The organism is Microbispora sp. CA-135349 (assembly GCF_050947365.1).
Classification (GTDB): domain Bacteria; phylum Actinomycetota; class Actinomycetes; order Streptosporangiales; family Streptosporangiaceae; genus Microbispora.
In genome coordinates this window covers 2,144,553-2,200,838 of the sequence record NZ_CP192001.1, presented here as the reverse complement: position 1 = coordinate 2,200,838, position 56,286 = coordinate 2,144,553, and the positions used below count along the sequence as shown (strand labels likewise).

Genomic DNA, 56,286 nt, shown 5'->3' with positions numbered 1-56,286 from the left:
GGCGGGCTCGTCCAGATCCCGTGCATCGAGCGCAACGCCGTCGCCTCGATCAAGGCGATCGCCGCCGCCCGCATCGCGCTGCGCGGCGACGGCCGCCACTTCGTGTCGCTGGACAAGGCGATCAAGACGATGCGCGACACCGGCAGGGACATGCTCGACAAATACAAGGAGACCTCCCGCGGCGGCCTCGCCGTCAACGTCATCGAGTGCTGACCCCCACCGTGATCGTGCAGGGTGTCGCACACAGGGCCTCCCACCTGCGCCGATACCGATCGCGACGTGCGGGGAATTCGTGCTTGCCTCTCTGACCTGCCGGAAAGCTCTTCGTGATCACGCAGGCGGGCGGAACGCCGGCCGGGGCCAATAAGGTGGTGCCCTCGCCGACGAGGAGGAGGGCCGTCACGTGAGGTGGCGCGAGGCGCTGCGCCCGCATCGGGCGTTCCTGATCGTGCTGGCGGCGGGCGTCGCGCTCCGCGCGCTCGCCGTGCTCGGCTACCGGCCCGCGCTGTGGTTCTGGGCCGACTCCTTCGCCTACCTGAGCTCGGCCCTCGACCTGCGGCCCCTGCCCTCGCGGCCGTCCGGCTACTCGCTGTTCCTGGCGGCGCTGAGCCCGCTGGGCAGCGTCACCGCCGTCGTGATCGTCCAGCACCTGCTCGGCCTCGGCATGGCCGTCTGCGTGTACGCGCTGCTGCGCCGCCGTACGAGGCTGCCGGGGTGGGGAGCCGCGCTGGCGGCGGCCCCGGTGCTGCTCGACGTGCACCAGATCCAGCTCGAACACCTCATCATGGCGGACCTGCTGTTCACCGCGCTGATCGTGGCCGCCGTGACGATCCTGCTGTGGCGCCCCAGGCCGGGCGCGTGGTCCGTCGTCGCCGCGCTGCTGCTGCTCGGGCTGGCGACCGTCACCCGCACTCTCGGGCTGCCCCTGATCGCGCTGGCGCTGCTGCCGGTGCTGCTGGCCGGACGCTGGAGGACCGCGCTCGCCGGGCTCGCCGCCGCGTCCGCCGTGCTCGGCGGGTACGCCGTGTGGTTCCACGACGCCCACGGAACGTACGGGATGGGCGGCAGCAGCACCTGGCTGTGGTCGCGGACGATGACCTTCGCCGACTGCTCGGTGATGGAGCCGCCCAAGGAGCTGGCGGTGCTGTGCCCGTCGGGGCCCCGGCTCGCCGCGCCCGCCTACATCTGGGACGCGGACTCGCCCATCCAGCGGGTGAAGAAGGACAAGGAGCGGCTGGCGGGCGAGTTCGCGTCGCTGGCGATCCGCAGCCAGCCCCTCGACTTCCTGGCGACCGGCCTGCACGACGCCATGTGGGCGTTCGGATGGGACCGAAAGGTCTACCCCTCCCCCGGGCCGCAGAGCGCGTACGTCTTCCCCGCCTCGGTGAAGCCGTTCACCGCCAAGGTGGCCTCCGGCGGCCGTACGGCGACCGAGCTGACCACCGCCTACCAGGGAAGCGCCGGGGACACGAAGGTGGTCGAGCCGTTCGCGGGATGGTTGCGCGCCTACCAGGACCAGGGCTTCCTGCGCGGGCCGCTGCTGGCGGCGATCCTGCTGGCCGGGCTCGCCGGACTGGTGGCCCGGCGGTGGACGGCGCTGCTGCCCTGGGCCGCGGCCGTGGTCCTGCTCCTGCTGCCGCCCCTGATCGCCGCCTTCGACCACCGGTATGTGGTGCCCGTCGTGCCGCTCGCCTGCCTGGCCGCCGGGCTCGCCCTGGGCACCGGCGCGACCCGAGCGCCGTGGCGCTCCGAAGGGCGCTCCGAAGGGCGGTCGGCGGGGCGCGGGCGGTCAGCGGCGGCGGACGTGCAGGCGGACAACCGCAAGCGCGTCGTCCCGGCCGACCGCTCGGCGAACGCGTGAGATCGCCGACTCGTCCAGCCGCCTGATCACCTGCCGCGGGTCGGCGGACCGCTGGAGCGACACCGACACCCGCAGCCTGCCGTCGCGCACGAGCCTCACCGAGATGCGGCCGATCCCGTCGACGCCCTTCAGCGCCACGCCGAGCATGGCGATGCCGGCGCCGGTGCGGCTGCCGACCCTGCCCCACCCGAGCGCCAGGACGAGCCAGCGGGTCGCGACCAGGGCGAGCAGCATGGCCGCCCCGGCGAGCAGCGGCAGCGCCCACGGCCTCCCCTCGACCACGCTCCCGTCGATCAGGGCCGCGCCGGGCCGCCGCCGCGCGGCGGCCAGCAGGCCGGCCCCTCCCGCGACCAGCGCGAGGCCCACCAGGCAGAGCCCGGCGCGATTCCCCATGCGCGGACGCACGTCAGACCCCTCTCCCGCGCAGCCGTACGACCACCTCGTGGCGGGACTGGACGCCGAGCCCCGACAACCGGTCCCCGACCGCCGCGCCCACCTCCCGCAGCAGGGCGCCGGTCGTGTTCGCGTCGGCCACCACGATGACCTCGATCCGTCTGCGGAGGATGTGAACGCCGGCCCGCCGGACATGCTCGACCTCGCGGGCCGAGGCGGCGAGCGTACGGCGCAGACCCGCGCGCGTCAGGCCCATCGCGAGCAGCGGATCCCGGCAGTGCAGGGGCATGAGCCGGGGACGGCCGGGGACGAGCGCGAGGGCCACCAGACCCGCTCCACACAGGATCATGCCGACGGCGGCGACGGCGACCGCGGGGTCGGCCAGTGTGACGTGCGACAGCCGGGGCGGCAGCCGCCAGTGAGCCACGCCGAGCAGGGCGGCGACGACCGCGGCGGTGAGCGCCCAGCCGAGCAGGGCGATCGCGGCGGCGACCACGACGGCGGCCGGGGTGCGGGCCGGCCGCAGGACGCGCGCGGCGGTCCGCCGGCCGGCCGTGCGGCCCGCCCCGGCGCCGGTGCCGCCTGCGGTGTTTCCGATGCCGTTGACGCTCTTGCCGCCTGTGGTGCCGTCGGCTCCTGTGCCGCTTCCGGCACCCTTTGCTCCCGTGCCGCTTGCGGCACCCTTGGCTCCCGTGCCGCTTCCGGCGCCCTTGGCGCTTCTGGCCGACGAACCCGACAGGATTCCCTGCACGACGCTCATCAGCCGTTCACCCTTCCCGCTCACCGCGCCCGGTCCGCTCGGTAGTCACGTCACCATGGGTACACGGAGGGCCGGCGAGACGGGCGGGTCACCCGCCGCCTTGCGCGATCATGACGGCTCCATCACCGAGACTTTGCCGGGTCACGGTTAACGTGAACAGCGCTCATATATATCCCCGGGGCGCCGTACTAGGCTGCCGCCATGGACGACCGACAGCGCCTCGACCGGGCGACGGCCCATCTGGAGCCGCCCTTCGCCGTCCTCGACATGGACGCGCTCCGGTCGAACGCGGCCGCCATGGTGCGCCGGGCCCGGGGCAAGCCCATCCGGGTCGCCAGCAAGTCGATCCGCTGCCGGGCCCTGCTCGAACGGGTCCTGGCCATGGACGGCGTCTCGGGCGTCATGGCTTTCACCCTGCCCGAGGCGCTGTGGCTGGTCTCCACCGGGCTGCGGAACGTGCTCGTGGCCTATCCGACGGCCGACAGGACCGCGCTGCGCGCCCTGGGTTCGGACGACGTCGCGGCACGGGAGATCACCGTGATGGTGGACTCGCCGGAGCACCTCGACCTCATCGAGAGCCTGCGGCTCCCCCACCGCATCAGGGTGTGCCTGGACATCGACGCGGGATTCACGGCTTTCGGCGGCAAGTTCCGCGCGGGCGCGCTGCGGTCGCCGATCCGCGAACCCGAGCAGGCCGCCGAGATCGCCGCGCACATCGCCGAGCGCCCCGGGGTGCGGCTGACCGGGCTCATGGCGTACGAGGCCCAGATCGCCGGGGTGGGTGACGACGTCCCCGGGCCGTACGGCCGCGCGGTGCGCTGGATGCAGGAGCGGTCTCGCCGCGAGCTGATCGTGCGGCGCGGCCGCATCGTGCAGGCCGTACGTCAGGTCGCCGACCTCGAGTTCGTCAACGGCGGCGGCACGGGAAGCATCGAGAAGACCACCGCCGAGCGAGCGATCACCGAGGTGGCCGCGGGCTCGGGTTTCTTCCATCCCCGCCTGTTCGACTTCTACCGCGGCTTCACCGGCCGCCCGGCGGCGCTGTTCGCCCTGCCGGTCGTGCGCAAGCCGGCTCCGGACGTCGTGACCGTGCTCGGAGGGGGCTACCCCGCCTCCGGGGCTCCCGGGCCCACCCGGCTGCCCCAGCCGTACCTGCCGCCGGGGCTCGGTTACCACCCGGACGAGGGGGCGGGTGAGGTGCAGACTCCCCTGCTCGGCGAGGCCGCGGCCGACCTCCGCCTCGGTGACCGCGTCTGGTTCCGGCACGCGAAGGCCGGGGAGATGTGCGAGCGCTTCGCCGCGCTGCATCTCGTGGAGGGTGACCGGGTGACCGAGGAAGTCCCGACCTATCGGGGTGAGGGCATGACCTTCCTGTGACCGCCGGCCCGGCCTTGTGATCGTTTTCGGGGGAACGCGGACGCCGCCGTGAAGCGCGTCACGGCGGCGGCGTCCCCCGGCGGGTCAGCGGGAACGGCGGCGCAGCAGCACGACGGCCGCGCCCACGACGACGACCACGCCGATCCCGATCAGCACCGGAGCGATGCTGGGCGCCGGATACTCCTCGGGCTGCTCACCTTCGCCGTCGGCCGGGGCGTACGTGCGCGGCCCCAGGACCATGTCCTCCACCGACGTGACGAAACCGCGCGCGTTGGCCTTCGCCTTCTCGACGCCGCGCTCCGCGACCCGCTTCGGGCTCACCCGGTCCGCGATGGCGTCGACCGTGCGAGCGAGCTCCGCCCGCGTGCGCTCTATCTTCCGTTCCAGCGCCTCGGGATCGGTGTCCGCCATGCGATCCCCCTCCTGTGGTATTGGTGTGTGATCAGTGTGCCAGGTCCGGCGGTCCGCCCGCACAGCGGCTGACCCGGTAGTTTGGTTGACGCTTGCCCGCCGATCGGCGCGGGTCACCTTTTCCGGAGGACGTGATGAGCAAGCTCCAGCCCGGCGACGCCGCGCCGGACTTCACTTTGACCGACGCCGACGACCGCGAGGTCTCGCTGGAGTCGTTCCGCGGCAGGCGGGTCATCCTGTACTTCTACCCCGCGGCGATGACCCCCGGTTGCACCAAGCAGGCCTGCGACTTCCGTGACAATCTCGGCGCGCTGACCGAACAGGGCTTCGTGGTGCTGGGCGTGTCCAAGGACAAGCCCGCCAAACTGCGGCAGTTCCGCGAGCGCGACGCGCTCACCTTCCCGCTGCTGTCCGACACCGGTCTGGACGTGCACAAGGCATACGGCGCGTACGGCGAGAAGACGAACTACGGCAAGACCGTGATGGGCGTCATCCGCTCCACGTTCGTCATCGACCCCGACGGGAAGATCGAGAAGGCCCTCTACAACGTGAAGGCCACCGGTCATGTCGCCCGACTCGCGAAAGAACTAGGGATCTCCTGACGAATCCCTTTTCGCCATACTCCTGGAATTGTCGGCGGCCGCCGATACATTCCAGGACATGGCGAAGTAGTAGAACATTCGCAAGGGTGGCTTTTACCTGAGCGGATGGGGTGACCATGGCCAAGCTCGTGGTGGCAGAGGCAACAGACCTAATCCCCGTCGTGTCGTATGCCCGCATCTCGGCAGACGTACGAGGCGACGAGCACGGCGTCCAGGACCAGCACCGGGTCAACCGCGAGACGGCGGCCCGTCACGGCTGGACCGTGGTGCACGAGTTCACCGACAACGACAAGTCCGCCGCCAAGGCCGACGTCTACCGCGACGAGTTCGAGCTGATGCTCAAGGCGCTGCGCGCCGGGAAGCTCACGAACGGCACGGCGGTGCGGGGCGTGGTGGTCGTCGCCAATGACCGGCTCGCCCGCCGGCCGGGCGACTACGAGCGCTTCGTGGAGGCGTTCACGTACAACGACGGCTTCGTGTTCGCCGACTCCAAGCAGGTGTCCAACCTGTACAGCGAGGACGTGGAGAGCATGGGCCTGTTCGGCGCGGTCATCTCCAAAATGGAGGTCCGCAAAATGCAGCGCCGGATGCGGGCCTCTCATCAGGCGCGGGCGCTCCAAGGCCGGATGGTCGGCGGTCCCCGGCCATTCGGCTGGAAGGAAGACCGGATCGCGCTGGACGAGCAAGAGGCCGCTCTCTTGCGGCAGGCCGCGCGAGATTTCGTCACCGGCTCCTCGCTGTACGCCATCGTCATGGTGGAAGCGCAGGGGAATCAAGACTCCGCGCGGCAACGACTGGCAGATGCGGACTCTCCGCCTTACGTTCCTCAACGCTCGGCTCTGCGGATATCGGGAGTTGCGGGGCGAATTGGTGCGCGATGCGAACGGCGATCCGGTCATCGGCGAATGGCAACCGATCCTCACTCCCGATGAGTGGCTTGCCGTGCGAGAGATCATCCACGCGCGACGGGGGCACTCGGTCAAGCGGGGCGGTGCCGTGGGTACTCCATACCCTCACGATTTCCGGGAACATCGCTATTTGCTGACCGGCATCCTGCGTTGCGGTCGTCCCATCGAGGGTGGGGGCCTGTGCAACGCGATCCTCCGCACGAAGAGGACGAAGGACGGCGAGCGCCATATGTACTTCTGCCCGGGTAAGGCGGCAGGCGGCTGTGGCGGAATCGGGCGACGCGGTGACCTGGTGGACTTCGCGATCTCGGAACTCGTGCTCGAACAGATGAAGCTGGTGCAGTACGTCGATGCCGAGGACGCTCCCGAGTGGACGCGGGAACAGGAACTCAAGGACCTGGAAGGGCAGTTGACGGAGCTGACCAGCCGGTGGCGGGCGCGGGAGATCTCGAACAACCTCTACTTCGGACTCGTGTCGGAGCTGGAGGGGGACATCGCCCGGCTGCGAGCGGAGAAGAGCAAGATTCTGGGCAGGGCCGAGCGGAAGCGGGCCAGCATGGAGATCGACATGAGCGAGATCCGGCCGGCGCTGGTATCTGCCGGAAGAGGAGGGCGGGCTACCGCTCTCACGGAAGCGCGCGCACGTCCGCGAGATGCTACACGCGGTGATCGTCCATCCGGCGGGCAGAGGCCGGGCACCGTTCAACCCGGATCTGCTCGAACCGGTGTGGGTGGAGTGAAGACGTCCTGGACGTCCTGAGTGTGAGCGCCTGTCTCAGTGGTGACGGGTTGCTTACCTTCGGCCCTACAGAGACACACACTGACGGACGTCTACGGACTCCCACGGACGCTGACGGACGTCCTGGGACGTAGCGCTTGAACGCCCCGTAGGAACTCTGACCTGCTTAAATTCGTTCTCCTCGTGGTACATCTGGAAGTGACCAAGAGCCCCCGATCACTCCGGACACAAGCGAGCAACCGACCGCGACAGATTTTCACGAGCGCACACAAGCCACCGGGCGAAAACAACATGATCAGCCGTTCCGCTGGGAGGGACCCGGCCCAGCGGTAGGCCACAAAATCCGGCAGCGCTCATCGTTTCACCGTCGCGCACAACACTCCTGATCTTGTCTCGCTGAGAGCACCACCGCTCCACAGGCCGCGAGCTGTCTTCGGCCTGCCCTGCGTTGGTGCTCTCGTCGCCGGACGTGGCGGGCGGCTTCCCGACGAGAGAAAGGAGGCCCCTGCTGGTACCCGAGGAACTGGGACCATACGCCGCGCTTGTGAAGGAGTGGTGCAAGCGCAAAGTCGGCGAGTCGCCTCGGTGGTCCGCCGACAAGTGGCGTCGCATCGCCGCCATTCACGGCATTCGCTACGCCGACGACACGCCCCCTGCGGAGAGCGGGAGGGATGCCGCGTGAGCGAACTCCCTCCCCTCTCCCCTGATGTCCTCGCCGCCGCCCAACGCGCCGCCATGCCGGACTTCGCCCGGTGGCAGGAGATGGTGCGCGCGACGGGCGGCTGTGCCCAACCCATCAGGCTCCAGGGACGCCGGATCACCTTCGATGCCGGGCTGGAAGTGCTGGACGTCTACCGGACGGCCGACGAGCCGACCGGGTACCTACTGACCGCGTGCGGCAACCGTCGTGCGTCCCGGTGCCCGGCCTGCTCGGAGGTCTACCGGGACGACACCTATCACTTGATCCTGTCCGGCCTGCGCGGTGGCAAGGGCGTCCCCGAGGACGTGAGCGCGCATCCTCGCGTGTTCGCCACGTTCACGGCCCCCTCGTTCGGCGCGGTCCACGCGCGCCGGATGAAGGGCGACAAGGTGCTGCCGTGCCGTCCTCGGCGGGACAACCCGGTATGCGAGCACGGCAGGCCGGAAGGCTGCGGGGTCCGGCACAGCGAGGATGACTCCCAGGTCGGGCAGCCGATCTGCGTGGACTGCTACGACTACGCCGGGGCGGTGCTGTGGAACGCGCATGCGGGCGAGCTGTGGCGGCGCTTCACGCAGGCGCTACCGGCGACCTTCGCCCGTCACCTCGGCATCTCACGGGCTGAGCTGCGGCGGCGGCTGCGGCTGTCGTACGCCAAGGTGGCCGAGTATCAGGCGCGGGGCCTGGTCCACTTCCACGCCGTGATCCGCCTCGACGGACCGGACGGGCCCTCCGATCACCCGCCGGACTGGGCGAGCATGCCCGTGCTCCAGGAGGCGATTCGGGAAACCGCGGCTGCGGTCTCGGTTCCCGTGCCCGACGATGACCCGTCGTTCGTCGGCCGGTGGGGAACGCAGCTCGACGTGGACCCCATCTACGTCGCGACCTCGCTTGAGGGAATCGCGGATCAGCGGGTGGCGGCCTACATCGCGAAGTACGCGACGAAGGGGGCCGAGTCAGCCGGGACGGTGGACCGGCCGATCCGGGAGGTCGCCGACGTCAAGGGCCTGGACGTGACCGAGCATGCCCGGCGCATGATCTACACCTGCTTCGCCCTGGCGAACGATCCGGCCTATCGGCTGATCCCGTTGCGGCAGTGGGCGCACATGCTCGGGTACCGGGGCCACTTCTCGACCAAGAGCCGCCACTACTCGATCACGCTCGGCGCGCTGCGGCGGGTGCGCGCGGATCACCAGGCCGAGCGGGCTCGGGAACGGCGGGGCCTGCCTGCGCCTGATGAGCGGGAGACGGTGACGGTCGGTCAGTGGCGCTTCGCCGGGAGCGGGTACCGGCACGGTGAACATCTGTGGGCCGAGCTGATCCGGCAACGCATAGCCACCGCTCGCCGGATCGCTCGTACGCGGGAAGAGTCGGCCTGACCGGCGGGATGTGAGTGCGGGAGTGGTGCGGCCGGCGCAATGCCGTAGGCACCCGAAGGGCCGCGAAGCGGTTGGGCCGGCGGCGCCACGGCCGGAGGCTACTGCCCTCGGCCTGTCGGCTCTACGCTTGGTGCGCCTTCCATCGTCTCGCTGACAACCGATAGAAGGCAGAAGGCCCCCGATTCGCTCGGGGGCCTTCACTCGTCTTCGGTGTCTCTCCTGGGCGGGCCGCCGGTCTCGGGGTCGGCGACGAAGGTGCCCTTGCCGAGCACGGTGTAGACGTCTCCGGCCTTGAGCAATTCGTTGATGACGCGGCGTGCGGTGCCCTTGGCGATGCCGAACTCCTCGGCCATGCGGGGTTCACCAGGGATGGGGTGCCCCACCTGGTATTCGCCCGTCCGGATACGCCGTCGTATCTCTTCGAGGACGGCTTCCCATTTGAGCTGGTCAGGCCGGAACTCGATCACGGGCTCAAGAGTAGGAACGAAAGCGTTCCATGTCGTTACCACAGGTACCTAGGGGTACCTATGAGAAGGACTAGGTAGGATTAGGAAGGTTGGCGTACGCTCAACCCGTCAGCGAGACAGACGGGAGAGACATGCGCCAGATCACCAACGGCAACCGAACCGCCAACCAACAGGCGGGCATCCTGGCCGCCCTCGGCGACCTGCTCCGGTCCCAAGGGGTCCGCGTCCGGTTCATCAGCCACATCACCCTCCGGATGACCGGGTTCCCGGTACAGGAGAAAGCGGGCGCGGAGCTGGACATCTACGGCTTCGGCGGACGGGTCGCGACGGTCACCATCGATCAGGAGAACAAGCCGCGTCGTTTCCTGATCAAGCTACCGAAGTCCGGGACCGTCGTGCCGCTGCCCTCGGTCGACCAACCGCAGTCCGCCGTCCGGTGGATCGTCGGCTGGGCCAACGGCGGAGCAGGGTGAGGCGGCGGTTGTGATGGCGACCTCCGTCGTGGACCCGGACGAGTGCCTGAGTCCGCACTGGGAGATGCGCCAGAAAGATCACGTGAAGCTCGTCTGGCATAAGCCGTTCGAGGGGGTCGGGCGCGTGCGGACTCTCGCCTGGACATGCGACTGCCGGGCCGTCGTCTACGAACTGCTCCAGTCCGGCGGGCAGGCGTTCATCCGCAAGACCACCCAGGCCGAACCGACACCGAAGGTTAAAGAGACCCACCGCTGGCCCATCGAGGAGACCCGCAGGGTATGGCATGCCCTGCTGCTCGGCGAGATGCGATAGACGGTCCAGCGCTCACGCGGCCCCGCTCACTCGGGCGGGGCCGCACCCGTATCTACGGCCCGCGCCACTTCTTCCCCGCCCCCGATAGCTGCCGAGATCAGTGGCCCGACCGAGGTGTCAATGCCGTCTTCGCGTGTCCGTCCACCAACGACGTGCACCGCCACCCGTCTCCCAACCCGCACAGACGGCGTTGACGCCGACCAAGGGCCACGAACAATCGAGCAGCGGGGGCGGGGCAGCCAGGGACTGATCAGACTGGATAGCAGCTCATCTGCTCATGTAGACGGATAGGCAGCTAGATAAACACTGGTGACCTCGCCGACCACATGGGATCCTTGCACCTGGACGAAAGGAAACTCATGGATCCGAATGATTCAGAGTTCTTGCGAATCGCGGTCGATTACGTCAATAGTAAGATCACTCGAGGCGAGATTGTCGATTACGATGAAGCAAGGACGGCCCTCACTAAATCATACATGCACATACTAGAGAACCCCCAGATCTTCATACCCGCCTGGCACGAGCAATCCAAGAGGACAGTTTGTTCCATTACTGCCGACAGAAAGAAGTATGGCAAGAAAGTAGAGCGCAACCTACTCAAGCGATATGCTGCCGCCTTCAACGCACTGGATGAAGCTCTCGCGGCCGCCGAACTAGCCAATAGGGCAATGAATGCGGCATTTAGATTGTGGCTGCATGAAGCACCGAGAGAGGAGACGTATCAGAAGCTATTCGGTATCGAGAGCGTGCTAGGAGGGCATGCAACCAGATTTTTGCTGCTGATGGGCATGCATGCTCGCATGGTGGTCATATCGAGCGAGATCTCCCTTCTTCTTAGGAAGGGATATACAGATGGGGCCTTCTCTAGAATAAGAACCCTCTACGAGTTGGTAGTGAAAGCGTTCTTTCTCTGCACAAGAGAACCGACGCCTGGAGGGTATGAGCTAGCAGAACGCTACTACGTCTCATCCCTTGTAGAACGCTTGAAGGAGGGCGGGGACAGCGACCTAGACGACGAAGTAAGCCAAGAAATGATCTCGGAAGCCCGGAAGAGGTGGGGAGACAATTTCTTCAAGGGTGAGAATAATTGGGCTGCTCCAGGTACGCTAAATCCTGCAAGTAAACGGGTCACTTTTAAGGACATCGAAGATGCGGTGGAAGGTGAGGCGATCCGTCATGTATATCTCGCATGCAATGCTGCCGTTCATGCCGGGTCGCTCACCGTTATAGGATCCGCAGACTTACATCGCAGCTACTTCTACAACAATCGGTCTAGTGTCGACCTAAGCGCCACTGCATATATCGGGTCAACCATCACGTTCTTTCTCCTCATGGGAAGTGTCGAGGTGCTCCGATGCCTCACTACTAGCATGAGAGAGTGGGACTGCGCACTGATTGCTGCGGCCATATTCCCGTGCCTAAACGCAGCGGCAGACTTATTCAATGAGCAGCAAGAAAGGCTTGGAGAGGAGGATTCATGCGAGGATGAATGATCGGGAAAACGTCTGCCGTCGACTAGAGGGGAGAAGTGTTCGTGCGGCTCCAGCATCTCATCGCATCATTTCCCTAGCTGAGGACTTGGCCGAGAGCTCGGATCACTGCGGGGCTTGGCGGGTACGACGCACGGCGGATAGTTTGGGCTGTTATTCAGTTGTCCAAAAATCGTTCGCACGCTTCCGGACGGCGAAACTCTCCCAATCCTGCAGAGCTCTCTACTGACAACACTATCGGTCTTTACGGTTCTCAAGGACCGCCCGAGCGTCAAAATGGTTGTCCAGGTTTCATCGGTCTTTAGGATATAGCCCGGCACGACGCCGACGCGATCGATTCGGATCTTCTCGCTAGGCAGCCACGGTGCCTCACTGAAGAAAGTTACGAAGTTGTTCAGTAGCAAATAGATAATGAGTCCGCCTATTACGAGGTCGGTAGAAGACTTCCATGATTCCGAAATAATGCCGGCCCGGTCTCGAATGTCGCCGATGACGTTTCGCCGCTCATCCCTGAGCGCCTTCAACTTGTCAAGTTCGACAGGTCCAGAAGAGGCAGCCGCTATTCGACTATCAAGCTCCTCTAGTCGCTTATAGTGCTGGCGAATGACGCTGTCTCCTGTTTCGGGGTAGACGTTATCTGATCCGACACTTTTAGTCGCACCCTTATCTGTTCTGCCGCTTCCCTCCCGATTTGACATCCCAGCCCTTTTCGCCTTTTTGCGCGAGTTTTTCCATTCGGAGAGCTTGTAGCCCAGATACGTTAAGGGCGGAATGGCGGCCTGCAGCAGTGTGGTGCTCCAATTTTGAATTGCGGCGAATGCGATGACTGCGGCACCATAAAAGGTCCAGTGGAGAAATCTCTGATACCGTAGATACTCATGCTGTTCGTGAATGAATGCAATCCGGTACCCCACCACTCCAAGCCCCACGGACAGCGTCGGAAGCAGCGAGAGAAGAATGGCGGGAGCCAACTCTATCGGTCCCGTTTGCTGCAGAACGGCAAGAGCAGTGGGCACGTCTAAGCGGGAAACAAGCAAAATGCGAATCAAGATCAGAAAGAAGATTGCGCCGGTGACTATCCAGGGCATGTTCTGGATGACGCGCTCCCGGACGGCGGCGTATCGCTGGCCTTCTGCCAGGAGGTCAACCCTCGGGTCTTTCTTGAACGGCATACCCTATCCCGTGCGCGAGGAAAACGGTCAGCAGAAGAATGTATTCGTGGGGGTCGTCTGCTGCAAGGGCAGGTTTGTGGCGAGCCGTGCGGGGCGGCGCGGGCCGGGACCGGCCGGAGAGCCGCACGCCCGGCCCGCTGGCCGCCCGACGCGCCGCGAGTCGCCGCAGGCGGCTCGCCTTGACCTTGTAGTGAAGGTTCTCGCCGCTAGCCTCTCGTAGGCGACCTCCGGCGATCGAGCCGGGTCGCTGTTGATGAGGACAGCGCGCTTCGTCGCTGGTCAGATGTGCGTGCGTCGCCACAGCTTGGCGGGCGCCACCTGCTGGCCGGCTCCCCAGGAATAGTTGACTTTGTGCATCTACTAGTACAAGTACACGCCCGAACCGCTGGCCGAGGCCGCGGCCAAAGCGGCGAGCATCGCAGACGTGCTGCGCCATCTCGGCATCCCGTGGTCGGGGGGCGCCCACGCCCACATCAGCCGCCGTCTCAAGCACTTCGGCATCGACACGACCCACTTCCTCGGCCAGGCCCACAGGCGGGGCCGGCCGTCGCCGCGACGGCGTCTTCCAGCGGACGTGCTGGTCCTGAATCCCGCGGGCGCTGCCCGTGAGAAGCCGGGCAAGCTCCGGCGGGTGCTACGTGAACTGGGAGTCCCCTACCGCTGTGCAGACTGTAAGATAGGCGGCACTTGGCAGGGCCGGTCGCTGACATTGCACGTCGACCACGTCAACGGCGACTGGCTGGACAACAGAAAAGAGAATCTGCGATTTCTCTGCCCGAACTGCCATTCTCAGACGGAGAATTTCGCGGGCAAGGGAAAACGCGAAGGGGTCGTAGTCCAACGGCAGGAGACCGCGGCTTTAGGTGCCGTACAGTGCGAGTTCGAATCTCGTCGACCCCACCAAATCCAAGTAGAAACAATGGCGCACCGGATTCTCGCGACGCCCGCGAAGATGGCCGTGATGGTCACGGCGGAAGATCTCGCCTTCCTCGAACGCTCCATGGCAGCGGAAGGAGTCCCGTCGCGGTCCTCCGCGGTCCGCACGGCCATCGCCCTGCTGCGTGCTCGGAGCGAGCGGGAGTGACCGTCCTGGGAAATCCAAAATTGCGCCGACGCGCGGCCGGCCAGGGGACAGCCCAGCGGGCGCCGGACACCCGTAGGCGCGCGCCGGCCCCTCCGCCGGCGCGCGCCCTCGGGAAAGCGAACCTCAGCCTGGCGCCTGGCAGCGCACTCCGGCCTCGGTGCGCCTGCACCAGGGAGGCAGGAAGTCGTCCTGGGACTGTGGCGCGTCCTGGTTGTAGCCTCGAGGGAAGAGACGCTGGCGGTCACTTCCGGCGTCCCAGCTCATCCCCGCGTGCGCCCGGTCCCAGACCATGCCGGTGACGGCCACGACGCCGCCGCCGAGGAGCGCACCGATCAGCGCGGACGCGATGCCGACGGCCACGAGCTGACCGACGTGTCCGCGGGGCAGCCGAGGCGCCGGTCGCGTGGGAGGGCCATGCCGCGGAGCAGGCGCGGACCGTGCGCGCGGATCCTGCCAGCCGGGGGCCTTCCACCCCGCGCCACCGGGACCGAAGGCGTACCGGCCGTCTGTGGGGGGCGTGTTCGCGGGTCCCGGCCCTGGCCGGCCCGGGCCCGCGTGGCCTGCCCACGGCGAGTGCGGCCCCGATGCTCCGGGCGTGTTCGCCGGTCCGGTCCGGGGTGCTTGCGGCCCTGACGGCCTGGGTGTGTCCCCCGGGCTGGTCCAGGGCGACGCGGGATTCGTCCGAGGGGGCGCAGACCCGGCCAACCCGGTCGACGGACTCGGCCCGGTGGACGCGGCAGGCGCAGCGGAACCGGCGGTCGCACTGGGCTCCGTCGCACTGGGCTCCGTCGCACTGGGCTCCGTCGCACTGGGCTCCGTCGCACTGGGCTCCGTCGCACTGGGCTCGGTCACACTGGGCTCAGATGACCCGGCCGGTCCGGTTTCCGGCTCCGGGCGCGGGTCGCGCGGCTCGTCTCCGACACCGCGCGACCCCGCGTCCTTCTCCGCCATTCAGAGCTCCCTAACCCCGCTTCCAAGAAGCGTTCCCGGGAACAAGGATGCGCCGTGATCCGTAAAAACGGCGTAAGCACGGCAGCGGCTGCGACTTGAGTCGTAGGCGGGTATCCGTCCCAAGGGTGAGACCTTCCTGAGCAGCCGATACGTATGGTTGGGTACGTGTTCGGCAGACTGCGCGCCTGGATCCGGCGCCACAGCAAGCTCGTGGACGCGCTCACGGTCTCCCCGCTGGCGCTGTTGAGTCTGATCACCATCGAGGCGTTCAGCCGGACCGGCTCGCTGGGGGCGCGGCAGGTCGGCGTGCCCGGTCTGCTGCTGCTGTCGGCCGCGCTCATCGTTCCGCTGACCTGGCGCCGCGACCACCCCCGTGAGGTGTTCGCGGTGGTCGCCGCCGTCAGCTTCGTCCAGTGGCTGCTCGACGTCGTCGTCCTGCCCGCCAACATCGCGGTGCTCGTCGCGGTGTACGGCGTCGCCTCGCGCTGCACGCTGCGGTGGGCGCTGGCCGCCGGGGCGGTCGCCGAACTCGGGCTGCTGCTGGCGATGCTGCGCTGGTCTCCCGCCCCCGCCCAGGCATGGCCGTCGTCGTCGGCCTTCGTCGTCGCCGTCTGGATCGCCGGCATCTACGCCAACACCCGCCGTCGCTACGTGGAGAGTCTGGTCGAACGCGCCGAGCGGGCCGAGCGGGAGCGCGACCAGCAGGCGCGCATCGCCGCCGCCGCCGAGCGCGCCCGCATCGCCCGCGAGCTGCACGACGTGGTCGCGCACAACGTCAGCGTGATGGTCGTGCAGGCCGACGGCGCGGGATACGCCATCGACGGCGACCCCGAGCAGGCACGGCGTGCGATGCAGGCGATCTCGTCGACCGGGCGGCAGGCGCTGGCCGAGATGCGCAGGCTGGTGGGGGTGCTGCGGCAGGACGCCGGCAGCCCGGCGGAGGAGTACGCCCCGCAACCCGGTGTCGCCCAGCTGGGCGACCTGATCAGGCAGGTCAGGGATTCGGGTCTGCCGACCGAGTTCACCGTGTCCGGCACCGCGCAGACGCTGCCCGAGGGTGAGCAGCTCGCCGTCTACCGGATTGTGCAGGAGGCGCTGACCAACGCGCTGAAGCACGGCGGTCCCGGCACGCGGGCCCGAGTGGAGGTGACGTACGGCAGGGGCGAGCTCGAGCTGAGGATCAGCGACGACGGCAGGGGCGCCGCGGCGCCGCGCCTGGTCGGCGGGCACGGGCTGATCGGCATGCGGGAGAGGGCGGCGATGTACGGCGGGAGCGTCGAGGCCGGTCCCCGGCCGGGCGGCGGCTTCCGGGTGATCGCCCGGATCCCCGTCGGGATGGCCGCGTGACCAGGCGGCCCCCGGACCGCGGTGACTCCGGTTGTCCCCACAGCGCGTACGGTTACGGGGTCGCGGCGATGACGAGCGGAGCGGAGCTGCAGTGATACGCGTCATGCTGGTGGACGACCAGGAGCTGGTGCGGACCGGGTTCCGGATGGTCCTCGGGGCGCAGCCGGACATCGAGGTCGTCGGCGAGGCGGCCGACGGGCTGGCGGCCGTCGAGGCGGTGCGCACGGTCGAGGCCGACGTGGTCCTCATGGACGTCCGCATGCCGCGCATGGACGGCGTTGAGGCGGCCCGCGTGATCTGCGCGGCCCCGGACGGCCCCAAGGTGCTGATCCTCACGACGTTCGACCTCGACGAGTACGCGTTCGCCGCGATCAAGGCGGGCGCGGCGGGGTTCCTGCTGAAGGACGTGCCGCCGGCCGAGCTGATCAGCGCGATCCGGTCGGTCCACTCGGGAGACGCGGTGGTCGCGCCGAGCACGACCCGCCGCCTGCTCGACCGCTTCGCCGTGCTCCTGCCGGAGGGGGATCGGCGGCGGCAGGACGCGGGCGTGCTGACGGCGCGGGAGCGGGAGGTGATGGTCCAGGTGGCCCGTGGCCTGTCGAACTCCGAGATCGCGGCGCGGCTGCATCTCGCGGAGGCCACCGTGAAGACCCACCTCGGCCGCATCCTGGCCAAGCTGGGGCTGCGCGACCGGGCCCAGGTGGTGGTCTACGCGTACGAGACCGGCGTGGTCGCCCCCGATCATCCGCGGGGCTGAGTCCGGGATACCTCACAAGTCGCACACGCCCCGGGGCGGACCGTCCCGGGACGCAGGCCGAGAACGTCCGCGAGGCCGAGGAAACGCCCTGATCACGGCCATAGCGTGGCGTCATGACCACAACAACCCAGGTTCGCACCGCGGTCGTCGCGCGGGGACTGTCGAAGGTGTACGGCGAGGGCGACGCGGCCGTGCACGCATTGCGCGGCATCGACGTCGGCTTCGCCGCGGAGGCGTTCACCGCGATCATGGGGCCGTCCGGCTCCGGCAAGTCCACCCTGATGCACTGCCTGGCCGGATTGGACACCGTGACGGACGGGCGGGTGAGCATCGGCGACGTCGAGATCACCGGTTTGAACGACAAGCAGCTCACGCTCCTGCGGCGCGAGCGCGTCGGTTTCATCTTCCAGGCGTTCAACCTGCTGCCGACGCTGACCGCCGAGCAGAACATCCGGCTTCCCTTGGAGATCGCGGGCCGCCAGGCCGACCAGGCGTTGTTCGACCGCGTGATCGAGACGGTCGGCCTGCGTGACCGGCTGAGGCACAAGCCGAGCGAGCTGTCGGGCGGCCAGCAGCAGCGCGTCGCCGTGGCGCGGGCGCTCATCAGCAAGCCCGAAGTGATTTTCGCCGACGAGCCGACCGGCAACCTCGACTCGCGCAGCGGCGCCGAGGTGCTGGCGTTCCTGCGCACGTCCGTACGGGAGCTCGGGCAGACGATCGTGATGGTGACCCACGACCCGGTGGCGGCGTCGTACGCCGACCGGGTGGTCTTCCTCAGGGACGGCCTGCTGGTGAGCGAGGTCGAACGGCCGACGCCGCAGACCGTGCTCGACACGCTGATGGCGCTGGAGGCCTGAGCCGTGTTCAAGGCCACCCTCACCGGGCTCCTGGCGCACCGCCTGCGCCTGCTGCTCACCTCTCTGGCGATCGTGCTCGGGGTCGGTTTCATCGCGGGCACGTTCGTGCTCACCGACACCATCGACGCCGGGTTCACCCAGTCGTTCGCCGCGGACGCCGACAAGGTGGACGTGGTGGTGACGCCGAAGGACGCCGGGGACGACGAACGCCTGCCGGAGAGCGCGCTCGCCGCGATCAAGGCGGTGCGGGGCGTCGAGGACGCCCAGCCGATGGTGTCCGGGGACGCGCCGCTGATCGGCAAGGACGGCAAGGTCGTGGGCGACCTCCCCACCGCCGGGGTGTCCATCCCGGCGAGCCGCATCAAGATCACCTCGGGCCGGGCCCCCTCGGCCGCCGGCGAGGCGGTGCTCGACGAGAACACCGCCAAGGCCCAGGGGTTCGCGCCCGGAGCCGCCGTCACGGTGCTCGACAAGGCGGGCACGCGGCACGAGTTCCGCCTCGTCGGGATCTTCGACGTCGGCGTCGACCAGAACCTCGCCTACCGGGGAGCGGTCGCCTTCACCCCCGACGCGGCGCGGCGCGTCACCGGCGCCAAGGGCTTCACCGAGATCGACGTCGTCTCCTCGGGGCCCTCGCCGGAGAGCCTGCGCACGGCCGTCGCGGCGGCCGTGGGCGGCGACGCGACGGTCATGACGGGCCGGGAACGCGCCGACGAGGTGGCCCAGCGCAACCATGTGGACACGGCCTACATCCGGCTGGGCCTGCTGCTGTTCGGGGCGGTCGCGCTGCTCGTCGCCGCGCTGGTCATCTACAACACCTTCACCATCCTGGTCGCGCAGCGGATGCGTGAGATGGCGCTGCTGCGCTGCATCGGCGCCACCAAGCGGCAGGTCTTCGGCTCGATCGTGCTGGAGTCGGCCGTGGTAGGGCTGCTGTCGTCGGTGCTCGGCCTGCTGACCGGTCTCGGTCTCGGGGCCGCCGCGGTCGCCGTGCTGAAAGCCATCGGTACGGACATCCCCACGGGCACCGTGAGCCTGTCCCCGCAGACGATCGCCATCGGCATGTGCACCGGCGTCGTGGTGACGATGGCCGCCGCGCTGCTGCCCGCGCGTCAGGCCACCCGTGTGCCGCCCGTCGCGGCGCTGCGCACGCAGGTCGAGGAGCACACATTCCGCGCCGGGGTCGTACGGGTGGTCGTCGCCGCCCTGATCGCGGTCACGGGGGCCGGCCTCACCGCGGCGGGCGTGCTGCAGAAGCCGGGCCAGGCGGCGCTGCTGACGGTCATGGCCGGCGGCGTGCTCGTGTTCTTCGCGGTGCTCATCCTCGGCCCGGTGATCGTACGGCCGCTGAGCGGGCTGGCGGGCTGGGTGCCGGCGCGGTTGTTCGGCGTGGCGGGACGGCTCGCCGTGGACAACTCGCGGCGCAACCCCAAGCGTGCGGCGACCACGACGGTGGCCCTGACCATCGGCGTGACACTGATGACGTTGATGTCGGTCCTGACCGCCACTGTGCGGACCACCGTCAGCGGCCAGCTCGACCAGCAGTTCCCCGCCGACTACATCTTGACGTCGCAGACCGGCACCATCCCCCGCTCGGTCGCCGACACGCTCCGCGCGAGCCGCGACCTGGCCGCGGTGACCGAGTTCCGGGGGAAGAAAACCAAGGTGAACGGCCACGAGTACGGAGTGGGCACCGTCACTCGGTCCGCCATCGGCACCGCCGTCAAGCCGGAGGCGTCGTCCGGCACGCTGGACGGCTTCGGAGCGGGCGAGGTCGCCGTGGCCGACTACGCGGCCCAGGACCTCCGCGTCAAGGTCGGCGACACCGTGACCGTCGCGTCAGGCGATCAGGCCATCCCGCTCACGGTCGTGGCGGTGCTGAAGGCCGACGTGGCCCTGCTGCCCGCGTTCACGATGGCCGAGCAGGCGTTCGAGCGGCACTTCGGCACAATGGGCGACGTACGGGTCCTGGTGAACGCCGCCGACGGCGTGGCACCGGAACGGGCCCGCAAGGTCGTGGACGAGGCCACGGCGGCCTACCCGGCGGTCAAGGTCGGCAGCACCACGGAGATCCGGGGCCAGTTCGACGAGGCGATCGACTCGATGCTCATGGTCGTCACCGGGCTGCTGGCCCTCGCGATCGTGATCTCACTGCTCGGCATCGCGAACACGCTGTCGCTGTCGGTCCACGAGCGCACCCGTGAGTCCGCGCTGCTGCGCGCCCTCGGCCTGACCCGGCCGCAGCTGCGGGGCATGCTCTCGGTCGAGGCGCTGGTCCTCGGCCTGGTGGGCGCCATCGTCGGTGTCCTGCTCGGCGTCGCGTACGGCTGGGCGGCGACGACGACGCTCACGGAGAACGTCTCCTTCCAGCTTCCGGTCGTACAGATCCTGATCTTCATCGCCGCCTCGGGCCTGGCCGGAGTGCTCGCCGCGGTGCTGCCCGCCCGCCGGGCCGCCCGCGCCTCGGTCGTCGGGGCGCTGGCCGCCTCCTGAAGCCGGCACCGCGGTCGCCCGGGCCGCCCGCGCGAGCGGGTGACCCGGGCGGCGGCCCGGGGACAGGGGAACGGGGGCCGTGCGGCTCCCCCGCCATCCCGCCCGCACGACGCCTGACGGTCGTCACCCGGAGTCCCGCGGCGCGGAGGGAGAGCCGGATCCGGCCGGGACCCCCGGCAGGATCCGGCGCAGGTGGTGGTCGACGATCGCGCCCGCGTCGTCGACGCCGAGTTCCCCGAGCAGCACCCCGTCGGCGAGGCCGCGGGCGAGACCGAGCAACGCGTGGGCCTCCGCGCCGGGGTCGACGTCCGGAGCCGGGTCCGAGGCCGCCAGCAACGCGGCGATCGCACGATGGACGGCGTCGCCGCCGGCGCGATAGAGGTCGCGGATCTCCGGATCGGCTACGGCCCTGCTCAGGAACGCGTGCCCGGCGAGCAGCGGGACCACGGCGGTCACGCCCAGCCCGACGATCGCGAGCAGCACCCGCCGCAGCGTGTCCGCCGGGCCGCGGGCGTCCCGGACGGCCTCGCCGACATGGCGCTCGATTTCATCCCTCAGGACGTGGGCACTCGCGCGCAGCAGATCGGCCTTCCCCGCGAAGTAGTGCTGCACGAGCCCCTTGGAGACGCCGGCCTCCTGTGCGACCTGCCCTATGGTCACCCCGGCCAGGCCGTCTCGCGCGCACAGCCTCAGCGCCGCATGGGCGATCTCCTCCCGCCGAGCCGCGTGGTCGACCTGCTTGGGCACGAGCCGCTCCCTCTTTTGCAATACGAGCGTATCGTGATATCGATACAATACGATCGTACTGCCAAAGGCGAGCGGAGGATCCGGACGTGAACGACCCCGTGCGGCCCAACATCGGAGCCGAGTTCCGCCGGCGGCGCCTCGGGCACTTCCGGGACGCGCCTGCCTACTCGCGTTACCGGCGGATCTACGACCAGGCCATGGCCGGCCTCCCGGCACCCGACGCGATCCAGGACGTGCCGACCGGCTTCGGGACCGTACGCGTCCACCGCTTCGGCCCGGACGGCGCCGACGCCGCGACGCCGCTCCTCCTGCTGCCGGGACGCACCGCGTCCACCCCGATGTGGGCGCCGAACCTGACCGGTCTTCGCGCCCCTGGTCGCGTCGTCTACGCCATCGATCTGCTGGGCGAGCCCGGTCTCTCGGTGCAGAGCAGACCGTTCGCGAGTGCGGCCGACCACGGCGTGTGGCTCTCGGAACTCCTCACCGGGCTCGGCCTCGACCGGACGCACCTGCTCGGCGTGTCGATCGGCGGGTGGACCGCCTTCCGGCTCGCCGTGCACGCTCCGGAGAAGGTCGCCTCCCTGAGCCTGCTCGATCCCGCGTCCTTGTTCGGCCGGATCACCTGGAAGGCGGTCGCCGTCTCGCTGGGAGCGCTCGGGCCACTCCCCGAGCCGTGGCGCCGGCGGCTGCTGAGCTGGATCTCCGGCGGAGCCGACACCTCCGGCGACGACCCGGTCGCCGCCCTGATCTCCGCAGGGATGCGGGACTTCACCGCCTTTCTCCCCCCGCCTACCTACCCCTCGGACGAGGAGGTCGCCGCGGTCGGCATACCGACCCTCGCGGTGATCGCCGGGCGCAGCATCATCCACGATCCGGGCAGGGCCGCGGAACGCGCTCGCCGGCTGCTCTCCCGAGGGACCGTCGAGTTGTGGCCGGACGCCTCCCACGCCCTCAACGGCGAGTTCCCGGAGCGGGTCGCCGCCCGGGTCCTCGCCTTCATCGACCGGGTCGACGCGGACGACGCCCTCCACGGCCGCCGATGACCGGCGTCACCGTCGGGCCCGCGCTCAGCCGGGGTGCGAAGCCCGCGACGGCGCGGGCCGGGCCCGCCCGGGTCCGGCCCGCGGAGGTCGCACCGGCCGTCACAGGCGGCGGCCCTGACGATCGATCACCACCGCGAAGACGCCCGTGACGTCCTCGTACGGCGGATCCACGGCCATGTGACCCCGCTGGGCGTCGATCCACAGGACCTCACCCCGGCAGTTGACGACGTTCCACGCGTGGCTGCCTCCCCCGGCCCAGCGGGTGATGAGGACGGCGGCGGCGCCGTGGCCCCCGAAGATCAGCCGCTGTGCGATGGCCACGTACGCCCGGCGGCCGTGACCGACGTATTCGAAGCGGTGCCCGAGCCACTCCTCGGCGCGGGCGACCCCTCCGGTCTCCCCGGTCAGCAGCGGGCGTCCCGACCCGTCGTACTCCGGCTGTCTGCGCGCCGCCACGACGGGCTCCCCGTGCCAGGTGGACATCACCGACAGCGCGCAGTCGACGGCGTTGTTCGACCTGAACGCGTCCTCCGTCGGCCCTTCGGCGTTGATCAGGCGGATCCAGGTGCCGCGTGGGTCCGGGAAGCGCCCGCTCACCGCCTGCGCGAGGCTCATCTGGCCGTCCGGATCCGCCTCGGCCAGGCCGCCGGGCCTGCCGTACGGGCGGGTGTCCTCCAGCCGCCGCGGGCGGCCCGGGCCGTCCAGCCAGTCGCGCTCGGTGTCGTCGCGCAGCACGGCCGACCAGAAATCGTCGGCGTCCGCGAGCTCTCCCTGCTCCGGACCGTCGTCCACGGCCCCGCCGGGCCCCTCCGCGTGCCACTCGCTCCGGCTCGTCGCCGAGGCGGTGTCCGAGGCGGTGTCCAAGGCGGTGTCCGGCGCGGTCTCACGTGCCGTCTCACGTGCGATCTCACGCGCGATCTCACAGGGCGGATCGCCCTGTCCGGATCCGGCGACGGTCGCGTCCGGGGATTCGGAACGCCGTATCCCGGCCGCGGCACCGTCCGGCTGGGCGGGGATTCTCGGCACGGGCGCGGTCTCGACCGGCCACTCGACCTGCCAGGCCGGGGAAACGACGTCGGGTCCCGCGCCGGCCGGCGGCTCGCCCGGCCGATCGCCCCGGCCTTCCGGGCCCGCCGCATCGTGTAGCCCCTCAGGCGAGCCGGGCGCCTCGGCGACGGCCTCGCCGTGTCCGTTCGCACCGCTCGCCGCGGCCGTCGCGACCTCATCCCTCGCGGCCTCGTCCTTCGGGCCCTCGTCCTTCGGGCCCTCGTCCCTCGCCCCGGTCACGACGCTCGCGTGCTGCCCGGCCCCGGCCGGGTCCCCGGCAGCGTCGTCGTCTCCGAAGGCGACCTCCGATGCGGCGACGTCCTCGGGTTCTGCGGCCCCCGCCGCCACCGCGACGTCCCCGCCGGCCTCCGGCTCCTCACCGTCCCGGGCATCCTCGAACTCCGCACGGTCCTCGGCGTCCTCCGGGTGCCCGTCGGCCGTGACCACCCGAGCGTCCCCGGTGGCGGGGGGCGCCGCGGCGGAGACGTCCTCCCGGCGGTCCGATGCCCCCGCTTCCCGGAGGTCCGTCGCCCCCGCTTCCCGGGGACCTGGCGATCCCGCTTCCCAGGGGTCCGTCGCCCCTGCCCGGCGCCCGGCCGGTGCGCTCGGACCGTACCCCCCGTACTCCCCGTACCCCTCGTGCTCCTCGTGCCCGCCGCGCCCCCCGCGTCCGCCGCTCTCACCGTTCCTGGCGGCCGGCACCACCGGCATGGTCATGGTGTCCACGCCCAGCGGCAGAGCCGCGATCCGCACATCCAGGCGGCGGTCCTCCAATGAGGGAGCAGGCGCCTCGGCCGCCTGCTCGTAATCCCGCCATCGCCGGCCGTCGGCCGTCACGACCGGGTTGTACACACCCGACGGCAACCGCCACCGCGCATGCCGGCGCGCCCTGTCCTGGTTCACGCGCTTGGCCCCCCTCCTCGCGCACATCAGCGTGCCGATGGTAGAGGCGGGCCGTCCGGGGCACGGCGGGTTTTCCCAACTCCAGACCCGGCTCCCGCCGGAGACCGAGCGGGGCCGGTCAGCCGGCCGTGACGGTGACAGTGTGGAAGCCGGTGGCGCCGTCGGGAGCGGGCGGCGCCTCGTCCGCGGTCTGGGTGTAGCCGGTCGCGTCGGTGGCCCGCACGGCAAGCGTGTGCCGGCCCGGCGTCAGGTCCAGGTCCGCCGACCACTGCCGCCAGGTGTCCGGGCCGGGCACCTCCGCGAGCCTCGCCTGCAGCCACGCGCCGCCGTCCACCCGCACCTCGACCGCGTCGACGCCGCGATGCTGGGCCCACGCGACGCCCGCCACGGTCGTACGGCCCGCCGCGACCTCGTCCCCGTCACGGGGCAGGTCGATCCTGGACTGCGTCTTGATCGGGCCGCGGGGGGCCCAGCCGCGGGGCGTCCAGTAGGCCTCGTCCCGGTCGAACCGGGTGACCCTGATCTCGGTGACCCACTTCGTCGCCGACACGTATCCATACAGTCCGGGCACGACCTGACGGACCGGGAAACCGTGGGCCTCCGGGAGCACCTCGCCGTTCATGGCGACGGCGAGCAGCGCGTCGCGTCCGTCCATGACCACGTCGACCGGTGTGCCGCAGGTCCAGCCGTCCTCGGAGACGCTGAGCAGCATGTCGGCCTCACGGCGGATCCCGGCCTCCCGCAGCACGTCGGCGAGCCGGGCGCCGAGCCAGCGGGCGTTGCCGGCGTACGGCCCGCCGACCTCGTTGGACACGCAGGTCAGTGTGACGTCCGCCTCCATGAGGGGGCGCTTGAGCAGGTCGGCGAAGGTCAGCTCGACCGGCCTGTCCACCAGGCCGTGGATCTTCAGCGTCCAGCGGGCCGGGTCCACCGACGGCACGACGAGCGCGGTGTCCACGCGATAGAAGTCGGCGTTGGGCGTGACGAACGGCGTGAGGCCGGGAATCCGCAGGTCCGCTCCGGCGGGGATCGGCACGGCCGGGCGTGCCGCGCGCGGCAGCAACCTGGCCACGCTTCTCCGGGCGATCTCGCCGTCCTTGCTGCCCGACAGCAGCCATCCGCCGAGACCGCCGACTCCCGCCACCGCGGCCCCCGCCGCCGCCCCGGTCAGGAGCCTGCGCCGGTCGAAGGCGTACGGCCCGGGAAGTGGCCCCGCTCCCGGCCGCATGACGGGCGGCACGGCGGGCCCGGGCCGCGCCGCAGAGCTCTCTCGCCGCGCGCTTCCGTGCCGGTGCCCGAGGTCACTGTTCGCTGCGGGGCGTTCCGCCGGCGCGGGGTCCGCCACGTCGGCTTCCGGCCCCTGGAGCGGGTCGCCCGCCACCGGGGTGGCGGCTCCGGCGCGCGTGCTCGCGGCTCCGGCGGCGGGGCTCGCGGCCCGGGCGGAGGCGGTTTCGCGGTCGGCGGCCCGGCTGGCGGTGACGTAGTCCTCCTCACCGCTGCTCATGGCGCGGCGCGCCAGCCGCGACAGGGTCCAGGCGCCAGCCGCGGCACCCGCGAGGGAGGGCAAGATGTGCGCCGCCCCCGCGTCCGGCCGGGACAGCGCCGCGGCGGCCCCGACGAGGCCCAACAGGGCCAGCCCGAGCGTGCCGTACGCCGTGCGGCGGCGGGCGAGCAGACCGAGACCCGCGGCGGCGAGCGCGAGCACGACGACGATGCCGCCGAGCAGGACCGGCTTGTCCCCGGAGCCGAACGTGCGGATCGCCCATTCCTTCAGCCAGGCGGGCGTGGAGTCGACCATCGCGCCGCCCACGGCTACGACCGGGGCCGCGCCGGGGTCGATCAGACCGGCGACGATCTGGGCCGCGCCGAGCGCCACCGCGCCGGCGACGAGGCCGGTCAGCGCGGCCGCCCAGGCGGGCATACGGGTGCCTGCTGCGTTCACGTTCCGAACGCTACGCCCGCGCGCCCGCCGGTGGTCTTACGGCGGTATTACGAGACGACCTCGGCGATCACCGGGGCGAGCGCGCGGAACGCCTTGCCCCGGTGGCTGATCGCGTTCTTCTCCTCGGCCGTCATCTCGGACGTCGTCCGGGTGTCGCCGTCCGGCACGAAGATCGGGTCGTAGCCGAAGCCGCCCGTGCCGCGCCGTTCGCGGATGAGGAAGCCGTGCATGGCCCCTTCCACCACGTGCTCCTCCCCCGTCGGCAGCGCGAGCGCGGCCGTGCAGGCGAAGTGGGCCTGGCGGCGGCCGTCCGGCACGTCGGCGATCTGCGCGAGCAGCAGGTCGAGGTTGGCGTCGTCGTCGCCGTGGCGGCCCGACCAGCGTGCGGAGAAGATGCCCGGCATGCCGTTCAGCGCCTCCACGCACAGGCCGGAGTCGTCGGCGATGGCGGGCAGGCCGCTGGCCGCGGCGACCGCGTGCGCCTTGAGCAGCGCGTTCTCCGCGAACGTGAGGCCGGTCTCGGCCACGTCTCCGATGTGCGGGAACGCCTCCAGGCCGACGAGTTCGATCGGCACACCGGCGTCGGCGAGGATCCGGCGCAGTTCGACGATCTTCCCGGCGTTCCGGGTGGCCAGGACCACCTTGTTCATGCTGTCGTTCTCCCTGTTGATCAGGCGAGTGCCTCGGCCTGCAGGCGCGTGAGTTCCGCGCAGCCGGCCGCGGCGAGGTCGAGCAGGCCGTTGAGCGCGGTCCGGTCGAACGGCGTGCCCTCGGCGGTGCCCTGCACCTCGACGTAGTCGCCCCTGCCGGTCATCACCACGTTCATGTCGGTCTCGGCCTTCACGTCCTCGCTGTAGTCGAGATCGAGCATGGCCTCGGTGCCGACGACGCCGACCGAGACGGCCGCGACCGAGTTCACCAGGGGGTCGCCGGGGCACATCCGGCGCTGCCGCATCCAGGCGATCGCGTCGGCGAGTGCGACGTACGCGCCGGTGATAGCGGCGGTGCGGGTGCCGCCGTCGGCCTGCAGCACGTCGCAGTCGAGCAGGACGGAGTTCTCCCCCAGGGCCTTGTAGTCAACGCAGGCCCGCAGGGACCGGCCGATCAGCCGGGAGATCTCGTGGGTGCGCCCGCCGATCTTGCCGCGGACCGACTCGCGGTCGCTGCGGGTGTTGGTCGACCGGGGCAGCATGGCGTATTCGGCCGTCACCCAGCCGAGACCGCTGCCCTTGCGCCAGCGGGGCACGCCGCTTTCCACCGTCGCGGCGCACAACACCCTCGTGTTGCCGAACTCCACCAGTACGGAACCCTCGGCGTGGGCGAGCCAGTTCCGGGTGATGGTCACGGGGCGGAGCTGGTCGGAACGACGACCGTGTGAACGAGCCATACGGGTCACCCTAGGTCATACACGGCCCCGCTCCGCGCCAACTCCATCGGCCCGCCGAAGCCGCCCCGCGAGGCGTCCTCCAGGATGCGGGACTTGTCGTACCACGGAACGAGATGGGTGAGAACGAGCGCGCCGGCCTCGGCCCGGGCGGCGTGCTCGGCCGCCTGCCTGCCGCTCAGGTGCAGGCCGGGAGTCAGGTCCGGCTCGTCGAGGAAGGACGCCTCGCACAGCAGCACGTCGGCCTCGTGGGCCAGCTTGACCAGTTCGGCAGACTCGCCGGTGTCCGCCGAGTACGCGACGGACCGTCCCTGGTGGGTGATGCGGAAGCCGTAGGTCTCCACGGGATGGTTCATCGGGGCGGCCGTCACCTCGAACGGGCCGACGTGCCGGGTGCCGGGCGACAGCCTTACGAAGTCGAAGGAGTTCTCCAGCACGGGCTCGTCCGGCATCGCGTACGCCGCGTTGAGCCGCTTGGAGGCGCCGCCCGGGGCGTGGACGGGCACCTTCGGCAGCGGGCCGTCCGGCGTGTAGGTGCGCACGACGTGGTAGGCGCACAGGTCGAGGCAGTGGTCGGCGTGCAGGTGGGACAGGAGGATCGCGTCCACGTCGTAGAGTCCGGCGTGCCGCTGCAGCGCGCCGAGCGCACCGTTGCCGAAGTCGACCAGCAGCCGGAAGCCCTCGGCCTCCAGCAGGTAGCAGGAGGACGGGCTGTCGGGGCCGGGGAAGCTGCCCGAGCATCCGATGATCGTCAACTTCATCGCGAACTCCCTACGCCGGTGACGTCGCCGATGCCGGGGGCGGTCCGCTCCACCGACTGCAGCTCGGGGCCGAGGAAACGCTGCCCGAGCCGTTCGAACAGCTCGGTGTCGCCGGTCGCCCGGAACAGGTGCCTCGGCTCGCCGGAGCCGTTGGACAGGCCGCGGTCGTGCAGGATCCGGTAGACGTCCTTGGCCGTCTCCTCCGCGCTGGACACCAGCGTGACCCCGTTCCCCGTGACGTACGAGAGGGCGCCGGTCAGCAGCGGATAGTGCGTGCAGCCGAGGATGAGCGTGTCGCAGCCCGCGTCCTGGATCGGCTTGAGGTAGCCCTTGACCACCTCGATGAGCTCCTCGCTCATCGTCTCGCCCCGCTCGACGAACTCCACGAGCAAGGGCGCGGCCACGGCGACCAGCTCGACGTCGGGGGCGGCGGCGAAGGCGTCGTGGTAGGCCATCGACTCGATGGTGGCCCGCGTGGCGATCACGCCGACCCTGCCGTTCCTCGTGGCCCGCACGGCCCGCCGCGTGGCGGGCTGGATCACCTCGACGACCGGGACGTCGTAGCGCTCCCTGGCGTCCCTGAGCACGGCCGAGCTCGCGCTGTTGCACGCGATGACCAGCATCTTCACGTCGTGCTCGACCAGGTGGTCCATGACCTCCAGCGCGTATGCGCGGAGTTCGGCGATGCTCTTGGGCCCGTACGGCTGGTGGGCCGTGTCGGCCACGTAGAAGATCGATTCGTGGGGCAGCTGGTCGATGATCGCCCGGGCGACCGTCAGGCCGCCCACGCCGCTGTCAAAGATCCCGATCGCCCTGGTGTTGTCCTCCGGCACGCTTCCCAAGGTTAGGGGAACGATCGCCGCCGCTCAGGGTAAGAATGCTCACAACGCGCTGGAGGCGCGGCGATCGAACGACTCGTGCCGGAGGCGCGGCAGGTGAACACGTGCCGGAGGCGCGGCAGGTGAACACGTGCCGGAGGCGCGGCAGGTGAACACGTGCCGGAGGCGCGGCAGGTGAACACGTGCCGGAGGCGCGGCAGGTGAACGCGGCTCAGCCCCGGCCCAGGCGCGCGAGCTGCCGGGACTGGGCGACCAGCCGGCCCGCCGAGTCCCACACCTCGACCTCCTCGTCGAACCAGCCGTCGCTGATCAGCCGTCCACCGCCGAGCAGGGTCAGCCACCCCGGCGCGGGCAGGGCGCGCAGGTGCCAGGTGAGCTCCACCGTCGGGGCCCATCCCCGCGCCCCCGCCGAGAACACGACCGGCGGCAGCGCGTCCACCGCCAGCGCCAGCACGTACGGGTCGGGGTCCTGCGGCTCGGCCAGCCGGAAGTACGCCCGCGATTCGGGCCGTCCGGTCGGCTCGCCGGCGAGCCAGCCGATCGTGGGCGGGTCGAACGCCATCTCCAGCTGGGCGTTGAAGTTCATGTTCGACTCGGGCTTGGGATCGGGCAGGCGCACGCAGTCCGCCAGGCCGGGCATGGCGGCCGACGGGCCGCCTGCCCAGTCCGGGGCCGCCGACGCGTCCAGGGTCGCGGTCGTGACGAGCATCTCGATGAACGGCTCGCCGTCCTGGACGAGCCGCGCCCTGGTCATCGCCGCCGTACGGCCCGCCTTGAGCGGCTCCAGCAGCACCCGGGCCGGGCCCGGCCTGGCCACCCGCAGGAACTGGGCGCTGGTGGAGACCGGGTGCGCGTGCGGCGAGGCGTCCACCACGGCGCGCAGCATCGTGGCCATGAGATAGCCGCCGTTGAGCGGCCCTCCGATGGAGTATCCGTCGTCGAGACACACGTCGTAGGTGGTGTCGTCGACCCGGATGGCCTGCGTCGCCTCGTCGAACTTGGTCATGCGCCCCTCGCCGCTCTACCGAATTTTGTTCTGGTCATTACTGTAGCGTGGCGCTCCGGCGGACCGCGCGGCGGCTCGCGGGGACGGCAGCGTGCTCACGGGGACGGCACCGGCGGTCGCGGTCAAGCGGGCTGCAAGCGCACCGCTACCGGGCGGGCCTAGCGTCGCGGCGTATCTGACGACGACGTTTGCGAGTGAGCCCATGTCCCCCGACACTCCCCCCACTGACCCCTGGCACCCCCGCGACGAGCAGGATCTCGACCGCACCGTCGCCTATCGCGTTCCCCGGCCTGCCGGAGGCGAGGCGCACACCATGCGGATGCCGTCGTGGACGGAGCCGGAGGAGATCGGCTCCGTCACGGTGGCCGCCCCGCCGTCGCCCCCCGGCCGGGGCAGGCGGGCGCGCGGCTGGATCCTCGCGCTGGTGGCCGCCGTGCTCGTCGGCCTGGTCGGCGGGGGCGGCGTGTGGGCCGCCTCGAAATTGAGCGGCGGCGGCGCGCAGCCGCAGGACGTGCTGCCCGCGGACGCGCTCGCCTACGTCCGGCTCGACCTCGACCCGTCGGCCGGGCAGAAGCTCGCGTTGTTCGGCATCGCCCGCAAGTTCTCGGCCACCCGCGGCTCCTTCGGGGGAGACGACCCCCGCGAGGCCCTCGTCACCGCGCTGCGGAACAACGAGCCGGACCTGGCCGAAGTCGACTACGCCCGCGACGTCGAGCCGTGGCTCGGCGACCGCGTCGGCCTCGCCGTGCTCCCCTCGGGCGACGGCGGCGACCCCGTCGGGGCGCTCGCCGTACAGGTGAAGGACGAGGCGGCGGCCCGGGCCGGCATCGCGAAGCTGGGCCTCGGCGACGGGAAGGCGGGCTTGGCGTTCCGCGACGGATACGCCCTCATCGCCACGAGCCAGAAGCTGGCCGACGAGTACGTCAAGGCGGCGCCGCTGTCCGGCGACCAGCGTTTCGCGAGCGACCTGCGGGCGCTGGGCGAGCAGGGCGTGCTGTCGTTCTGGGCGGACGTGGAGAAGGTGGCCGAGGCCGGCTGGAGCGACCTCGCCGACACACCCGCTCTGCGGCAGATCAAGGGGATGCGCTTCGCCGGGGCCCTCCGGTTCTCCGGCGACTACGCCGAGCTGGCCGGGATCACCCGCGGCGGGACGCCCACGTCGGTCCGGCCGGAGCCGGTGAAGATCGGCGAGCTGCCCGCCTCCACGGTCGCGGCGGCCTCGATCTCCGGCCTGGGCGACATGCTGCGCGAGCAGTGGCCGTTGATCGAGCAGGCGACGGGCGGCCCTGGCGGAGACGTGCTCAGGCAGGTCCTCGACGGGGCGCGGGCGCAGTACGGCCTGTCCCTGCCGGACGACCTCGCGACGCTGCTGGGCCGCACGTTCACGCTCGCCCTGGACGAACAGGACCTGGACGGCGCACAGCCGCGGGTGGGCGCCGTGCTCACGACGGACACCGCCAAGGCGCGCGACGTGGTGGATCGGGTGAAGGCCCATCTGAACGGCATGGAGAGGTCCGCCGACATCGCCACCGCGGAGGGCGACGGACGGTTCGTGATCGCGAGCACCCAGGAGTACGCCGGCGCCCTGGGCGGCGGCGGCACGCTCGGCGAGAGCGAGACGTTCCGCCTGGCCGTCCCGGACGCCGGGAACGCGACCTACGCCGTGTACGCCGACCTCGACCGGCTGGAGAAGTTGTACCTGGACGGTCTGCGGGGCCAGGCGCGCACCGACGCCGGGATGCTGCGGGCGATCGGCCTGAGCGGCGCCGACGGCGAGGACGGCTCGACCTTCACCCTCAGAATCGTGTTCAACTGACCCCCGCCGAGAGCACATCGTCCCACCATGCGAAAACGCGATTCGTGATCGTGCACTCCGACGGAAAGTGCATGATCACGAATCGCGTTCGCGCTGCTCACACGGCTTCGGGCCCGGTTCAGTGCGAGATCACCGAGGCTGTCGCCGCAGGTCACAGACCTTCGTGCGGCAGACGACAAATGACGGCCGGATCAGGCCCAGAGCTGGCCTTCGAGGCGGTCCTCCGCCTCGTCGAGGGTTCCCTCGTACGCGCCGGTGGACAGGTACTTCCAGCCGCCGTCGGCCACGATGAAGACGATGTCGGCCCGTTCCCCCGCCTGGACGGCCTTGCGGGCCATGCCGAGGGCGGCGTGCAGGGCACAGCCCGTCGAGATGCCCGCGAAGATGCCCTCGGACGCCAGCAGCTCCCGGGTCCGGCGCAGCGCGTCGGCCGAGGTCACCGAGTAACGGGTGGTCAGCACGGACGGGTCGTACAGCTCGGGCACGAACCCCTCGTCCACGTTACGCAGGCCGTAGACCAGCTCCCCGTAACGCGGCTCGGCGGCCACGATCTTCACGTCGGGCACCTGCTCGCGCAGGTAGCGGCCGACGCCCATGAGCGTGCCCGTCGTGCCCAGCCCGGCGACGAAGTGGGTCACGGTCGGCAGGTCCGCGAGGATCTCCGGCCCGGTCGACTCGTAGTGGGAGCGCCAGTTGGCGGGGTTGCCGTACTGGTAGAGCATCACCCAGTCGGGGTGCTCGGCGGCGAGCCCCTTGGCCACCCGCACCGCCTCGTTGGAGCCGCCCGCGGCCGGCGAGGAGATGATCTCGGCGCCCCACATGCGCAGCAGCTGGCGGCGCTCCTCGGAGGTGTTCTCCGGCATGACGCAGATCAGCTTGTAGCCCTTGAGCCTGGCCGACATCGCCAGCGAGATGCCGGTGTTGCCGGAGGTCGGCTCCAGGATCGTGCAGCCCGGCGTGAGCAGCCCGTCCTTCTCGGCCTGCTCGATCATCCACAGCGCCGGGCGGTCCTTGACCGACCCGGTCGGGTTGCGGTCCTCCAGCTTCGCCCAGATCCGTACCTCTGGAGACGGCGAGAGCCGGGGCAGACCCACCAGCGGGGTGTGCCCGACCGAGTCGATCAACGAGTCGAAGCGCATCTAGCGCGCTCCGCCCGCGACGGCCGGGAGGACGGTCACGGTGTCCCCGTCCGCGACCGGGGTGCCGAGCCCGCCGAGGAAACGCACGTCCTCGTCGTTGAGGTAGACGTTGACGAAGCGGCGCAGCCCGGAGTCGTCCATCAGCCGGTCCTTCAGGCCGGGGTGGCGCGACTCCAGGTCGCCGATCAGCTCTTCGAGGGTCGATCCCTTGGCGTTGACCGCCTTGGCGCCGTCGGTGTAGCTGCGGAGGATGGTAGGAATGCGGACCTCGATGGCCATCTGGGCTCAATCTCCTTCATCAGTGGTCGTCTTCATGGTGGGCGTTCACATGGCTGGAACATGGCCGGGCGGGCGGCGATTCCAGCGGTCATCTCCCGCGGGAGTCCGTACGAGGAACGATCCCGGCGGGCGGCGACTGGTTCAGCGACAGTCGTAGACGACTACAGACGGCGTGTGCGCGAAGAGGAACGCCTGAACAGGAGATTCCGGGCGTGCCCGGCGCGACAGGACAGCCGGTGACGACACGGGACGAGCGTCATCGTTGGGCATAACTTCAGTTTAACCGTACGACTCTACGATCTTGACTTCCTCCTCCGTCACGACCCCGTCCACGATCCGGTAGGACCTGAAGGGCGCCTCCTCCTCAGAGGCGGTCGACACCAGCACGTAGTGGGCGTCGGGCTCGGAGGCATAGCTGATGTCCGTACGGGAGGGGTACGCCTCGGTGGCGGTGTGGGAGTGGTAGATCACGACCGGAACCTCGTCGCGGTCGTCCATCTCCCGCCACACGCGGAACTGCTCCATCGAGTCGAAGCGGTAGAACGTCGGGGAACGCTCGGCGTTCTCCATCGGGACGAACCGCTCGGGACGGTCGGAGCCGGCGGGCCCGGCCACGACGCCGCACGCCTCGTCCGGGTGGTCGGCCCGGGCGTGGGCCACGATCTTGTCGACCAGCTCGCGTGAGATCGTCAGCATGCTGGGAAACCTACCAAAGCGCCCTGACGAGGGTGTCCTGCAGGTAGGTCAGCCAGTCGTAGGTCACGAACGCGGGATAGCGGGGGTCGTCCTCGGACATCGAGGCGATCTCCTCGTGGACCTCCTCGGTGACCTCGAGGCGCACGCCGAGCGCGAGCCGTACGTCGTTGATCGCCCGCAGCCACGCCTGCCCCTGCTCGGCGGTGAGCCTCAGCCGGCCCGGCGCCGCCGTCTCCAGCAGCGTGGTCGCGTCGGCCCGCTTGCCGTCGCGCAGCGTCGCCTCCGTATAACGCCGGAACTCCTGCGCCGCCTCCTCGTCGTCCCCGTACGCCGAGGGGAACAGGCGCGCGAGCACGGGGTCGGCCGGAGGCGCCGCCGCGCCGATGCCGAGGGCGCGCTCCAGCGGATCGTCGCCGGTGGTCCCCGGCTCGACCAGGCCGAGCACCTGTGACACCAGCGAGCGCAGGATCGACACCTCGCCGGCGTCGAGATCGACGGTCACCCCGTCGCTCGTCGCCCGGAATCCCGTGCTCATCATTTGTCCTGCTGGACGGTCGCCCACAGACCGTAGGAATGAAGGATCTGCACGTCCCGCTCCATCTCCTCGCGCGTGCCGCTGGCGACGACGGCCTTGCCCTTGTGGTGGACGTCCATCATCAGCTTCTCGGCCTTCTGCCGGGGATAGCCGAAGACGGCCTGGAAGACGTACGTGACGTACGACATCAAATTGACCGGGTCGTTCCACACGATCGTGAGCCACGGCAGATCGGGGCGCACGTCCGACGACGGACGCTCGACCTCGGCTGGAGCTGTGCTACCCACGTAACCATCCTGCACCACGACCGTCGTAGTCTTCGACACGTGCGCATGACCACGGGCACGGCCCTGCTGACCGACCAGTACGAACTGACGATGCTCCAGGCCGCGCTCGCCGGCGGCGCGGCGCACCGGCGGGCGGTGTTCGAGGTGTTCGCCCGGCGGCTGCCCGGAGGACGGCGCTATGGGGTGGTCGCCGGCACCGGGCGGTTCCTCGACGCACTGGAGGACTTCCGCTTCGAGGAGCAGGACATCGAGTTTTTGTGCTCGGCCGGCATCGTGGACGAGCCCACCGGCGAGTTCCTCGCCGGTTACCGCTTCTCCGGCAACGTGTACGGCTACCGCGAGGGCGAGGCGTTCTTCCCCGGCTCACCGATCATGGTGGTGGAGGGGACCTTCGCCGAGGCCGTGCTGCTGGAGACGCTGATCCTGTCGATACTCAACCACGACTGCGCGATCGCGGCGGCCGCCTCCCGGATGGCCCAGGCGGCCGGCGACCGGCCGCTCATCGAGATGGGCTCGCGCCGCACCCACGAGTACGCCGCGGTCGCCGCCGCCAGGGCCGCCCACCTGTGCGGCTTCGCCTTCACGTCCAACCTCATGGCCGGTCACCTGTACGGCGTGCCGACCGCGGGCACCGCCGCCCACGCGTTCACCCTGCTGCACGACTCCGAGAAGGACGCCTTCCGGGCCCAGCTCGAGTCCCTCGGGCTCGGCACCACGCTGCTGGTGGACACCTACGACGTGGCGAAGGCCGTACGCACCGCCGTCGAGCTGGCCGGGCCCGACCTCGGCGCGGTGCGCATCGACTCCGGCGATCTCGCGATGGTGGCCGTCGAGGTGCGCCGGCTGCTCGACGAGCTGGGCGCGGACCGCACGCGGATCGTCGTGACGAGCGACCTGGACGAGTTCGCGATCGCGGCGCTCGCCGCGGCGCCGGTGGACGCCTACGGCGTCGGCACCGCCCTGTCCACCGGTTCGGGGCACCCGACGGCCAGCCTCGTCTACAAGCTCGTCGCCAGGGAGGACCACGCGGGAGCCCTCCAGCCGGTCGCCAAGGCGTCCGTGGGCAAGCCCAGCGTCGGCGGGCGCAAGTGGGCCTACCGCAGGACCAGCGACGGCACCGCGACCGCCGAGGTGATCACCCGCGAGCCGGTGGAGACGGAGGACCGCCCGCTGCTGGCCGAGCTCGTCCGGGACGGCAAGGTCGTCGGCCGCGAACCCCTGACGGCCGCGCGCGACCGTCACCGGGCGACTTTGGCGGAGTTGCCACTGGAGGCGCGCAGCCTCTCCCCCGGAGACCCCGCAGTCCCTACTATCTTCAAGTGATCGCGGAGGACCGGCGCATGAGGACGACGCCGGTCCTCCGTGATCGCCACTGTGAGGTGATCCGTTGAAGACCGCGCTCATCGTCGTCGACGTGCAGAACGACTTCTGCGAGGGCGGCAGCCTGCCGGTCGGCGGCGGCGCCGAGGTGGCCGCCGCGATCAGCCGCCACGTCCACGACCACGCGTACGACCATGTGGTCGCCACCCGGGACTACCACGTCGATCCCGGCGCCCACTTCGCGGCCGAGCCCGACTACGTCGACTCCTGGCCGGCGCACTGCGTGGTCGGCACCCCCGGCGCCGAATTCCACCCCGCCTTCGACACCGCGAAGGTCGAGGAGGTCTTCAGCAAGGGCGCGCGGCAGGCGGCCTACAGCGGGTTCGAGGGCGCCACCGCGGACGGCGCCGGCCTCGCCGCATGGCTGCGCGAACGCGGCGTGGAGGCCGTGGACGTCGTCGGCATCGCCACCGACCACTGCGTCCGTGCCACCGCCCTCGACGCGGCGGCGAACGGTTTCGCCGTACGGGTCCTGCTGGGCCTGACCGCGGGTGTCGCCAGGGAGACGACGGAGTCGGCGCTCGCCCGCCTCGCCGAAGCCGGAGTCGAGCTCGACGGGGAGCCCGTCCTCCGCTCCTGAGCCCCGTGCGTTGCGGGCTGTACGCTCCGGGGCCCCGACACCATCGGAAGGCCGCCGGACAGGCACGGTGAGCGTCCGGCCGCCCGGTGCCCCATTCGTCCCCGGCAACGGCACGTCCCCTCAGCCGGCGGGGGACACGACCGCGCGGAACCGGATGTCAACGCCTTCACCGCGTAGAGTCATGGGTGTATTACTCAGAGCGACGACTCTTCGCGGATTGGCGGTCCCGATGTTCGCGTTCCTGCTCGGCCTCAGCTGGCTCGTCCTGACCCCGGTCTGCGTCTGGCTGCTCTTCGGCCGCGGTCACCGGGGCGCCGTCCGCCTCACGGGCGCGTTGACGCTGGCGGCCCTGCAGACGCTCACCATGGTCGTGGGATTCACCGAAGCGCCCGCCCGGATTCCCGCCCAGACGATCGCCGCACGCGACCCCCACGCCGGCGCCGGTCGGCCCACGGGTGTCCAGACCCCCCGAGCGGCGGCGGCCATGACACCGTCACCGGCGCCGAGACAGCCACAAGCACAGGGCGGCCCTCCCGCCTGCGATTCCCGAATCCCCAACCCCGAGGCCGTACGCCTGTCGTTCCAGGGCAGGGCCCTGCACGGCCTCACGGTGTACTGGCCCGCGTCGTCCGCGCAGTGCGACACCGCGACGGTGGCGGTGCACCAGGCCGGGCACCGGCTGCGCATCTGGGTGCAGGAGGGCGCGGACGGCCACCGTGAAGGAGCGCGCAACGTGCCCGTACGCGTGGAGCAGGGCCTTGCCTCCCTCAGCCTCCGGCTCAGCCCGGTCGCCCGGCGCCACCGCCGCTTCGTGGCCATCGACGGCCACACCGGCGACAAGATCCCGTTGCGCTCCCGCGTCTCGTGACAGGCGATCGCCCGTACGGCCTCAGCCGGCGGGCGTCGACACGCTTTCGAACGGGCTGTCGGCGTCCGTCGAGGATTCGCCGTCCGGCGAGGGTGAAAACCTGCCCGCCCGGTCGTAGATCGCGGCGGTCCACCTGCCCGGTCGTTCGCCAACCATCGCCGACAACTGGTCGCGCACCTCCGGGCGCCGCAACGCCCGGCCCTGAGCGGACTCGTCGCACGTGTCCGGCGTCTCCCGGCACGCCACCTGCCGGATTGGAGCGTCTCCGGGGAAGACCCAGATTCGAATCGACTGCGGCCTCTTCAGCCAGCCGGACGGCGCAGACTTCCGGTCCTGGTGCCCGCCGCCCGCCGACTCCCCGCAGCGTCCGGTCGTGCCGCCCATCTCACCGCCCTTGAGCGGCATCTCCACGACGACCCACGCCCTCGGGTCAGCGCAGGCCACCTTGACCCCGGTGGAGTAACTGGTCGGAGTGAAGGTCAGCGTCTGCCCGGCGCCCACCTTCTCGAACCGCCCTGCGTAGATCGGGCGAAGGTCGAACTTCTCGGCTCCCAACATCACGGGAAACCTGTCGGGGAGCTTCGGCCAGTGCGCGGGCTGGGCGGAATCGGTGGGTTGCGCGGCGGCCGTCGTTCGGTCCGCTCGGGGTGGGCCGGTCAGCAGGCCGTTCCCCAGCGCTACCGCGGCGACGGCGAAGGTCACCGCGGCTCCGGCCGTCACGGCCCGCCGCGTACGGCGCATGCGGCGGCCCCGCCGGACGATCGCGTCGAGAGTGGCGACCGGTTCCCGGCCGGCGCGTTCCCGGCCGTGCTCGTCCAGCAGTGTGCGCAGGTCGCTCTCGGTGTGCCTCATCGCTGGGCCCTCCCCATGGTCATGGTCTGAATGTCCGGATCGACGCGAAGACGGCCGAGGGCCCGGCTGAGCTGGGTCTTCACCGCTCCCAGTGAGCAGCCGACGATGTCGGCGACCTGGGCGAGCGTCCGTCCTTCGTAGTAGTGCAGGACGATCACCGCGCGCTGCCGCGGGGAGAGCGCGCCGATCGCGCTCCACAGCGCGGCCTGATCGGCCACCTCCGTGGCCGCGTCACGCGGATCGGCCGCTTCGGGGATCGTCTCGGCCGGGATCTCCCCGCGCCAGCGCCTGCGCCACCACGAGGCGTGGGTGTTCACGATGATCCGATAGACGTAGGGATCGGGATTGCCCTCGATCCGCCGCCAGGCGACCCATGCCTTCGCCAACGCGGTCTGCACCAGGTCCTCGGCCGTGCCCCAGTCCCGGGCGAGGAGATACGCCATCCGGCACAGCCGCAGATGCCGCTGTGCCACATATTCGGCGAACCCGTCGTCCATCGATCATCTCCGTCTCGTCGTCTACGGCGATGACTACCGCCCAGGAGGCGCTTTCGGATGACAGGAGACCTCACGGAAGACACCGGCCGCCAATCGGTTGCGGCAAGCGCACCCCGTGGCGAGGTTGAGAATGAGCCGTTCATGAATCGCGGGAAATGCGGACATGACGCACAGAACACGCGGAGCCCGGTGAATATTCGTCACACCGGTAGCGAAATATCCTCACCCTGCTGACGGAACCTCAGCAAATCCGCCTTGAACATTCTCATCCCGACGGCCGCCGAGCTGATAGCAATGACCTCCGCACACCCGCAGCGGTCCCACTTCCCCAGCGAGCCTCGGCTACGCTTCGAGCAGCCCCGGAGGACTGAACGTGACGACACTCAGAGTACGCGTCGAGCGCCTGGAGCATGAATTGGAGAAACTGAGCGTCAATTGCTTCAAGCAGGCAGCAGCACACGCGTACGACGCGCTGCAGCCGAATTGGGACAAACTCGATGCGATGAGCGATCGCCTGATACGAGTCGAGCAGATAGCCGAGGAGACCAGGGCCGACGTCAGCGTTCTCAAGAGGCAGATGACGGTCGTCACCGTCCGATTTGACCGCATCGACAGCGAGATCGGCCGTTTGGATCGGCGCATCGACGGACTCAGCGAACGCGTCGACGGCCTTAGCACCCAAGTTGAGGGCCTCACCGAACGCGTGGACGGCCTCACCACCCGGGTCGACACCCTGACAGACCGGATGGACGGCCTCACCACCCGAGTCGACGGACTCAGCGAACGCGTCGACACCCTCACAGTCCGAATGGACGGCCTCACCACCCGAGTCGACGGACTCAGCGAACGCGTCGACACCCTCACAGACCGAATGGACGGCCTCACCACCCGAGTCGACGGACTCACCGAGCGGGTGGACGGCCTAGGAGAGCGAGTGTCCACCTTGACCGAACAGGTCAACACGGTCAGCCGCCAGATGGACACCATGGCGGCGACCAACGCCGCGATGTTCAAACTGGTCCTGGACCGGTTGGACTCCCTGTCCGCCACGACACGGCCGACTGACCTGCGGAAACTCTCCGAGGCAGAGATCGACGGCAACCCCGCGCAACGCTCCGTCTGACGAAGCCCCACCTGCGGCCCTCGGTTCGCTGTCCCGGTCAGGTGGCGAACCGAGGGCCTTGATGCGTCACCTGCGCTGGGTGGCCCACTTGCGGATCATCGCGATGCGCTCGCGGACCTGCTCGGCGGTGGCCTGGGCGATAGCGGGGCCGCCACAGGCCCGGCGCAGCTCGGCGTGGATGACGCCGTGCGGCTGGCCGGTGCGGTGGTTCCACGCGCCGACGAGACCGTTGAGCTCCTTGCGGAGCTCGGCGAGCTGCTCGTGCGGCGCGAGGGCCGGGGCCTGCTCCTCGCTCTTCTTGGTCTTGCGCTTGGCCGCCTGCTGGTCGGCCTGGCGCTTGCGCAGCAGTGAGGCCACCTGGTCGGGCTCCAGCAGGCCGGGCAGGCCGATGAAGTCCTCCTCCTCCGGCGAGCCGGGGGCGGCGGCGGTGCCGAACTCGCCGCCGTCGAACAGCACCCGGTCGAAGGTCGCCGACGCCTCCAGCGTCTGGAAGGGCAGCTCGTCGCCGAGCGCGTCGGGCTGCTTCTTCTCCTGCTGTGCCTGCTCCAGCAGCAGGTCGTCGAGGCCGTCCTCGTCGCGGCGGCGGCCCAGCACGTGGTCGCGCTCTTCCTCCATCTCGCCCGCGAGGCCCATGAGGACGGGCACCGAGGGCAGGAAGACCGACGCGGTCTCGCCGCGTTTGCGGGCGCGGACGAAACGCCCGACGGCCTGGGCGAAGAACAGCGGGGTCGAGGTGCTCGTGGCGTAGACCCCGACACACAGCCGGGGGATGTCCACGCCCTCGGAGACCATCCGGACCGCGACCAGCCAGCGCCGGTCGGAGGTGCCGAAGTCTTTGATCTTCTTGGACGCGCCCGGGTCGTCGGAGAGCACCACCTCGGCGCCCTCGCCGGTCACCGCCCTGATGTGCCGGGCGTAGGCGCGGGCCGCCTCGTGGTCGGAGGCGATGACCAGGCCGCCCGCGTCGGGCACGCCCCGCCGCACCTCGGTGAGGCGCCTGTCGGCCGCGTGGATGACCTGGCGGATCCAGTCGCCCTTCGGATCGAGAGCGGCCCGCCACGCCTGCGAGAGCTGGTCCTTGGTCAGCGGCGTGCCGAGCGTGGCGGCGATCTCGTCGCCCGCCCGCGTGCGCCACTTCATCTCGCCCGAGTACGCCAGGAAGATGACCGGGCGGACGACGTTGTCGGCCAGGGCCGGGCCGTACCCGTAGGAGTAGTCGGAGACGCTCCGCATCGCCCCTTCGCCGTCCTCGACGTAGGTGACGAACGGGATCGGGCTGTCGTCGGACCGGAACGGCGTGCCGGTCAGTGCCAGCCGCCTGGTCGCGGGCTCGAACGCCTCGCGGACGCCGTCACCCCACGATTTGGCGTCACCGGCGTGGTGGATCTCGTCGAAGATCACCAGGGTCTTGCGCGCCTCGGTGCGGGCCCGGTGCAGCGCCGGGTGCATCGCGATCTGCGCGTACGTGACCGCGACGCCGACGTAGTCGCGGGAGGTGGCGCCCTGGCTGTTCTTGAACTCGGGGTCGATGCTGATCCCGACCTTGGCCGCCGCGTCAGCCCACTGCCGCTTGAGGTGCTCGGTGGGGGTGACGATCGTGATGGCGCGCACGACCCCACGGCTAAGCAGCTCGCTGGCGATCCGCAGCGCGTACGTCGTCTTGCCGGCGCCGGGGGTGGCGACGGTCAGGAAGTCGCGCGGCTCACGGCTGAAGTAGAGGTCGAAGGCCTGCTGCTGCCAGGCGCGCAGCTTCGGGGCGGTGCCCCAGGCGGCTCTGTCGGGGTAGGACGGGGAGAGGTGGGACGCGGCCGAAACGCTCAACGACGCCTCCCCGAACTCGTCAGCTCACTGGTGTCTCTATCGGTTCGCTCCCTCACAGTGGATTCAGACTAGCCCGCCCGACCGACAGGACGTGCCCCGCACACGCAGGCCGGTCCGAAATGAACCGGTGTGGCACTGCACACATCGGGGTCACGGCTGCGCCCGCCACGGCCTCCTCCACTCGTCGTCGCGTCAGTGCCAATGCCCATGCTCCCGCTGGTCGCCGTACCCTGCATGGTCGGCATGCGGGCCCGATGACGAAAGCCGGTGCGGCAGACACTGGTAGTCGAACCGGCGGCACCTCCGCCCCGTCCGTGTCCGCCGGGGACCGCGAGCGAACGTCCTCCGGTGAACGACGTGAACTCACTTAAGTAAGCAGGTCTTGTGATCTGTCGCGGCGTGTATGAAACGGATTCCAAACGCCGGTGCCTCAGACGCACCAGGGCGGACAGCCCGGGGAGCCGAACGGTCTCCGGAGCTGTCCGCCCTGGTTGGTTACTCTGATGCGCCCATCAGAGCTGCGTCGCGTTGGTGCTGCAGTCGCTGCGGGTCAGCGGCAGCGTGCTCACACCCGTTGTGGACGAGACACTGCAGTCGGTGCGAAGGATGGCGCCGTCCGCCCGCCGCACGGTGACCCTGAGCAGACCGGCGGGTGTTCCGGTCGTGGTCGCACCCGTCAGCACTCCGCCGGCGGCGGCGAAGGCCGCGCTCGGTGCCGGAGCCACGCTGATGTCGTAGTAATACCCCGCCGGGAACGCCGTCGTGAGGTCGACCCAGTTGGTGCCGTCGTGGACCCACACGTGCCCCCTGCGCGCCGACCCGGTGAAGGTCTCGGAGGCGGTTGGCGTGATGGCGGCGGCGCCAACGCCGAAGGCCGTGATGACATTGGTCGAGTCGAGGCGCGGGTAAGGCGTGTACGACCGCCCCCCGCCTCCCATCTGGCCAGTGGCAACCTGGCCGGTCGGGGCGGCCTTCGCCGTCGCGGTGGTGGCGCTCGCCGCGACGACGCCCGACAGCCCCACGGTCGCGCAGGTCACCGCCGCCGCGGCGGACCACATCAGCAGGCGACCGGCGCCACGCGAACCAGAGGCCGAGCTGCTCCTACGAGAAATCAATTTGATTTCCCCCCATGGTGAGAGAATTGGTCTTTCCGGGTCACCGCGCTTTCGTGCGATGCGACATTGAAGATACCTGTCAGGGGAAACGCGGGCAGCGAGCCACTTATTGGATATCGGCAAACAGATGTTACGCCTACCTCAAAGCCGCTCCGACAATCCCGCTATCTCCTCTTATTCCCCAGGCATGCATCGGAGTGCAGATCAACGCTCCTATATGGACATTCAAGCGGGCATTCACGACAGATGGGTAAACGGATATGCCGACCGAACTCATGGTTAACGGCTATATCCCGACGAAGACCCCAACGGGGACGGACAGACGGCTATTTCCGGACATCAGCGGGGGGCCGTCGTACGGATGTGCGGCCGGTTTTACGGCGAGTTCAGCGGGCTCCCCACATCAGGCCCTCGATCTCGGCGCGCGACCGGGGATCGTCGGGATGGGCCAGCCCGAGCAGGACCGTGCTGCCGCCGTCCGGCCTGGTCAGCAGGGTCACCCGCATGAAGGCGGGTTCGTTCACCACGTCCGTGTACTCGGCCCGTACGGCACGCGTGTGTCCCGGCCGTCCGCCGACGGTCACCGCGTGGTCGTCGAGCACCTCGACCTTGTCGCCGTGCAGCAGCAGTTGCGTGTAGAGGTCGCTCAGGTCGATGACGGCCGAGCGCAAATTGGGCGGGTCCACCCGCTCGCCGGGCCGCGCCATGACCGTGGCGCTGTCCCCCCGCGCGGCGACGGAGGTGAAGCCGGTCACGGGCGCGACCACGCCCTCCCGCCACTCGTGCGGCAGCGTGTAGGCGACGCCGGCGATCTGATCGTGGATCACCGTGGGAGGCACGGTCTCGGCCCGGTGCAGGACCGTGACCACGACCGCGCCGATGACGGCGGCCGAACAGACCAGCGCGAGACCGCCGACGAGGAGGCGCTGCAACCAGCGCGGCATCCGGCGGGGCGGCGTGTCGGGCGCGCGATAACGCCTACCAGAGGGGGGCAGGTCCTCCTCGGGCTCCGGGGACTCCAGTCCCAGAGAGGGCCAGACCGGACGGTCCGCCGAGCGCCGCTCCGAGACCGGCGCGCCGTATGGCGGGGTCAACCCGCCCCCAGGCTGGGAACGCGCCGATCCCTCCACCCCATCGCCCGGCAGGCGATACACACCGGTGAAGCCGTCCCCGGCACCACCCGTCGAGTCGGGCCGCTCCGGTGAGCGTCTCGCCTCCCGGCCCGCCTCGCCCAGATCCGGCATGTGGTAGGGACGGGTCGTGAAGCCGCCTTCGGATTCGGAGCCCGCCGACCCCTCGGACACGTCGCGGGGCAGGTGATACGCACGGGTGAAGCTGTCTCCGGCGCCACCAGCCCGCTCGGGCCGCTCCGAGGGAGGCGAGGACCCCTGCCTCGCCTCGCCCAGATCCGGCAGGTGATACGGACGGGTCGTGAAGCCTGCCCCGGAATCGGGACGCGCCGGTCTCTCCTTCGCCACATCGCCGCCGGGCAGGCGGTAGGCACGGGTGAAACTTTCCTCGTCGTCGGAGTCCCGGCCCGCCTCCCGTCCGCCGTACGGGCGTGTGGGCCACTGCGGAGATGCGGACGGCGTGGACGACCGCGACGACCCTTCCGGGGCACCGTACGGGCGGGTGGGGCCCTCCTTGGACGGCGGGGACTCCTCCTCGGCGGGGGGCCAGACCCGGCGCATCCACTGGTCATCCACGAAGCCTCCCCGGGCGGCCTGGCCGGGCGCGCGTGGGACGGAACCGGCGAGTGACTCGCGCTCAGGGCCGGGCGCGGGGCTTGGTGACCATGAACGCTGCTGTGGAGTTACTCACACCCGCGCCGCCACGTCAACGGCTCACGGCCGATTCGTCATCACACCGCGTCTCCCCGCCGGTTCCTCATCGGCTCAAGCCTCCTGCCGATCTTTCGTCACCCTGTGGTCCGCCGGCCGGCATCTGGCCGGTCGGCTCGTCATGCCCTTGGGCGGCGAGGCTCGGCACGGAGCCGTCCGCGGCGGCGATCTGAGGCGGCGGCGCGACCTCCTCGGGGTTCGCGGCGGCCTTCTGCAAGCCCGCGCCGGCCCCCTCCGGCGCCGGGCGGCGGTAGGCGTTCCACATCTCGTGGATGCGTACGCCCTGGCCCGCGGTGAACTCGCGCATGCAGCGGTCCTGGGCGTAGTCCATGAAGTTGTGGATCGGGTCGCCGCCCGGGGCGGGACAGGTGTCCTTCTTCGAGGGGCAGCCGTTCGTCGGGTACGCCTCGGCGGGAGTGTCGTCCACCGAGTCGCCCGGAGCCTTGCAGCCGTTCTCGAAGGTGTGCAGCAGGCCGAACCAGTGGCCGATCTCGTGCACGGCCGTGAAGCCTCTGGCGAAGTCGCGCAGCGGCCCGCCGGGGACGCTCCGCCAGTCGATCACCACGCCGTCCAGCACGGGCTCGTCGTCGTACCAGTACGGGTAGGTGGAGTAGCCGAGCACGAGCCGGCTCAGCTGCGCGATGTACAGGTTGAGCGTCTCGGGACCGCCGGCCCGCAGCTTCTTCTTCATCGGCTCCTCGAAGCCGAGAGGGTCGCGAAACCAGCTCCGGTTGTCGGTGTGGGTGATGCCCTTGAGCGTGAAGCGCACGCCGGTGTCGGCCCCGCCGTACCCGCCGGAGTAGGCGGTGTTGAGTACGGCGATCTGCCGGGAGACGGCGGCGTCGGGCAGGCCGAGCGCGTGGTCTTTGATGATGTGCACCCACACCGGCACGGTGATCCGCTCGATCGCCCCGGGAGCGCTCCTCGCGCCGTTCGTGCCGCTCCCCGGCCGCGAACCGTCCCCTGCCTGCGCGGTGCCTCTTCCCGGCTGCGCGGTGTTTCCCGGCCGTGCCGTGCCTCCCGGCTGCGCGGTATCTCTTCCCGGCTGCGCCGTGTTTCCCGGCGACGGCGTGCCGAGCCTGTGGGCCAGGTCGGCCGACATGCGGGCGACCTCGTCCGGCCCCGGCTCACGCGGCTCCAGCCCATGAGTCAGCGCATGGCTCAGCACGCCCACGCCGTGCCGGCGCTGCGCGGCGGCGTGGCGGGTGAGGCAGGTGTCCGGGCGGGAGGCCGGCGATCCGCGCAGCCCGGCACCGGTGAGACCACCGGTCGCCCGGGAGGCGGCGGACGCCGGGGCGGCGCAGGCGCCGCCCAGCGCGTGAAGGCATGCAAGGAAGACGGCGATGGGTCGCCGAACCATTCGTTCCCCCGATACGGCTGGTCAGAAGGCTGACCCTAACCGCAGGGGACGCGATGATCCCGTATCGACACTCACCGAGACCTCCGGAGGAAGCCCGGTCCTTCAGGGCCGGGAGGAATCGACCGGTATCTGACCGAGCTGAAACGCGACGGCGGCCACGCCTTCCTGTACGAGGTCTCCAGCGTTCCGCTGCAGCAGGCATTGCGGCACCAGCACACGGCGTTCGCGAACTTCTTCGCCGGCCGCGCCAAATACCCCAGGTTCAAGTCCCGGCACGGTCGCCAGTGCGCGACCTACACCCGGTCGGCGTTCCGCCGGCGGGACGGGCGGCTGCACCTGGCGAAGATGGACGGCCCGCTGGAGTTCGTGTGGTCCTGGCCGGAGGTCGACCCGGCCGTGATCACCCCGACGACGGTGACCGTCTCCCACGACAGCGACGGCCGCTGGTACGCCTCCCTGGCCGTGGAGGCCGACGCCGATCCTGAGCCGCTGCCGTCCACCGGCAATGAAGCAGGGATCGACCTCGGCGTGAGCGACTTCGTCGTCCTGTCCACCGGTGAGAAGATCCCCAACCCGCGCCATCTGGAACGCAAGGCGCGCAACCTGGCCCGCTACCAGCGGCGCATGGCCCGCAAGCAGCGCGGCAGCGCGAACCGGGCCAAGGCCAAGGCGAAGGTCGCCCGCGCCCACACCAAGGTGCGGGACGCCCGCGCCGACTTCCTACACCGCACCAGCACGCGGCTGGTCCGCGACCACGACATGATCGTGATCGAAGACCTCAACATCAAAGGCATGGTCCGCAACCGGTCCCTGGCACGGGCGATCTCCGATTGCGGGTGGGGTGAGTTCCGCCGCCAGCTCGAATACAAAACCCAGCGATACGGGCGGCGCCTGGTCGTGATCGACCGCTGGTATCCCAGCTCGAAGACGTGCAGTGCGTGCGGGCACCTGCTCGCTCAGCTCTCGCTCGGCACTCGGACGTGGCAGTGCCCGTCCTGCGGTACCCGGCACGACCGGGACGTGAACGCCGCGAAGAACATCCTGGCCGCTGGTCGAGCGGTGTCCGCCTGTGGAGCTGACGTAAGTCCACAAGGGTCCTCCCTTCGGCGGTCGGCTGTGAAACAGGAAGCCCAGCCCGTGAGGGCGGGAATCCCCCGCCTTTAGGAGGCGGGGGAGGAAGTCAATCGCCGGACGGTTCGCCCTTGGGCAGCCCCTCGTAGATCTCCTTGCACTCCGGACAGACCGGATACTTCTTCGGGTCGCGGCTGGGCACCCAGACCTTGCCGCACAGGGCCCGCACCGGCGCGCCGGTGACGTAGCTCTCGGTGATCTTGTTCTTGTCGGCGAAGTGCGAGAAGCGCTCGTGGTCACCGTCGCCGTGCGAGAGCCGGGGTGTTACGTCGCTCTCGGGAAGAATCTTCGTGCCGCTCACGGACACCAAGTCTACTGAGCGAGCGGGCGCCCCAGGCCCGGACGCGCGTACGGCTCCCGCCGGGATGGCGGGAGCCGTACATAAGGGAACGGACGTCAGCCCATGTGGACCGGGGCGCCCTCGGTCTTGCGGCCGGCCTTGACGAACAGGGCCAGGGCCGCCGCGACGAGACCGACCGCCGTGCTCACGACGAAGCCGAGCTGCAGGCCGTCCATGAAGGACAGGTGCGCCGCGTCGGCGACCGTCTTGGCCACCTGGGCCGGGAGCCCGGGCGGGGCCTGGCCCACCGACGCCAGGGCCTTCAGCCCCTCCATCTCCGCGGGCTTGACGGCCTGCGCCACCGGGCCGAGGTAGCCCGGCAGCACGTCGGCCACCTTGGCGGACACGACCGCGCCCAGGATGGCGGTGCCGAGCGCGCCGCCGACCTGCATGGCGGAGTTCTGCACACCGCCCGCGACGCCGCTCAGCTCCTCGGGCGCGTTGCCCACGATGATCTCCGTGGCGCCGACGAACACCGGCGACAGGCCGAACGCGAGCAGCACGAACGGGATCGCGGTGTCGGCGAAGGCCGCGTCGACGGTGAGCCGCGACATGAGGAACATGGCGATGGCGGCGATCACCATGCCGCCCGCGATGGTGATCTTCGGGCCGAGCTTGCCGATGAGGACGCCCGCGATGGGCGAGGCGACGATCATTCCGGCGCTCATGGGAAGCATCCGCAGGCCGGAGTCGAGCGGCGTGAGCCCGTGCACGCCCTGGAAGAAGAACGTGAGGAAGAACATCGCGCCGAACATCGCGAACGACATGAGGATCATGAGGACGGTCCCGATCGAGACCGAGGCGTTGCGGAACAGGCTCAGCGGCAGCAGCGGCTCGCTCGCCTTCGACTGCCAGAACAGGAACGCGCCCCCGACGACCACGGCGGCGACGAGGAAGCCGAGCGTCTTGGCGTCGCCCCAGCCCCACTCGGGAGCCTTGATGATGGCCCACACCAGGGCGAACATCGCGCCGGACAGCAGCACGACGCCGAGCCAGTCGACCTTGGACAGCGTCTTGGCCTTGCTCTCCCGCAGCGCCCACAGCCCGAACACCAGAGCCACCACGCCGACCGGCACGTTGATGAAGAACACCGACTGCCAGCTCACGTTCTCCACGAGCAGGCCGCCGACGATCGGGCCGCCCGCACTCGACAGACCGATGATCGCACCCCAGGCGCCCATGGCCATGTTCAGCTTCTCACCGGGGAACGCCGACCGGAGCAACGCCAGCGCGGCGGGCTGCAGCAGCGCGCCGAAAAGTCCCTGCAGCACGCGCAGCGCGATCAGCACGCCGATCGAGGACGACAGGCCGATGGCGAGCGAGGTCAGCGCGAAGCCGGCGACGCCGATGAGGAAGACCCGCTTGTGCCCGAAGAGGTCGCCGAGCTTGCCGGCGGTGATCAGGAAGACCGCCAGCGCGAGCAGGTAACCGCTGGTCACCCACTGCAGGTCGGCCAGTGTCGCCTTGAGTTCGACCTGGATGACCGGGTTCGCGATCGCCACGACCGTGCCGTCGAGCATGACCATGATGACGCCGAGCGAGACGGCGAGCAGCGTGAGCCACGGATGGCCCTGGCCCCGTCCTGGAGGCGCGTCGGCGTCCACCGCCGATACGGCTTGAGTCATGGAGGTTCCCCCTTAGCAACACTGAGTCGACTGCAGTAATTTATGTCAGTCGATGACAGATGACAAATCCTTTTATCCGACATACGGTGACAATTGAGGGTTTGTGAACCGACAGTTTCGAGGAGGTGACCGCCGTGGGTCTGCGCGAACGCAAGAAGCAGCGGACGCGGGACGCCCTGATCGACGCGGCTCTCGACCTCTTCCTCTCCAGGGGGTACGAGGCGACGACGATCGACCAGATCGCGGCCGAGGTGGAGGTCTCTCCCAGGACGTTCTTCCGCTACTTCGCGTCCAAAGAGGACGTGGCACTCTCCCTGACGGCCGATGAGCAGGAGATGTTCCTCGCCGAACTGGTTTCACGGCCGCCGTCGGAGTCGCCGTTCACGGCGTTGAGTCAGTCGATGCGCGCCATGCTGGGCATCCTACGAGAGCTCGACGACGCCGAGGCGGGCAGGATCCGCAAGGCCCAGCGGCTCGTCCACACCACTCCGCCCCTGCTCGCCGGCGCCATGCGGCTAATCAGGGAGAACGAGCGCAGGCTGGTCGCCGAGATGGCCCGCAGGATGGGCACGGCACCCGACGACCTGCACTCCCAGTTCGTCGTGTCGGTCTTCGTCGGCATCGGCCTGCTCTGCATGAACGAGCCCACGGAGGATCTGAGCGGTCTCGCGCGGCGATACGAGAGCCTGCTCACGCTGGCCGAGCGCTCCCTGCGGCCCGGCTGGGACCTGCCCGTACGCTCCTCCGGCGCGGCCGGGCCGGCCTCCGCCGTGAGCTGACGCCTCGTCCTCGCTGCGGGCCGGGCCCAAGCGGTGCACCACCTGCACCGCCCTACAGCAGGACGACGCACCCGCGCTCACGCAGCGGCCGGACGCAGGCGGGAGCCTCGTCGAACTTGACCCAGCGCAGGTCGAGCTTCTCCAGCCGCGGCAGTTCGGCCAGCCCGTCGGGCAGCGAGGTGAGGCGGGTCGCCCGCAGGTCGAGGTGGGTCAGCTCCGTCAGGCGGACGACGGAGCCGGGCAGCCGTTCCAGCGGGTTGCCGCGCAGGTCCAGATGGCGCAGCGCGCTCAGGCTCCCGATCGGCTCGGGCAGCGCGGTGAGACGGTTGTTCTTGAGATGCAGCTCGCGCAGCCCGGTCAGGCGGCCGATCGTCTCCGGCAGCGCGGTCAGCCGGTTGTCGTGGACGCGCAACTCGTGCAGGCCGGTCATGCCGCCGATCGACGCGGGCAGCGCGGTCAGCCGGTTCTCCGCGAGGTTGAGATAGCCGAGCCCCTTGAGACGCCCCAGCGAGGCGGGCACCGAGGTGAGCCCGTTGTCGCTCAGGTAGAGATAGTCGGTGAGGCAGGGCAGGTCCCCGATCTCCGCGGGCACCTCGCGGAGCCGGTTGTGTCCCAGGTCGAGCATGCGCAGCTCGCGGAGCCGGGCCAGGCCGGCAGGAAGGTCCGCGATCTCGTTCTCCGCCAGGTTGAGCGACCGCAGCCGGGTCAGCCGCCACAGCGCGTCCGGCACCGCGGTCAGCGCGTTGCGCCCCACGCTGAGGTGTTCCAGCGAGACGAGACGGCCCAGCTCGGGCGGGAGGGCCGCGATCCGGTTGCCGTAGAGCAGCAGGACGCGCAGTCGCTCCAGGCGCCCGATCCAGCCCGGCACCGCCGCGAGCGCGTTCCCGTCCAGGTCGATGTGACGCAGCGTGGTCATGTCGCCGAGGCCCGCGGGCAACGACGCCAGCCCCGCGCCTGGCGCCGCCAGGGCGACCGGCACACCACCGGCGAACCGTACGGCGCCCGAGGGCGCCCCATCCAGCGCGGGTATGGCGATATCGGGCGGCACGGACCCCGGCGCACCGACGCCGGCCACATCGAATTCGGACACGGCAGCCGACCCTACAGACCACCCGCCCTACCGTGGCACCACCGTGACGGCAGGTGAACGTTTCATCGGTGTTTCAGGTCTCCGGCGAGCGCTCCGAAGGGAAGATCGCGCTGGTCCGATGGCTCGCACAGCAGAACCGGTTCAGTGGAGGCGTGCCCGCCGATGACCGCGCCGGAGCCGTCTCCTGTACGGCCCCGAGCCTCCCCGCCTATGGTGCGTTCGGCGCTCCCACCGGCGCCGATCCCCCAGCCGAGGTACAGAATGAAAACACGTCTCATCGCCGCGGGCGCGGCCCTTCTCGCCCTCCTGATGTCAGTGATCGCGATGACCCAGAACGCGCAGGCCGCCACCGGACTCCACGTCAGCGGCACGAAGATCCTCGAAGCCAACGGAAATCCGTTCATCATGCGGGGCACCAGCCACGCCCACACCTGGTATCCGAGCCAGACGAGCTCGTTCGCGAACATCAAGTCCCTGGGTGCGAACACCGTCCGCGTCGTGCTGAGCGGCGGCCGGTGGACGGCCAACTCGGCGAGCGACGTCTCCAACGTCATCGCGTTGTGCAAGCAGAACCGGTTAATCTGCGTGCTCGAGAACCACGATACGACCGGCTACGGCGAGCAGAGTGGCGCGTACACGCTCGACCAGGCGGTCGACTACTGGGTCGGCCTCAAGAGCGTGCTGACCGGCCAGGAGAACTACGTCGTCATCAACATCGGCAACGAGCCGTACGGCAACAACAGCCCGGCCGGCTGGACCAGCGCGACCAAGAGCGCGATCGGCAGAATGCGGGCCGCCGGATTCCAGCACCTGCTGATGGTCGACGCGCCCAACTGGGGCCAGGACTGGCAGTTCGTCATGCGCGACAACGCCGCCTCCGTCTTCGACAGCGACCCCCAGAAGAACACCGTCTTCTCGATCCACATGTACGGCGTCTTCGACACGGCCGCCGAGGTCACCGGCTACCTCCAGGCGTTCCAGACCGCCGGTCTGCCGCTGGTGATCGGCGAGTTCGGCAACATGCACTCCGACGGCGACCCCGACGAGGACACGATCATGTCGCAGGCCCAGTCGCGTGGCGTCGGCTACCTCGGCTGGTCGTGGAGCGGCAACGGCGGCGGCGTCGAATACCTGGACCAGGTGACCAACTTCAACGTCGGCCAGCTCACCTCGTGGGGCCAGCGGCTCTTCAACGGCGCCAACGGCATCAAGTCGACCGCCAAGGAGGCGACGATCTACAGCGGCCCGCAGGTGAGCCCGTCGGCCAGTCCATCCGTCTCCCCCAGCGCCTCTCCCAGCGCCTCGCCGAGCGCGAGCCCGTCCCCGAGCCCGTCCCCCAGTGGCGGCGCCAAGGGCTGCTCCGCGACCTACAAGGTCACCAACCAGTGGGGCGGCGGCTTCCAGGGCGAGGTGACCGTCAAGGCCGGCTCCAGCGCCATCTCCGGCTGGACCGTGACCTGGACGTACGCCAACGGCCAGACGATCACCCAGACGTGGAACGCCACGGTGACGTCGAGCGGCTCGTCGATCACCGCCAAGAACGTGAGCTACAACGGCGGCCTCGGCGCCGGAGCGTCCGCCTCGTTCGGGTTCCTCGGCTCCTGGAACGGCACCAACTCGGTGCCGGCGGTGAGCTGCACCGCGAGCTGAGACGCGGCGTGTCACCACGGCCGGGCGCGTTACCCGCGCCCGGCCTCCGCGTGCCTCCGCATGCCTCCGCGCGGTCCCGGCGGGGTTGCCGGGGGGATCAGTTGAGCAGGGGGTCGTCCGGGAAGGTCGCGACGAGCGCGAGATCCCCCTTCTGCCTGCGCAGCACGGTGCGCCAGAGCGTGGCCGGGTCCGGATGGAAGGTGTCCCCCGGATCGGCGTCCACGACGTACCAGGCGCCCTCCTGGAGCTCGTTGTCGAGCTGTCCCGCGGTCCAGCCCGCGTAGCCCGCGAAGATCCGCATCTGGGAGATCTCCCCCGCCAGGATCTCCGGGGGCGCGTCGAGGTCCACCGTGCCGAGGCGTGAGACCGCGGCCCTGCCCTGCAGCCGGCGCCAGCCCAGCGGCTCCTCGCCGCTGAGCACGACGGCCAGTGCGAGCGCGCTGTCCGTCTGCACCGGCCCGCCCTCGAACAGCACCGGAGGACCCGTGACCAGGGCGTCCCAGGAGGGTAAGACCTGGGTCACGGCGATCTCGCTGGGTCTGTTGAGCACTACGCCCAAAGTGCCGCCGTCCTCGTCGTGCTCCAGGACGAGCACCACGCTACGCCGGAAGTTGGGGTCGTCGAGCAGTGGCGTCGCTACAAGCAACCCGCCGACGTAGATCGCTTCCGCCATACATCCCATCATGAGGGAGGATCGCGGATTCGGGTACGCCGACCCCGGTTTGCCGCGCCATATCACTTACGGTGGTGAAGGAATCACGGTGCGAGAGCTGGCGACAGCCTCCGGAGAGCGCGGGGGAAGGCGAGGACGCCGACCGGGACCCGCGGAGATTCCGCTGGTGAGCGGACCGGCGGAATCCTTGCGGCGACCGGCTTCGGCCGAGGTGGCCGGCTCCGCTACGCCTCGGTGAAGCCGCGCGGCCTGCCCCCGGCCGACTCCCGTACGGCCGCCGCCACCGCGTTGGCGACGTCGGGGTGGAAGACGCTGGGGATGATGTAGTTGGGGCCGAGCTCCTCGCTCGTCACCACGGCCGCCAGCGCGCGGGCCGCCGCGAGGAGCATCTCCTGCGTGACGCCGTCCGCCTGGGCGTCGAGCAGGCCGCGGAACACGCCCGGGAACGCCAGCACGTTGTTGATCTGGTTGGGGTAGTCCGACCGGCCCGTGGCCACGACCGCCGCGTGCTCGCGGGCGTCGTCGGGAGAGACCTCCGGCTCGGGGTTGGCCAGCGCGAACACCACCGCGTCCTTCGCCATGGCGGCGACGTCGTCCCCGGTGAGGATCCCCGGCGCGGAGACGCCGACGAAGACGTCGGCGCCCTTGACCGCGCCGCGCAGGTCGCCGCCGTACCCCTCCTTGTTGGTGTGCTCGGCGATCCACCGCAGCGAGTCGTCGAGGTCGTCGCGTCCGAGGTGCACCGCCCCGTGGTAGTCGCAGACGACGACGTTCCTCGCCCCGGCCGCCAGCAGCAGGCGCAGGACGGCGGTGCCGGCCGCACCGGCGCCGGCCAGCGCGATCCGCACCTCGGAAAGCTCCTTGCCGACCACTTTCAGCGCGTTGGTCAGCGCGGCGAGCACGCAGATGGCGGTGCCGTGCTGGTCGTCGTGGAAGACCGGGATGTCGAGCAGCTCACGCAGCCGGCGCTCCACCTCGAAGCAGCGCGGCGCCGAGATGTCCTCCAGGTTGATGCCGCCGAAGCCCGGCGCGATGGCCCGCACGGTCGCGACGATCTCGTCCACGTCCTGCGTGTCGAGGCAGATGGGCCAGGCGTCGATGCCGGCGAACCGCTTGAACAGGGCGGCCTTGCCCTCCATCACCGGAAGCGCGGCGGCGGGGCCGATGTTGCCGAGGCCGAGGACGGCCGAGCCGTCGGTGACGACGGCGACGGAGTTCCTCTTGATCGTGAGGCGGCGGGCGTCCTCGGGGTTGCGCGCGATCGCCAGGCTGACCCGCGCCACGCCGGGGGTGTACGCCATCGACAGCTCGTCGCGGTTGCGCAGGGGGACCTTCGACTGCATCTCGATCTTGCCGCCGAGGTGCATGAGGAAGGTCCGGTCGGAGACCTTGTGGATCGCGACGCCCTCGACCGCGCCGAGACTGTCCACGATCGCCTGCACGTGGTCGGCGTCCTTGGCGGCGCACGTCACGTCGATGCGGAGTTTCTCGTGACCCGCGTTGGTCACGTCGAGGGCGGTCACCACGCCGCCCGCGTTCTCCACCGCGTGGGTGAGCAGGCTGACCGCCTTGCCCCCTGCGGGCACCTCGAGGCGCACGGTGATCGAGTAGGACACGCTGGGCACGGTGGCCACGTCTATCCGCTCCTTTGCGGGATGATGCCTGGCCGTGCTCGCCCGGCTGCTCCAGTGAGGCGCGGCCTCCGCGTGGCTGCCACGCTCGTGCATCCGGCTGGACGGCTCATGGGTGGTATCCATCGTGCCACCACCAGCAGGGTGTTTCAGCCCGGACCCGTGTTCCTCGCATCACGCGCCGTGCCGGGCCCGCGCGCCGCCGCCCCGGCGGGGCCGGGCGGGCGCGGGCCGGGCGGGCGCGGGCCGGGCGGGCGCGGGCCGGGCGGGCGCGGGCCGGAGCCGGTCAGAAAAGCGCGCTGGCCAGAGCCCTGCGGGCGCGCGTCACCGAGTCGTCGTCGGCGGGCAGCGCGTCGAACAGCCCCAGCAGGTGGACCCGCGCCTTGTCCCTGTCGGCGCCCCTGGTGCGCCGCACCAGCGCGACGAGCCGGTCGAAGGCCTCGTCCACCTGGCCGTTGACCATCTCCAGGTCGGCGGCCTGGGTCTGCACGTCCACGTCGTCGGTGTTCTCCGCGGCCCGGCGCAGCACGTCGGCCGGGTCGAGGTCCTGCGTGCGCCGCAGCAGCCCGACTCCAGCCAGGCCGATCTTCGCGATCTCGTCGGACGGCGACCTCGCCAGCAGGCGCTGGTAGGCCGCGGCCGCGGCGTCCAGGTCGCCCTTCTCCACGGCCTGCTCGGCCGCCAGGAGCTCGGGGTCGACCGGCGGCTCGGCGGGCTCCCCCTCGGCCGGCGCCACCTGCTCCACGCCGAGCTGCTCGAACACCTGCGACAACGCCTGCCGGAGCTGCGCCTCCGGCAGCGGGCCCTCGAACAGGGGCATGAGCTGCCCCTGGAAGGCCAGGTAGACGGTGGGCACCGCGCGCATCCGCAGCGCCTGGGCGAGCTGCGGGTCGGCCTCCACGTCCACCCTGGCCAGCACCCACGCGCCCGCCGCCTCCGCGGCCAGCTTCTCCATCACGCCGCTGAACTGCCGGA

General features: G+C 70.3%; 54 protein-coding genes, 1 tRNA gene and 1 pseudogene (2 of these 56 running past the window's edge). 25 read left to right on the top strand and 31 right to left on the bottom strand.

Going from position 1 to position 56,286, the window contains the following annotated elements:
* Together ACQPZZ_RS10535 and ACQPZZ_RS10530 are read left to right on the top strand one after the other, a co-directional pair.
* On the top strand, positions 1 to 213 hold the final stretch of the coding sequence (locus ACQPZZ_RS10535; RefSeq protein ID WP_432931158.1) for an L-serine ammonia-lyase. Its footprint begins 1,161 nt before the window's first position; only the last 213 of its 1,374 coding nucleotides appear in the window; the start codon falls outside the window, past its left edge; its stop codon occupies positions 211 to 213.
* Positions 214 to 403: 190 nt separating this feature from the next.
* Positions 404 to 1,861, top strand: coding sequence for a hypothetical protein (locus ACQPZZ_RS10530; protein WP_432931156.1), 1,458 nt, complete (start codon positions 404 to 406; stop codon positions 1,859 to 1,861).
* Here the strand turns inward: ACQPZZ_RS10530 and ACQPZZ_RS10525 are convergent.
* Together ACQPZZ_RS10525 and ACQPZZ_RS10520 are read right to left on the bottom strand one after the other, a co-directional pair.
* On the bottom strand, positions 1,790 to 2,254 hold the full coding sequence (locus tag ACQPZZ_RS10525) for a hypothetical protein (RefSeq protein ID WP_432931154.1): 465 nt from the start codon (positions 2,252 to 2,254) through the stop codon (positions 1,790 to 1,792). The two genes, ACQPZZ_RS10530 and ACQPZZ_RS10525, sit on opposite strands and share 72 nt — an antisense overlap.
* 13 nt (positions 2,255 to 2,267) lie before the next feature.
* Complete coding sequence (locus ACQPZZ_RS10520) at positions 2,268 to 3,014, bottom strand: DUF6286 domain-containing protein (protein ID WP_432931152.1); 747 nt, start codon at positions 3,012 to 3,014, stop codon at positions 2,268 to 2,270.
* Between the two features lie 201 nt (positions 3,015 to 3,215).
* On the opposite strand from ACQPZZ_RS10520, the gene ACQPZZ_RS10515 reads away from it, so the two are divergent.
* Entirely contained in the window at positions 3,216 to 4,391 is a 1,176-nt protein-coding gene (locus ACQPZZ_RS10515; protein WP_432931150.1) for an amino acid deaminase/aldolase, read from the top strand.
* Positions 4,392 to 4,475: 84 nt separating this feature from the next.
* On the opposite strand, the gene ACQPZZ_RS10510 is transcribed toward ACQPZZ_RS10515, so the two are convergent.
* Positions 4,476 to 4,802 (bottom strand): DUF3618 domain-containing protein, encoded by a 327-nt coding sequence (locus ACQPZZ_RS10510; protein WP_363644259.1) that lies wholly within the window; start codon positions 4,800 to 4,802, stop codon positions 4,476 to 4,478.
* 134 nt (positions 4,803 to 4,936) lie between these two features.
* Here ACQPZZ_RS10510 and bcp point away from each other — a divergent pair, with 134 nt between their 5' ends.
* From bcp to ACQPZZ_RS10490, 4 genes and pseudogenes are all read left to right on the top strand, one after another.
* Positions 4,937 to 5,404, top strand: coding sequence for a thioredoxin-dependent thiol peroxidase (gene bcp, locus ACQPZZ_RS10505; protein WP_432931148.1), 468 nt, complete (start codon positions 4,937 to 4,939; stop codon positions 5,402 to 5,404).
* Between the two features lie 116 nt (positions 5,405 to 5,520).
* A pseudogene (locus ACQPZZ_RS10500) lies at positions 5,521 to 6,018 on the top strand (recombinase family protein); the annotation flags it as partial.
* Positions 6,019 to 6,205: 187 nt separating this feature from the next.
* A complete protein-coding gene (locus tag ACQPZZ_RS10495) occupies positions 6,206 to 7,072 on the top strand; it encodes a hypothetical protein (RefSeq protein WP_432931146.1) in 867 nt (288 codons plus the stop codon).
* A gap of 657 nt (positions 7,073 to 7,729) precedes the next feature.
* Positions 7,730 to 9,127 (top strand): replication initiator, encoded by a 1,398-nt coding sequence (locus ACQPZZ_RS10490; protein WP_432931144.1) that lies wholly within the window; start codon positions 7,730 to 7,732, stop codon positions 9,125 to 9,127.
* 197 nt (positions 9,128 to 9,324) lie between these two features.
* On the opposite strand, the gene ACQPZZ_RS10485 is transcribed toward ACQPZZ_RS10490, so the two are convergent.
* Positions 9,325 to 9,594, bottom strand: coding sequence for a GntR family transcriptional regulator (locus tag ACQPZZ_RS10485; protein ID WP_076437814.1), 270 nt, complete (start codon positions 9,592 to 9,594; stop codon positions 9,325 to 9,327).
* A 131-nt stretch (positions 9,595 to 9,725) separates the two neighbouring features.
* Between ACQPZZ_RS10485 and ACQPZZ_RS10480 the strand changes: the two genes are divergently transcribed.
* The 3 genes from ACQPZZ_RS10480 to ACQPZZ_RS10470 all read left to right on the top strand — a co-directional run bounded on the left by ACQPZZ_RS10480 (position 9,726) and on the right by ACQPZZ_RS10470 (position 11,873).
* Positions 9,726 to 10,067, top strand: coding sequence for a hypothetical protein (locus ACQPZZ_RS10480; protein WP_432931142.1), 342 nt, complete (start codon positions 9,726 to 9,728; stop codon positions 10,065 to 10,067).
* Positions 10,068 to 10,080: 13 nt separating this feature from the next.
* Positions 10,081 to 10,380 carry a hypothetical protein gene (locus ACQPZZ_RS10475; RefSeq protein WP_432931140.1) on the top strand — a complete coding sequence of 100 codons (300 nt, stop codon included), beginning with the start codon at positions 10,081 to 10,083 and terminating at the stop codon, positions 10,378 to 10,380.
* A 359-nt stretch (positions 10,381 to 10,739) separates the two neighbouring features.
* Positions 10,740 to 11,873: a DUF5677 domain-containing protein gene (locus tag ACQPZZ_RS10470; RefSeq protein WP_432931138.1), complete on the top strand. Its 1,134-nt coding sequence runs from the start codon at positions 10,740 to 10,742 to the stop codon at positions 11,871 to 11,873.
* A gap of 65 nt (positions 11,874 to 11,938) precedes the next feature.
* Here the strand turns inward: ACQPZZ_RS10470 and ACQPZZ_RS10465 are convergent, their stop codons facing one another.
* Positions 11,939 to 13,042: a hypothetical protein gene (locus ACQPZZ_RS10465; protein ID WP_432931136.1), complete on the bottom strand. Its 1,104-nt coding sequence runs from the start codon at positions 13,040 to 13,042 to the stop codon at positions 11,939 to 11,941.
* Positions 13,043 to 13,868: 826 nt separating this feature from the next.
* On the opposite strand from ACQPZZ_RS10465, the gene ACQPZZ_RS10460 reads away from it, so the two are divergent.
* Positions 13,869 to 13,945, top strand: a tRNA-Leu gene (locus tag ACQPZZ_RS10460).
* Positions 13,946 to 13,961: 16 nt separating this feature from the next.
* Entirely contained in the window at positions 13,962 to 14,126 is a 165-nt protein-coding gene (locus ACQPZZ_RS10455) for a hypothetical protein (RefSeq protein WP_432931134.1), read from the top strand.
* Between the two features lie 123 nt (positions 14,127 to 14,249).
* Here ACQPZZ_RS10455 and ACQPZZ_RS10450 read toward each other — a convergent pair whose 3' ends face one another.
* Entirely contained in the window at positions 14,250 to 14,486 is a 237-nt protein-coding gene (locus ACQPZZ_RS10450; protein WP_432931132.1) for a hypothetical protein, read from the bottom strand.
* A 756-nt stretch (positions 14,487 to 15,242) separates the two neighbouring features.
* On the opposite strand from ACQPZZ_RS10450, the gene ACQPZZ_RS10445 reads away from it, so the two are divergent.
* The 4 genes from ACQPZZ_RS10445 to ACQPZZ_RS10430 all read left to right on the top strand — a co-directional run bounded on the left by ACQPZZ_RS10445 (position 15,243) and on the right by ACQPZZ_RS10430 (position 20,531).
* On the top strand, positions 15,243 to 16,424 hold the full coding sequence (locus ACQPZZ_RS10445; protein ID WP_432931130.1) for a sensor histidine kinase: 1,182 nt from the start codon (positions 15,243 to 15,245) through the stop codon (positions 16,422 to 16,424).
* Positions 16,425 to 16,515: 91 nt separating this feature from the next.
* The gene (locus ACQPZZ_RS10440) at positions 16,516 to 17,181 is read left to right on the top strand and encodes a response regulator transcription factor (protein ID WP_363644267.1); all 666 of its coding nucleotides are present in this window, start codon (positions 16,516 to 16,518) and stop codon (positions 17,179 to 17,181) included.
* A gap of 113 nt (positions 17,182 to 17,294) precedes the next feature.
* Positions 17,295 to 18,038 (top strand): ABC transporter ATP-binding protein, encoded by a 744-nt coding sequence (locus tag ACQPZZ_RS10435; RefSeq protein ID WP_432931127.1) that lies wholly within the window; start codon positions 17,295 to 17,297, stop codon positions 18,036 to 18,038.
* A gap of 3 nt (positions 18,039 to 18,041) precedes the next feature.
* The gene (locus tag ACQPZZ_RS10430; protein WP_432931125.1) at positions 18,042 to 20,531 is read left to right on the top strand and encodes an ABC transporter permease; all 2,490 of its coding nucleotides are present in this window, start codon (positions 18,042 to 18,044) and stop codon (positions 20,529 to 20,531) included.
* A gap of 123 nt (positions 20,532 to 20,654) precedes the next feature.
* Here ACQPZZ_RS10430 and ACQPZZ_RS10425 read toward each other — a convergent pair whose 3' ends face one another.
* Entirely contained in the window at positions 20,655 to 21,278 is a 624-nt protein-coding gene (locus ACQPZZ_RS10425; protein ID WP_432931123.1) for a TetR/AcrR family transcriptional regulator, read from the bottom strand.
* Positions 21,279 to 21,364: 86 nt separating this feature from the next.
* On the opposite strand from ACQPZZ_RS10425, the gene ACQPZZ_RS10420 reads away from it, so the two are divergent.
* Entirely contained in the window at positions 21,365 to 22,321 is a 957-nt protein-coding gene (locus ACQPZZ_RS10420) for an alpha/beta fold hydrolase (protein WP_432931121.1), read from the top strand.
* 99 nt (positions 22,322 to 22,420) lie between these two features.
* On the opposite strand, the gene ACQPZZ_RS10415 is transcribed toward ACQPZZ_RS10420, so the two are convergent.
* From ACQPZZ_RS10415 to ACQPZZ_RS10385, 7 genes are all read right to left on the bottom strand, one after another.
* Positions 22,421 to 24,271: a toxin glutamine deamidase domain-containing protein gene (locus tag ACQPZZ_RS10415; RefSeq protein ID WP_432931119.1), complete on the bottom strand. Its 1,851-nt coding sequence runs from the start codon at positions 24,269 to 24,271 to the stop codon at positions 22,421 to 22,423.
* 118 nt (positions 24,272 to 24,389) lie between these two features.
* Positions 24,390 to 26,213 (bottom strand): molybdopterin-dependent oxidoreductase, encoded by a 1,824-nt coding sequence (locus ACQPZZ_RS10410; protein WP_432931117.1) that lies wholly within the window; start codon positions 26,211 to 26,213, stop codon positions 24,390 to 24,392.
* Between the two features lie 47 nt (positions 26,214 to 26,260).
* Positions 26,261 to 26,863, bottom strand: coding sequence for an RdgB/HAM1 family non-canonical purine NTP pyrophosphatase (rdgB, locus tag ACQPZZ_RS10405; protein WP_432931115.1), 603 nt, complete (start codon positions 26,861 to 26,863; stop codon positions 26,261 to 26,263).
* A gap of 20 nt (positions 26,864 to 26,883) precedes the next feature.
* Entirely contained in the window at positions 26,884 to 27,600 is a 717-nt protein-coding gene (gene rph / locus ACQPZZ_RS10400) for a ribonuclease PH (RefSeq protein WP_432931113.1), read from the bottom strand.
* Positions 27,601 to 27,605: 5 nt separating this feature from the next.
* The gene (locus ACQPZZ_RS10395) at positions 27,606 to 28,358 is read right to left on the bottom strand and encodes an MBL fold metallo-hydrolase (protein ID WP_432931111.1); all 753 of its coding nucleotides are present in this window, start codon (positions 28,356 to 28,358) and stop codon (positions 27,606 to 27,608) included.
* The gene (gene murI / locus ACQPZZ_RS10390; protein WP_432931109.1) at positions 28,355 to 29,191 is read right to left on the bottom strand and encodes a glutamate racemase; all 837 of its coding nucleotides are present in this window, start codon (positions 29,189 to 29,191) and stop codon (positions 28,355 to 28,357) included. The genes ACQPZZ_RS10395 and murI overlap by 4 nt, the downstream gene beginning before the upstream one ends.
* Before the next feature lie 217 nt (positions 29,192 to 29,408).
* Positions 29,409 to 30,203 (bottom strand): thioesterase family protein, encoded by a 795-nt coding sequence (locus ACQPZZ_RS10385; protein ID WP_432931106.1) that lies wholly within the window; start codon positions 30,201 to 30,203, stop codon positions 29,409 to 29,411.
* Between the two features lie 202 nt (positions 30,204 to 30,405).
* Between ACQPZZ_RS10385 and ACQPZZ_RS10380 the strand changes: the two genes are divergently transcribed.
* Positions 30,406 to 32,019 carry a DUF3352 domain-containing protein gene (locus tag ACQPZZ_RS10380; RefSeq protein WP_432931104.1) on the top strand — a complete coding sequence of 538 codons (1,614 nt, stop codon included), beginning with the start codon at positions 30,406 to 30,408 and terminating at the stop codon, positions 32,017 to 32,019.
* A 191-nt stretch (positions 32,020 to 32,210) separates the two neighbouring features.
* On the opposite strand, the gene ACQPZZ_RS10375 is transcribed toward ACQPZZ_RS10380, so the two are convergent.
* From ACQPZZ_RS10375 to clpS, 5 genes are all read right to left on the bottom strand, one after another.
* Positions 32,211 to 33,158, bottom strand: a complete 948-nt coding sequence (locus ACQPZZ_RS10375; RefSeq protein ID WP_432931102.1) for a PLP-dependent cysteine synthase family protein — start codon at positions 33,156 to 33,158, stop codon at positions 32,211 to 32,213.
* Positions 33,159 to 33,437, bottom strand: a complete 279-nt coding sequence (locus ACQPZZ_RS10370; protein WP_030510925.1) for a MoaD/ThiS family protein — start codon at positions 33,435 to 33,437, stop codon at positions 33,159 to 33,161. It lies immediately after the preceding gene.
* Between the two features lie 279 nt (positions 33,438 to 33,716).
* A complete protein-coding gene (locus ACQPZZ_RS10365) occupies positions 33,717 to 34,133 on the bottom strand; it encodes a M67 family metallopeptidase (protein WP_363644295.1) in 417 nt (138 codons plus the stop codon).
* A gap of 10 nt (positions 34,134 to 34,143) precedes the next feature.
* Positions 34,144 to 34,668 carry a DUF2017 domain-containing protein gene (locus ACQPZZ_RS10360; protein WP_363644297.1) on the bottom strand — a complete coding sequence of 175 codons (525 nt, stop codon included), beginning with the start codon at positions 34,666 to 34,668 and terminating at the stop codon, positions 34,144 to 34,146.
* On the bottom strand, positions 34,668 to 34,955 hold the full coding sequence (gene clpS / locus ACQPZZ_RS10355; protein ID WP_169950261.1) for an ATP-dependent Clp protease adapter ClpS: 288 nt from the start codon (positions 34,953 to 34,955) through the stop codon (positions 34,668 to 34,670). The genes ACQPZZ_RS10360 and clpS overlap by 1 nt, the downstream gene beginning before the upstream one ends.
* A 39-nt stretch (positions 34,956 to 34,994) precedes the next feature.
* Between clpS and ACQPZZ_RS10350 the strand changes: the two genes are divergently transcribed.
* The 3 genes from ACQPZZ_RS10350 to ACQPZZ_RS10340 all read left to right on the top strand — a co-directional run bounded on the left by ACQPZZ_RS10350 (position 34,995) and on the right by ACQPZZ_RS10340 (position 37,783).
* On the top strand, positions 34,995 to 36,278 hold the full coding sequence (locus ACQPZZ_RS10350) for a nicotinate phosphoribosyltransferase (protein WP_432931099.1): 1,284 nt from the start codon (positions 34,995 to 34,997) through the stop codon (positions 36,276 to 36,278).
* Positions 36,279 to 36,342: 64 nt separating this feature from the next.
* A complete protein-coding gene (locus ACQPZZ_RS10345; RefSeq protein WP_432931097.1) occupies positions 36,343 to 36,915 on the top strand; it encodes a nicotinamidase in 573 nt (190 codons plus the stop codon).
* A 217-nt stretch (positions 36,916 to 37,132) separates the two neighbouring features.
* Positions 37,133 to 37,783: a hypothetical protein gene (locus ACQPZZ_RS10340; RefSeq protein WP_432931095.1), complete on the top strand. Its 651-nt coding sequence runs from the start codon at positions 37,133 to 37,135 to the stop codon at positions 37,781 to 37,783.
* A gap of 21 nt (positions 37,784 to 37,804) precedes the next feature.
* Here ACQPZZ_RS10340 and ACQPZZ_RS10335 read toward each other — a convergent pair whose 3' ends face one another.
* A complete protein-coding gene (locus ACQPZZ_RS10335; protein ID WP_432931093.1) occupies positions 37,805 to 38,635 on the bottom strand; it encodes a hypothetical protein in 831 nt (276 codons plus the stop codon).
* Positions 38,632 to 39,132: a SigE family RNA polymerase sigma factor gene (locus ACQPZZ_RS10330; RefSeq protein WP_432931091.1), complete on the bottom strand. Its 501-nt coding sequence runs from the start codon at positions 39,130 to 39,132 to the stop codon at positions 38,632 to 38,634. The genes ACQPZZ_RS10335 and ACQPZZ_RS10330 overlap by 4 nt, the downstream gene beginning before the upstream one ends.
* Before the next feature lie 373 nt (positions 39,133 to 39,505).
* Between ACQPZZ_RS10330 and ACQPZZ_RS10325 the strand changes: the two genes are divergently transcribed.
* Positions 39,506 to 40,255 carry a hypothetical protein gene (locus ACQPZZ_RS10325; RefSeq protein WP_432931089.1) on the top strand — a complete coding sequence of 250 codons (750 nt, stop codon included), beginning with the start codon at positions 39,506 to 39,508 and terminating at the stop codon, positions 40,253 to 40,255.
* Positions 40,256 to 40,321: 66 nt separating this feature from the next.
* On the opposite strand, the gene ACQPZZ_RS10320 is transcribed toward ACQPZZ_RS10325, so the two are convergent.
* The 4 genes from ACQPZZ_RS10320 to ACQPZZ_RS10305 form a co-directional block, all read right to left on the bottom strand.
* Positions 40,322 to 42,076, bottom strand: a complete 1,755-nt coding sequence (locus tag ACQPZZ_RS10320) for a DEAD/DEAH box helicase (RefSeq protein ID WP_432931087.1) — start codon at positions 42,074 to 42,076, stop codon at positions 40,322 to 40,324.
* A gap of 512 nt (positions 42,077 to 42,588) precedes the next feature.
* On the bottom strand, positions 42,589 to 43,191 hold the full coding sequence (locus ACQPZZ_RS10315; protein ID WP_432931085.1) for a hypothetical protein: 603 nt from the start codon (positions 43,189 to 43,191) through the stop codon (positions 42,589 to 42,591).
* A 386-nt stretch (positions 43,192 to 43,577) separates the two neighbouring features.
* Complete coding sequence (locus ACQPZZ_RS10310; RefSeq protein WP_432931083.1) at positions 43,578 to 44,897, bottom strand: hypothetical protein; 1,320 nt, start codon at positions 44,895 to 44,897, stop codon at positions 43,578 to 43,580.
* Between the two features lie 181 nt (positions 44,898 to 45,078).
* Positions 45,079 to 46,392, bottom strand: a complete 1,314-nt coding sequence (locus ACQPZZ_RS10305) for a zinc metalloprotease (RefSeq protein ID WP_432931081.1) — start codon at positions 46,390 to 46,392, stop codon at positions 45,079 to 45,081.
* Between the two features lie 63 nt (positions 46,393 to 46,455).
* Between ACQPZZ_RS10305 and ACQPZZ_RS10300 the strand changes: the two genes are divergently transcribed.
* The gene (locus ACQPZZ_RS10300) at positions 46,456 to 47,556 is read left to right on the top strand and encodes an RNA-guided endonuclease InsQ/TnpB family protein (RefSeq protein WP_432934328.1); all 1,101 of its coding nucleotides are present in this window, start codon (positions 46,456 to 46,458) and stop codon (positions 47,554 to 47,556) included.
* Between the two features lie 16 nt (positions 47,557 to 47,572).
* Here ACQPZZ_RS10300 and ACQPZZ_RS10295 read toward each other — a convergent pair whose 3' ends face one another.
* Both ACQPZZ_RS10295 and ACQPZZ_RS10290 read right to left on the bottom strand, forming a co-directional pair.
* Positions 47,573 to 47,833 (bottom strand): DUF3039 domain-containing protein, encoded by a 261-nt coding sequence (locus ACQPZZ_RS10295; protein WP_363644319.1) that lies wholly within the window; start codon positions 47,831 to 47,833, stop codon positions 47,573 to 47,575.
* Between the two features lie 86 nt (positions 47,834 to 47,919).
* Entirely contained in the window at positions 47,920 to 49,488 is a 1,569-nt protein-coding gene (locus ACQPZZ_RS10290) for a DHA2 family efflux MFS transporter permease subunit (protein ID WP_432931079.1), read from the bottom strand.
* A 125-nt stretch (positions 49,489 to 49,613) separates the two neighbouring features.
* Here ACQPZZ_RS10290 and ACQPZZ_RS10285 point away from each other — a divergent pair, with 125 nt between their 5' ends.
* On the top strand, positions 49,614 to 50,267 hold the full coding sequence (locus ACQPZZ_RS10285; RefSeq protein WP_432931077.1) for a TetR family transcriptional regulator: 654 nt from the start codon (positions 49,614 to 49,616) through the stop codon (positions 50,265 to 50,267).
* Between the two features lie 52 nt (positions 50,268 to 50,319).
* On the opposite strand, the gene ACQPZZ_RS10280 is transcribed toward ACQPZZ_RS10285, so the two are convergent.
* Positions 50,320 to 51,357 carry a leucine-rich repeat domain-containing protein gene (locus tag ACQPZZ_RS10280; RefSeq protein ID WP_432931075.1) on the bottom strand — a complete coding sequence of 346 codons (1,038 nt, stop codon included), beginning with the start codon at positions 51,355 to 51,357 and terminating at the stop codon, positions 50,320 to 50,322.
* A gap of 261 nt (positions 51,358 to 51,618) precedes the next feature.
* On the opposite strand from ACQPZZ_RS10280, the gene ACQPZZ_RS10275 reads away from it, so the two are divergent.
* Positions 51,619 to 53,007, top strand: coding sequence for a cellulase family glycosylhydrolase (locus ACQPZZ_RS10275; protein WP_432931073.1), 1,389 nt, complete (start codon positions 51,619 to 51,621; stop codon positions 53,005 to 53,007).
* Positions 53,008 to 53,104: 97 nt separating this feature from the next.
* On the opposite strand, the gene ACQPZZ_RS10270 is transcribed toward ACQPZZ_RS10275, so the two are convergent.
* From ACQPZZ_RS10270 to ACQPZZ_RS10260, 3 genes are all read right to left on the bottom strand, one after another.
* Entirely contained in the window at positions 53,105 to 53,680 is a 576-nt protein-coding gene (locus ACQPZZ_RS10270) for a YqgE/AlgH family protein (protein WP_363644329.1), read from the bottom strand.
* Between the two features lie 224 nt (positions 53,681 to 53,904).
* On the bottom strand, positions 53,905 to 55,314 hold the full coding sequence (locus ACQPZZ_RS10265) for an NAD-dependent malic enzyme (RefSeq protein ID WP_432934326.1): 1,410 nt from the start codon (positions 55,312 to 55,314) through the stop codon (positions 53,905 to 53,907).
* A 283-nt stretch (positions 55,315 to 55,597) separates the two neighbouring features.
* Positions 55,598 to 56,286: the 3' portion of a tetratricopeptide repeat protein gene (locus ACQPZZ_RS10260; protein ID WP_363644331.1), read on the bottom strand. 226 nt of this gene lie beyond the right edge of the window; only the last 689 of its 915 coding nucleotides appear in the window; the start codon falls outside the window, past its right edge; it ends in the stop codon at positions 55,598 to 55,600.

Coding starts and splice junctions, on each gene's coding strand:
- ACQPZZ_RS10290 (WP_432931079.1), bottom strand. CDS start 49,488: ATGACTCAAGCCGTATCGGCGGTGGACGCCGACGCGCCTCCAGGACGG.
- rdgB (WP_432931115.1), bottom strand. CDS start 26,863: ATGAACAAGGTGGTCCTGGCCACCCGGAACGCCGGGAAGATCGTCGAA.
- ACQPZZ_RS10330 (WP_432931091.1), bottom strand. CDS start 39,132: ATGGACGACGGGTTCGCCGAATATGTGGCACAGCGGCATCTGCGGCTG.
- ACQPZZ_RS10305 (WP_432931081.1), bottom strand. CDS start 46,392: ATGGTTCGGCGACCCATCGCCGTCTTCCTTGCATGCCTTCACGCGCTG.
- ACQPZZ_RS10455 (WP_432931134.1), top strand. CDS start 13,962: ATGGCGCACCGGATTCTCGCGACGCCCGCGAAGATGGCCGTGATGGTC.
- ACQPZZ_RS10375 (WP_432931102.1), bottom strand. CDS start 33,158: ATGCGCTTCGACTCGTTGATCGACTCGGTCGGGCACACCCCGCTGGTG.
- rph (WP_432931113.1), bottom strand. CDS start 27,600: ATGGCTCGTTCACACGGTCGTCGTTCCGACCAGCTCCGCCCCGTGACC.
- ACQPZZ_RS10510 (WP_363644259.1), bottom strand. CDS start 4,802: ATGGCGGACACCGATCCCGAGGCGCTGGAACGGAAGATAGAGCGCACG.
- ACQPZZ_RS10520 (WP_432931152.1), bottom strand. CDS start 3,014: ATGAGCGTCGTGCAGGGAATCCTGTCGGGTTCGTCGGCCAGAAGCGCC.
- ACQPZZ_RS10380 (WP_432931104.1), top strand. CDS start 30,406: ATGTCCCCCGACACTCCCCCCACTGACCCCTGGCACCCCCGCGACGAG.
- ACQPZZ_RS10465 (WP_432931136.1), bottom strand. CDS start 13,042: ATGCCGTTCAAGAAAGACCCGAGGGTTGACCTCCTGGCAGAAGGCCAG.
- ACQPZZ_RS10495 (WP_432931146.1), top strand. CDS start 6,206: ATGCGGACTCTCCGCCTTACGTTCCTCAACGCTCGGCTCTGCGGATAT.
- ACQPZZ_RS10335 (WP_432931093.1), bottom strand. CDS start 38,635: ATGAGGCACACCGAGAGCGACCTGCGCACACTGCTGGACGAGCACGGC.
- ACQPZZ_RS10275 (WP_432931073.1), top strand. CDS start 51,619: ATGAAAACACGTCTCATCGCCGCGGGCGCGGCCCTTCTCGCCCTCCTG.
- ACQPZZ_RS10435 (WP_432931127.1), top strand. CDS start 17,295: ATGACCACAACAACCCAGGTTCGCACCGCGGTCGTCGCGCGGGGACTG.
- ACQPZZ_RS10395 (WP_432931111.1), bottom strand. CDS start 28,358: ATGAAGTTGACGATCATCGGATGCTCGGGCAGCTTCCCCGGCCCCGAC.
- ACQPZZ_RS10480 (WP_432931142.1), top strand. CDS start 9,726: ATGCGCCAGATCACCAACGGCAACCGAACCGCCAACCAACAGGCGGGC.
- ACQPZZ_RS10515 (WP_432931150.1), top strand. CDS start 3,216: ATGGACGACCGACAGCGCCTCGACCGGGCGACGGCCCATCTGGAGCCG.
- ACQPZZ_RS10360 (WP_363644297.1), bottom strand. CDS start 34,668: ATGAGCACGGGATTCCGGGCGACGAGCGACGGGGTGACCGTCGATCTC.
- ACQPZZ_RS10385 (WP_432931106.1), bottom strand. CDS start 30,203: ATGACCAAGTTCGACGAGGCGACGCAGGCCATCCGGGTCGACGACACC.
- bcp (WP_432931148.1), top strand. CDS start 4,937: ATGAGCAAGCTCCAGCCCGGCGACGCCGCGCCGGACTTCACTTTGACC.
- ACQPZZ_RS10365 (WP_363644295.1), bottom strand. CDS start 34,133: ATGCTGACGATCTCACGCGAGCTGGTCGACAAGATCGTGGCCCACGCC.
- ACQPZZ_RS10475 (WP_432931140.1), top strand. CDS start 10,081: ATGGCGACCTCCGTCGTGGACCCGGACGAGTGCCTGAGTCCGCACTGG.
- ACQPZZ_RS10525 (WP_432931154.1), bottom strand. CDS start 2,254: ATGGGGAATCGCGCCGGGCTCTGCCTGGTGGGCCTCGCGCTGGTCGCG.
- ACQPZZ_RS10470 (WP_432931138.1), top strand. CDS start 10,740: ATGGATCCGAATGATTCAGAGTTCTTGCGAATCGCGGTCGATTACGTC.
- ACQPZZ_RS10370 (WP_030510925.1), bottom strand. CDS start 33,437: ATGGCCATCGAGGTCCGCATTCCTACCATCCTCCGCAGCTACACCGAC.
- ACQPZZ_RS10270 (WP_363644329.1), bottom strand. CDS start 53,680: ATGGCGGAAGCGATCTACGTCGGCGGGTTGCTTGTAGCGACGCCACTG.